Genomic DNA, 57,671 nt, shown 5'->3' with positions numbered 1-57,671 from the left:
AACCAAGGCATCAGATTATTCCACATCACTATCCCGGGTGTCGCTGGATATTGAGTGTTCAGAAAAAGGTGTGCTGTACTCGATTGGTCTGGATAGCAATATGGACAGCCGTGTCATTATGGTGGGGCCAACACCTGAAAATGCAAATGACATGCCCTGGATACAGTGGGTTGATTCAGAACTGAATTTGCTGAATGCGCTCAATGACTGGTTTAAACGTTTTGATCCAGATGTGATAGTTGGCTGGAGCCTCGTGGATTTTGATTTCCGCTTGTTGGTAAAACGTGCTGCCTTCCACAAGCTGGATTTAAGGCTTGGCAGAGGCGCAGAAAAAGCCCACTGGCGTGATTCTTCCAACAGTCGGCAAGGATTTATCACGTTACCAGGACGAGTAGTCATAGACGGCATTGATGCGCTGAAAACCGCAACATACAGTTTCCGATCGTGGTCATTGGAATCTGTTTCCAGGGAGATGTTTGGTGAAGGGAAGGCCATCGACAACCCATATGATCGGATGGACGCCATCAACCGGATGTTTCGTGAAGACAAACTGGCGCTGGCGAAATACAACTTGCAGGACTGTGTGCTGGTTAACCGTATTTTTGAACATACCCACTTGATGGAGTTCTTGATCCAGCGAAGCCGCCTGACCGGCATAGAACTTGACCGTATTGGCGGATCAGTGGCGGCGTTTACCAATCTCTATATGCCCCGGCTTCACCGGGCGGGTTATGTTGCCCCAACGCTGGCCAGCGAAAACTGGATTGCCAGCCCAGGTGGCTATGTGATGGACAGCAAACCGGGGCTCTATAATTCGGTATTGGTACTGGATTTCAAATCCCTGTATCCATCGATCATCCGCACCTTCCTGATTGACCCGCTTGGACTCATTGAAGGGTTACAGAATAAAGAGGAAAGTATTCCAGGGTTTCGTGGTGGTATGTTCCATCGTGAGAAGCATTTCCTGCCAGCTTTGATAGAAAACCTCTGGAAAGCACGTGATGAAGCCAAACAACAGGGAGAAAAAGCGTTTTCACAGGCGATTAAAATCATCATGAACTCGTTTTACGGTGTTCTGGGCTCATCGGGGTGCCGGTTTTTTGATCATAGGCTGGCGTCATCCATTACCATGCGTGGTCATGAAATCATGAAAACCACCCGTGAATTGATAGAAGCGAAAGGGCATGAGGTGATTTACGGAGACACGGATTCGACCTTTGTTTCGTTAGGCCGTCAATACACCAATGAAGAAGCGGATGAGGTTGGCAATGCATTGGTGGCACACATTAACGCATGGTGGATTAACCATCTTAAAACGCAGTACGATATTGAATCGGCGCTGGAAATTGAATATGAAACCCATTACCAGAAATTCCTGATGCCAACAATCCGGGGGCAGGACACTGGCAGTAAAAAACGGTATGCCGGTTTGGTTGATAAAGACGGTGAGCGCCGCATTGTTTACAAAGGATTGGAAACGGTCCGTACCGACTGGACACCGCTGGCGCAATCGTTCCAACAAACCTTGTACCAGAAAGTGTTTGATGGGGAAGACGTTGACGATTACGTTCGCAATACGGTAGAAGATACGTTACGTGGTAACAATAATGCGAAATTGGTTTACCGAAAAAGACTGCGCCGCAAACTCTCTGATTACGAAAAAAATGTACCGCCACATGTGAAAGCAGCACGTAAAGCCGATGAAGTCAATAAACGGCTGGGGCGTGCATTGCAATATCAACACGGGGGGTGGATAGAATATGTTATCACGGTAAATGGGCCTGAACCGCTTGAGGCATTGGAAAGCCCGTATGACTATCAACATTATGTCGACAAACAATTAAAACCCATCGCCGATGGGATATTGCCTTTTATTGGTAAACATTTTGATGATTTGGCGATGCCTCAGTTAGGATTGTTCTAACTTTGGGATACCAGAGAATCAGAAGCCGGGACCCCGGCTTCTTTTCATTGTTGTATGCGCTTCAGACTTAGAAAAAGTCCACACTGGAAATGAATGGGCGTGATGCGACAACCGGATCGAAACAAACCGCACCACGGTTGGGGGTGCAGACTTTAAAAACATCACCACAGTCAAAAATAGCCAGAATCACTTCATCGTCAGCACCAAAGCAATCTGGTAGCTTGTCACCCACTTTGGCAACCACTTCCTGACCTTCGTGCTCCCACGTCAGGGTTTCAATGCGTGTATCGTTAACAGGAGCATCGATATGTTTGGCGATTGCCTGATAGATTGACTCGGCTTGCTCTTGGGACTCTGCGGACGGAACAAAAAACGACATAACTTCCTCCAAATTGAACAAATCTTCCTTGCGCCCTTATCTTTGAATGTATTTGCCAGCCCTAATCTTTAAAACGTTTTGAGTATTCAATCGGTTTTAACATAGTGCTCTGTACTACAAAAAGGCGATAACCCAAAAGGTTATCTGGTCAACTTAGCAAATTTTGGCAACTAAACGCAATGTGATTTTTACTCACTGAGTTGAACAGACCCTAACTAATCTTGATTTTTGAGAACAGAATATTAATAGGTTAGGCGTAAAATTTGCGTTTCATGAAAAAACTCGCTTGAATGAAAACACAGACAACGACTGATATTGGAGGGCCTATGGAACAGCTTGATTTCTTTACCGTGCCCAGCCCGTGTATTGGTGTCTGTCAGGCAAATAATAAAGGGTATTGCAAAGGCTGTTTCAGGAGCAGGGATGAGCGATTTCATTGGAATGATTTGACCAGCGCGCAAAGACGGAATGTGATCCGTTTGTGTAAACAGCGTTATGCCCGGTTGCTGCGTGCCAAATTAGTCAAAGACGCAGAAAGTCAAACAGAGCCGGTGAATCCACAACAGTCGCTTTTCGGTGACGATGAAGAGTAGTCATTCCTAAAAGATCAACAGACTCTGTACTCAACAGAAGCTACGGCCCTTTAACTGGCTTGGCGAGTAAAGGGCAAACTAAACGTATAAACCTTGGTATATATCTAAGATGTCTGCGGTTGTGATGCTTCGTCTAACAGGTACAAAATACTGCGGTAAGGGATCCCGCTGTGATGCGTCAATCCGATTTCACAGGTTCTGCTGTTACTGAACCCCCGGGTGCAGTTCTGTGGGATCTGCGCTTTGAGTGGTGATAGGGCAGACTCATTGAGCTCAGGAGTGAAGAACCCTTTGTCACCGGCAAAACCACAACATTCGATGTGCTCAGGGATAATCACTTCTTTCGCGCAAGCTTGCGCCGCTTTCAGCAACGTATCAGACAGCCCCATGCGTTTTGAGCTACAGGTAATATGCAGCATCACGGGCTCATCAATGGGGGTGATGTCGAGCTCTGACAACAAATGCTCGGTGATAAACCCGGCAGGTTCCTGAATCACCATCGATTTTTCAAACTGTTCTTTACTGAGTTTGGCGCAAGGGCTGGTGTCCATCAATACAGGAAGTTTGCCATGTTCACTGGCATGCCACAGTGCTGCTTCGAGTTCTTCACTTTTTCCCTTGGCGACGCTCTTCATGCCTTTACTGTCAAAAGGCATACCGCAACATAACCCATTGAGCATGTTGGGAATGATAACCTGATAACCAGCACGCTCTAGAAGTGACATTGTCACTTCTGTCAGGTTTCTTTCATCATTGCTGCCAACTTCATTGCCCATGTTCCTGCTGGCACAGGACGGAAAATAAACCACTTTTTTCTCTTTCGCTACGCCAGAGCTTTCAAGCTTGCTCTTGTTAGCCGTCGGAAAGCTTCCATGCCAGGCTGGGGTTTTCCCTTTCGTCAGGGTACGTAATCCGTTAATGGATTTACCGAGAACGTTTTCCCCCAACGTTTTTTGCATCACCTTGTTGGTCGTCAGGCTGGCGCGGGTAAGTGCCGTGACAGTGGAGAAGTGATCAGCACTCCAGCGGGCGATAGGTTCAAACCGTTGGTATTTGTCGATACGAATCTGTTTGATTAAATCACCGGTGTTAATGCCAACAGGACAGCGCTCTGCGCATAGGCCGGTTGCCGCACAGGTATCAACACCAAGGTAATCAAACGCCTTTTTCAGGTCGTGATACCTGTCATCAATTCCTTCGCGCTCCAGACGGCAGAGTTCGCGGTAGATAACAATGCGTTGGCGCGGCGACAGGGACAGGGTCCGAGAAGGGCACACCGCCTCACAAAAACCACATTCAATGCAGCGATCCACCAGATCATCTGCTTTTGGCATAGGCTTGAGATTGGTGACGTGCGCATCGGGGTTGTCATTAATGATGACGCCGGGATTCAGCAGGCCCTTTGGGTCAAAAAGGGCTTTGATGCGTTGCATCAGCACGTAAGCATCGGATCCCCATTCAAGCTCGACATACGGGGCCATATTGCGGCCTGTACCATGTTCGGCTTTCAGTGAGCCTCCGTATTTGACTGCGACGAGCTGGGCGACAGCATCCATAAACTTGCCGTAACGCTCTACCTCTGCGTTATTATCAAAACCCTGAGGAAAGACGAAGTGCAGGTTCCCTTCAAGGGCATGGCCAAAAATGATTGCTTCCTCATACTGGTATTCAGTAAACAGGGTTTGCAGCTCGCGGACGCCTGCTGCCAGTTGCTCGACCGGAAAAGCGACATCTTCAATGATCACGGTTGTGCCCGCTTCACGCACAGCACCGACAGCGGGGAACATGCCTTTGCGAATTCCCCACAGCGTGGCAATTGTCCCGGCATCTGAGGTGAAAGCCACCTGATAGGGAATGTCATACCCGCCAACAGCGGCGAGGACGGTGTCGCATTGCCGGGTAAGTGCTTCTTCATCACTGGCACGGGATTCTACCAGCAACGCACAGTGCTCCAATGTCAGCTCAGAGAGAAACGCTGGCACGCCCGGTTTATCTGCCACAGAACGGAGTGCCCGGCCGTCCATCATTTCGACGGCAGAAACCGGTGTTTTGGCAATAGTGGCGACCGCGTTGGAGGCGGATTCAATATCGCTGAACACCAGCAATGCGGAGGCTTTATTTGGATGTTCCACTACGGTGTGGTAGGTGATTTCAGCAATAAAACCCAGTGTGCCTTCTGAACCCACCATCAGGTGGGTCAGGACATCAATTGGATCATCGAAGTCAATCAAAGCATTCAGGGCGTAGCCTGTGGTGTTTTTCAACCGGTATTTGTGGGCGATGCGCGCCCGGAGTGCTTCATTGGCTTTCACATCGTCACAAAGCGACTGAATACCTTCGATAAGCGCGCGGTGGGTATTTTTGAACGCAGCAACGGAGTCATTATCTGCAGTATCGAGCTGAGTACCGTCGTGAAAAACAACTTTCATCGATGCCACGGTTCTGTAAGTGTTCTGGGCGGTGCCACAACACATACCGCTGGCATTATTCGCGGCGATGCCACCGATTTTGCAACTGTTTATAGATGCCGGATCCGGGCCTATCTTGCGGTTGAAAGGGGCAAGGTAGCGGTTGGCATCCGCGCCTATCACACCGGGTTGAAGGCGGATTTTTTTCCCGTCATCAAGGATGTCGTGATGTCGCCAGTTGTCGGTCAGGGTGATCAGGACTGAATCGGATAACGCCTGACCGGAAAGACTGGTTCCTGCTGCTCGGAATGTAAAGGGCACGTTCAGTTCGCCACAGGCTTGGATGATGTAAACAACATCATCCAAATCATCAGCCTGAACCACAATTTTCGGGATAAGACGGTAGAAACTGGCATCCGTGCCGTAGGCGAGCAGACGGGTTTCATCGCGGATAAGGCGCTCTTCCGGAATAGTTTGGTTTAGCGTCTCAAACAGCGTGTCATAAATTGCATCAGCCAACGTCTGGCTCATGGTTACTCCTTAACCAAAAACAGGATCAGGCGCTTGGGTCCGTGTGCACCGTAAGCAAGTGTCTGTTGAATATCCGCCGTTTTAGACGGCCCGGAAATCAGTACCAGATTCGTGGGAGGCTGGGTATCCCAACCGGCTTCTGTCCAGAAGGGCGATGTCATTAACTCGCTAAAATTCGAGACAATGTCAGATTCTTTTAGAATCGCGATGTGCACCGGCGGAACCAGCGATAGTGCGCGTGGTTCGTTTTCACCCGTGACGATGGCTAGTGTGCCAGTGTCTGCTATCGCACCTTTAATCACATTGATGCTGGCATCCACCTCTTCAAACAGTGCCGTTTTAAATGTTTCAATCGGTTTTTCATACCGGATGACTGTCGTATCAGGGCAGTTTGCTGACACTGAATCAGCCCAGGGGCAGTGTTTGGCAAAAATCACGCGCTGGAGATCATTGTCTTTCAGACATTGTGCCAGCGATGAATCCAGATCTGCAGCATCAACATGGTGAATTTCCGTGTGGCTTGCATTCATGCAATCCACGAACCTTTCCACACGTTCGCTCAACTCGCTGGATTGCCAGGCCTGCCATTCAGGCAATGCGTCTGTTTTTACTTGTCTTGGTGCTGCGTTCAATTTGGCGAAAATCGCGGCACGCGCCTGTTGGCTTTGTGACTTCATGATTGACCTCCATTGCGCTTTGCCAGCTTGGCTTTCAGGGACGTTTCGGCGAGCTTGGGTTTTACGCGACACTGTGTCCAGTTACCAAGGTGTTTCGGGATCAGGCCATTCATTTTTCTGGCAGCATTGAGCCCGGAGTGGTAAAGCGAAGGGTGGGTGGCCGCATAGGCAAAGCCTTTCATCGCCGCTTTCTCCAGTGTGGTACTGGCAGCATTCTGGCCTTTTAGAGCGGGCTGGTTTTGCTGAGGTGCGTTCTTTGATTCCTGACGCAGGCGCTGGAGCAGCGACGGAATAGGAATACGGACTGGGCAAACCTCTTCACAGGCACCACACAGGCTGGAAGCTGTGATCAGATCTTTGGTGCTGTCTACGCCCATCAGGTGGGGCGAGATGATCTTACCAATTGGTCCCGGATAGACAGTGCCATAAGCATGGCCACCAATACGGGTGTACACAGGGCAGTGGTTCATGCAGGCACCACAGCGAATACACTGAAGTGTTTTTCGCATTTCTTCGTCGTGATAAGCCTGTGTACGGCCGTTATCCAACAGGATCAGGTGAACCTCCTCAGGGCCATCCAGTTCGCCTTCTTTACGTGGGCTGCTGATCATATTGAAGTAGGTAGAGATATTCTGGCCGGTCGCTGAACGGGTCAGTGCGCTATAAAGTGGCGGTACATCGGAAAGGAACTCAACCACTTTTTCGATGCCGGTAATCGCAATGTGAACCCTGGGAATGGTGGTGCACATTCTGCCATTACCTTCGTTTTCGACCAGGCAAAGTGTGCCGGTTTCTGCTACGGCAAAGTTAACCCCTGAAACGCCAATTTCCGCTTCCTGATAGGCCTGTCGCAATGCATTTCGCCCTGTCAGGATCAGTTGATCCACGTCTGTTGTGGGTTGGAAATCTTTCAGGTTGTGGGTAAAGGTATCAGAAACCTGCTGTTTGTTTTTGTGAATGGCAGGCATGATGATGTGGGAAGGGGTATCACCGTCCAACTGGACAATATACTCGCCCATGTCACTTTCCAGACAGCGGACGCCTTGCTTTTCCATATGGTGGTTGAGGCCAATCTCTTCACTCACCATGGATTTGCCTTTGACCATCAACGACGCCTGATGCTTTTGTGCCAGTTCAGAAAAAATGGCATTTGCTTCGTCTGCATTCAGCGCCCAGTGAACATGGATACCGTTGCGGGTTAACTGGGTTTCCAGTTTTTCAAGCAGATCAGGTAGCTTACTCAGGCAGCGCTGGCGGATGGCTTCTGCGCGATCACGAACCGCTTTTTCCTCATCGCTGTCTGGAAATGCATCGCGGCGTTTGCCACGAAGGTAATCCATCGCACCGCGAAAATTCTGGCGAAGCTCGATATCACCAAGGGCTTGCTTCGCTTGATGATGGAAATGTTCAGGGTTGTTGTGACTCATTGCTCACCTTCCTGTGATGTACGTTCTACCAGGAAACGGGCAATGTGTTTGCCTTTAAAGGTTTGGCCCTGATACTCGAGTGCACCGTTGATGTTTAACATGCAACCCCAATCCGCACTGACAAACTCTATCGCGCGGGTATTTCTCAGGTTGTTGGATTTGTCTTCCACCATGGCTTCACTGATATTGGGGTGACGAACGGAGAATGTGCCACCAAACCCGCAACACTCTTCGGTATAGGCGGGGTGCTTCACCTCTACATTTTCCAGTTGCCCAAGCAGATGATCGGTATAGATATGGACGTTCATTTCACGCCGTGCGGCACAGGAGGTGTGAACAGCAATTGTAGTGGGCTCACCACAGTCTTTAAATTGTGCGCGGCAGACATTGGTCAGGAACTCGGTCAGTTCAAAGACACGGCTGGAAAACGCTTTTGCGGTTTGCTCGAGCGCATGCCCTTCAAACAAACGGGGGTAGTGGTGGACCATCATTCCGCCACAGGAACCGGAAAGGATCACGACAGGAATATTTTCCGGAAACAGGGACATTTGGTGCTGAGCGACTTCCCGGGCTTCTTCGGTATAACCGGATGTGTAGGCGGGTTGCCCACAACAGGTCTGTTTAGGGACAAATTCAACCTGTATGTCCTGGCGTTCAAGCAAAGTAATAGCATCGAGGCCGGTGTCGGGATCAAATGCGTCGACTAGACAGGTGGCGTAGAGATAAACTTTTTTCGGTTTAGCGGGGTAAACTCGAGGGTGTTGCATGTGCCTTCCTCGCAACATTGCTTTCAGATAATGTAGTAAATCGATTTGTCACCGATTATTTTTTATTAGGTTTTCAGAATATGCCTGTCTTATCTTTCAATAAATAGCATTAAATGAATTGATTGTTTCCAAAATTTATATAATTAATGGTGTGACAGAAATAAAAAACGCCATGCATAGGCATAGGCGTTTTTTTCGTGATGATTGTTGAAAATCAGAGCAGGGAATCAGCCATATTCCGGCCAACATCGCGCATTTCATCAATCGATTCAATGATCGTTTCGCTCAAGCCAAGCATGCTGTATTCCAATTGGTGATTTAACCATGTTACTTTGGCTTCACCGTCTGCCAGGGTATCCCAGTTTTCATCAATTTTTGCACAGAAATTAATGATGGCAGCCAGTTGTGAGAAATTGTCACCCCGGACGGAGCCATACTGGTGAGCGATGGCATCCGCCAGAGTATCTGCAAACTTCCAGCTTCTCGCGAGCTCACCGCCGAGCTCTGCATTATCGGTATTGAGAACGATTTGCTGCGCCTCCTGCTTGGTTTTGCCTGCATCCATGTGTAGTTCAACTTTCTGGGCTTTGTCAGGATATACTGTATAGATAAGCAGATCGCCAATGTTATGGAGCATACCTGCTGTGAAGGCTTCATTCTGATCCGTTTTCAATTCTTTGGCGACCGTTTTGCACAATGTCGCGACTTCGAATGTGGTTCCCCAAAACGCATTGAGATCTAACCCCTCGATTTTTGGGAAGGTACTCATCAGCGCAGACGCTGTCACCAGCGTACGGATAGGTCCGAGTCCCAGCCGAATCACTGCTTCATCAACAGAAGCGACACTCCGGCCTCTTCCGAAATGGGCAGAGTTGGACAGGCGAAGTACGCGGGCACTGATCACCTGATCTAATGCGATTTTTTCGGAGATTTTATTCATGTCCGAATTTTCGCTGTTGACCAAATCCAAAAGTTCTTTCACAACTTTGGGTATTTTAGGGAGCCTATCGATATGAGAGAGAAGTGCTTCAGTAGCCATATTTAACTCCAGCGCGCTATTGATAAGTTAAATATAGAACAAAGTATAAAAGATGGGATTAAGTATTATCTATAAGACATTGAGGACACAAAGAAACCCGGGCGTAGCCAGGGTTTCTATTCAGGGGGGTAATCAATCTCGGGTAGCGGGTATGGCGTTTAGGTTGTTTGAGCAGAGAGAAATTCAGCTTTGCGGTTATTGAATTTCTCAACCAATGTGTTTACGTCCGTGCTTTCATATTCTCTGAGACCACTGCATACCATTTTCTTTTTCCCCTCCCCAATAATCTCGCCATTCTCCTTAAAAGCAAATGCCAGGATCACAGAGCCACGTTTGCCAGAAACTTCCATCTGAGAATCGGTTAACTCAACGGTAGGATTGGTGAAATTCAGGTGCTCAAAACTAAGCGCCATACTTTCATACATCACCAGGGGACGTTCTGGGTTGATCATCATGCCGCTTTCTTCCATTAGCGGCACCATGATGTGTGGGAAATTCATACCTGAAAATTTCACATAGTTTTCTGCAACAACCGCTGATAGCCTTTCATCTATCCGATTTTCACCTTCACGGTGCATGGTTAAGTAGCATTTGTCATTGACATCAACCACGTCGAGGTGACCCTTTGCGTTTTCTCGAATGGTCAAAGGGACATTGTCTGAGATCATGCCGGTAAATGAGACCTGCATTTTTTGGCTGATGCCTGCTTTTGCTAGTAACACTGAAAACAGGAGATCGCCAGGCACACAAAAACGCTTTGAGTCTTCGTCGTGAATAGGATTGAAATCACCGGCAACGAATTTGGCAAAATGGCTTGCCTGTTTACGGGAAAAAATGAGACAGCCATCTTGTTGGCTGAAGTAGTTATTTAACTGCATGATCTCTTTGGGTGGATATCCACGGTTAATCTTGCTGGGCATTGTAACTGAGAGAATAGTCTCAAATGGTCCAGCCAGTTACATGACAGAATGTGTTCCTTAACTTGCAAGCTTAAATCACGCCTACAAGCTGTTCGAGTGCTTTTGGCTGGCTTCAAGCTGTGACTAGCGGTTTTCAGGTGCTGCTGCTTCCTCCCCTGTGTAGACATGGAAGAAGTTTTTGCCGTTGTTTTTAATAAAATACATGGCTTCATCAGCCTGCTCGATCAATGAGCTTATGGTATCTGCATTGTCAGGATAAAGGCTTATCCCAATACTGGATCCCACACCGGCAGTCTGTTCATGACCAATGTCTACTGGACGTGCTATCTGATATTGAAGGTCTGAAGCGATATCAGAAACGGCTGTTTCGTAGTTAGCGTTATAAGAGAAGCCTATCAGGAATTCATCACCGCCCCAGCGGGCAACAACATCAGAGCCGCGGAAGAATTGTTTGATACGTTTCGCCACTTCAATGATGACCTTGTCACCTGCATCATGACCATAGTTGTCGTTGACATGTTTAAAGCCATCAAGGTCGATCATCAGAATGGCGAATTTACGTGCTTTCCTGTCTGCCTCTTGCAAGGACGTTTCGAGCTTTGTCATACCCGCGCGGCGATTGAGAAGATGGGTAACAGGATCATGCTCTGCTTCATAAATAATATTCTGTTCCCGCTCTGCGCGTTCGGTAATGTCATAGAGTACTACTTCCAGTAGGCTATCATCCGGGTTGTTGATGTCTTCTACTTTAGAAAACAAGCAATGTACCCAGCGATCAGAGGCGCGGACTTTATGTTTGAGCTGAATGTCAAACGCACTGAACTGGTTGCCTGGTTTTGACCAGAACTCTTCAATAAATTCTTTGATTTCAGCAGGGTTGTTAAAATAACGGGTGAAGTCGGTTTTAGAGAACCTGTCCGTGTCGACAATAAAGGTTTGCCCCAACAACCTGAGCAATGCCGGGTTTGCCACAATTAGCTGGTTATTGGCATCAATCAAGCCGATGCCTGCACTGGCTCGTTCAAAGATAAACCGGAATTTTTTCGACAGATTCTCTGTGTTTGCACGAAGTTCACGTTCGTTCTCGATTTGGTTGTTAACCGCATCCAGCAGACCGTTAATATCACTGACCAGTGCACCTATCTCGTTGTCTTTGTGGCTGATTGGAACATCTATTCGTGTGGTATCGCCGGGGGTTATTAAATGAAAACGGTTGGCAATGTTCTTCATCGGTTCTGTCAGGATACGGTTTACGATAAAGAGAGTTAGAAACGCAATGATGACCGAGTAAAACACCAAGACGATAACCTGGATCTTTGCCAAAGAAATGGCATTGTTTTCGATATAGTTTTGGTTTGGGTAAACCAAAAGATCGCCCACAAACTCATTTTTATTAAAGGGCGACACAATTGGAAAGATAATGGCAGTGTAGTGTTGGCCGTGTTTATTGTTGTCGGAGAAGGAGGCAGACAACCCCTCTTGGCTGGTAAGTCGGGCTGCCGAAATCGTGTCATTAGCCTCCAGACCTCGGATGACTTCTTCTGCTAATTCTTTATTGCCAAGAAACATGGCGATAGATGCCGTTTGTTCTATCGTGGCGACAACCTGGCTAATCTGGCTACGGGAACGGTTAACTTCCTGATGGTAAGAAATATAAAACCAGATGACGGATGCAAGAACGGAGAACAATAGCGCTCCCCCTGCAACACCAGAGGCAACACGGATATGAATGCGTCTATTGAGCATTTTCAAAACGGTATACCACTTTTAAGCCATCGACCAAGTCAGTTTCGTTTAAGTACGCAATGGCATTTATGTTTTTTTTCACGAAATCAATAATGTCTCCAGATGAAGCGACAGTAAGTGGTGGCTCAGATTTACCGGTAAATAATAGCCTTGCCCAATATGCATTGACCTGGGCAGTAGATTTGTCCACCAACTGGCGATAAAACATTTCGCGTTCTTGGCTACGTTCGGGCCAATCTACTGTATTTGCGATAACACCATTAGGGTAAGAGTTATAGCGACCCATGTAGAGATCGATAAGTTGACGGGAAGAGAGGGATGATATTGGGTTTTGTTCATTCACAACCACCACGAGCTCTGCATGGAGTTGGGATGCCCATGCCAGCCATGTCATTGTGAATAGTACCAATACCATCTTCTTCATGTCAGAAAACAAAACTTAGGCTAATGGAGACACTATCAATATGGTCAGGCACAGGTGCGCTCAGTCCCTGCTTGTTGATTGACCATGCACCGAACCGGTCGTCATTTAACCAGGTTCTTTCTATTTGTCCTTTCAGTGATATTTGGGGACCGATGTAATAACGCATCCCAATGCCAAATGTTTCCTGGTCAATCACGCGGGCATCGAGATTTTGCTGAATAAGTTGGTACACACCATTGATTTGTGGATTAAGAAGGAATTGAGGATCTGGGGCCTGTAACGCATAAAAAGTTCCCACAGACTTTGCTTTGGAAGCAAAGCCATAAAACGTTAACGCATCGACAGTTTTGCCAACACTTGCGTAACCGGAAATAAGATCAGGAAAAAAGGGCCAATCTGCATCGGTATAGCTCAATTCACTTTGGAGGTGCCAGTCACTGGATTCATACGCAGCGCCCATTGAATAATAATAAAAACGCGTATTCTCAAACTCGAAGTCCTTCAATGTACTTTCCAATGAAGGCCAGACAAGGAAAATACTCGGGTCTGCGGAAGTGCTGGCGATTAACAAGTCTGCGGGGTTGCCATTGTCAACCTTCGCAGTAGATGCTGACGCAGAGAGCACCCAGTCGTTTGAGTCATAACTCAATTTGGTGCCAATAAGGGGGGAGAGTTTTACATTATTGAACGAGTCAATAGTATTGATTGAGATCTCTGACTGGCCACCAAATAATTTGACCTCAATGACACCCTCACCAAAAGGAGTGGTGTAGGTAATGTCACCGCCGTTCAGACTGGTGACTGGGATGTTAGCGTAGAAGTCAGTGATGGGCTTGGTCCAGAGATATGCAAAGCCGACATTGCGGTATTCTGACAACATATAGATGGGGGGGGCTATGCGCCCTAACCGGATAGAAACCCTCGGTGAGGAGAGTTTGTAGCGAAGAAATGCCCAGGTAATGCTATTGTTCAGATCGTTGTCGAGGCGATCCTGTAACACGCCTTGAACGACGAGATCAAACTCCTCTGAAAGTCCGGCATTTAGCTGTAAGCCGATGGCAGACCCCTTTTTCCAGCTCCATTCATCGAAGACGCCTTCTTTGGTTAAGTCGTATGTAAAGCCTAAATTTTCGGTACCGGAGTGAATGGCAGACAGGTTACCAAACCCACTGATTTTTATGTGCTCGCGGGTCTCTGCATACGCTGAGGCCACTGTAAATATGAGGGTTGTTAATGCGAATACTGTCTTTGTAAGTCGGTGCAATTGCCTATTCCGGTTTCATGCTTGGTACACATTTTAAATATAAGACATTTTTTTGATTTCTCCTGTTAAATGCTGTTTTACGTAGATTTTCGACCATGGTCTAGTTGGGGGAATCTGTTTTGGACATACCAACAGTGATATAAAGGCTGTTGATCATCAGAAAAATATGAATGCTGGCATCGACGAGAAAGGAAGTCCACTATGCAATTTCCCTATAAAAACATTGTAATACTGACAGGCGCAGGGATCTCGGCTGAATCCGGTATTCGTACATTCAGGGCGCAGGATGGTTTATGGGAAGAACACCATATCGAAGATGTGGCAACGCCTGAAGGCTTTGCGCGTAATCCGGCACTGGTGCAAACTTTCTATAATCAGCGCCGCAGACAACTTCAGTCAGGTGTGGCGCCTAACCCTGCACATGAGGCCTTGGCAAAGCTGGAGCGTGAACTCGAAGGCTCAGTCACCGTTGTTACCCAAAACATTGATAACCTTCACGAGCGTGCAGGGAGTGATAATGTTATCCATATGCATGGGGAGTTGCTCAAAGCGCGTTGCAGTGGTTCGAATCAGGTGTTGGATTGGAAAGAAGACATCCTGACCGATGACTTGTGCCACTGTTGCCAAATCCCTTCTGCAATGCGTCCTCATGTTGTGTGGTTTGGTGAGATGCCATTGCATATGGACAAAATCCACGCGGCATTGGTCAATGCGGACCTGTTTATTTCCATTGGCACATCAGGCGCTGTTTATCCAGCGGCAGGCTTTGTTCATGAAGCCGCTATTCATGGCGCGAGAACGATTGAAGTGAACCTGGAACCAAGCGCGGTAGAAAGTGAGTTTGACGAGAAACGTTACGGTAAGGCAAGTGTTTTGGTACCTGAGTTGGTAGAAGAGATACTGGCATTACAGGACTAAGCGACGCTGCAGGTAAAAAGAAAAGCGGCCACTGTAAAGTGACCGCTTTTTACACTTGGGCTTACTGGCCCGCTTTCAGTTTCTGGAAGTACGCTTCATAAAGCACGTTCGCTTCACCGACAGAGCTTTGCCATTCGCCTTTTTCCATCACCTCTTGTGGTGGATAAACGCTTGGGTCATCTTTAAATGCTTTTGGTAGCAGAGGATATGCCGCTTTAACCGGGGTAGGGTAGCCGATTTCGATAGCAAGGCGCGCTGCGTTCTCGGGACGCAACAGGAAGTCAATCATCTTGTGGGCAGCATCAACATTTTTCGCCGTTGCTGGGATTGCTAAGCTGTCCATCCAGAAGATAGCGCCTTCTTCAGGCCACACGATATCGACCGGCGCCCTTTCGCTGCGTGCAATGTAAGCGGAACCATTCCAAAGCATACCCAGTGCAACCTCACCAGCCATATAAGGGTTTGCAGGGAAGTCTGAGTTAAATACCAGTACGTTTGGCATGATTTTTTTCAGCTCTTCGTATGCCGCTTTAATTTCATCCGGGTTAGTGGTGTTAGCAGAGTATCCCAGTTTTCGCAGTGCAATATGGAAGAACTCACGGGCATCATCCATCATCAACAATTGGCCTTTGTACTCAGGTTTCCACAAGTCAGCCCATGTGCTCACGGTTGATTTATCCATGAAGTCCGTATTTACGCCAATACCGGTTGCGCCCCAAATATACGGGACTGAGTAATCATTATTTGGATCAAAAGGCTTGTTCAGGTTATTGGGGTCCAGACCGTCGAAGTGGCTCAGTTTGCTTTTGTCGATCTTCTGCAACATACCTTCATCACGCATTTTTTTTACATAGTAGGTAGATGGCACAACAAGATCGTAGCCTTCTGGGTGGGTTTTCAGTTTGGCATACATGCTTTCATTTGACTCATACGTTGAGTAAATAACTTTGATGCCAGTTTCTTTCGTAAACTCTTCCAGTACTTCTGTTGGAATATATTCTGACCAGTTGTAGAAATAGAGTTCTTGGTTTGCGGCAGCCGCATTTGAGAAAAGGGATAAAGACAGGGCGCTTCCCAGCACAAACTTAGACCAGAGTTTCATTGACAACTCCTGTAGTTTTTCATTGGTATGGTTAATGAGAATAACAATTGGATGAGTCCATCCGTGATTGAAATAGGCGAAAACAAGTAAAGGGGAGCGGTGCAAACCGCTTCCCCCTTTGATTATCGTACTTTATCGCGGGCCAGCAATTGAGAGCAAATTACCATCACGAGAGAGACAATCAGCATCAACGTCGCCAAGGCATTTACTTCCGGAGAAACACCAACCTTGACCATTGAATAGATTTTCAGTGGCAGAATTTCGTAGCTTGGCCCTGTTACAAAGGAACTGACGATAACGTCATCCAGCGACAGAGTAAAGCTTAACAGCCAGCCTGCAGCAACCGCCGGTGCGGCGAGCGGCAGGATGATTTTGGTCAGGATTGTCCACTCGCTGGCAGCCAGGTCTTTGGCAGCTTCCAGCATGCGGGAATCAAAACCATTCAGCCGGCTGTATACGGTGACCACCACAAAAGGCAGACAAAACGTAATATGGGAGAGCAAAAGGGTCAGAAAACCCAGCTGTGCACCCAACAAGACGAACAGCGCCAGCAGCGAGATTGCCATCACGATATCGGGTGACATCATGACAACAAACAGCATTCCGTTAACGAATGCCTTGCCCCGGAAGCGATAGCGATACAGGGCAACAGCCGTCAAACTGCCGATAAATGCTGCCGCAGTAGCAGAAACAACAGCAATAGTTAACGAATTCCAGGCCGCCTGCACCAAACTGTCATTGTTAAACAGCAAGCTGTACCATTTAGTAGTAAACCCTTTCCACCCCATACCGAATTTACTTTCGTTAAAAGAGTTAACGATAAGAATGATGATAGGGATGTACAAAAACGCATAGACCAGCGACATAAAGCTGGTTCTGAATAACTTGTTCATTCCAGCTCTACCTTCTTGTTCATCAGTTTGCCGACTCGCCAGTAGGCGAACAACATGAGACCCATCAATAGTGTCAGGGAAATACTCGCTGCTGAGCCAAACGGCCAGTCACGAACATTGAGGATCTGACTTTTGATGACGTTACCAATCAACAGGTTTTTCGCGCCGCCCAGCAGATCGGACACATAGAACATGCCAAGTGCTGGTAGCAGAACCAGAAGGCAGCCAGCAATAATGCCTGGCATCGTCAACGGGAGAATCACTTTAATGAATGCCTGGAGCTTGCTGGCACCCAAATCTTTCGCGGCTTCAAGGTAACTGTTATCCAGTTTCTCAATGCTTGAGTAGAGCGGAAGAATCATAAATGGCAGCAGAATGTAAACCAGACCAACCATCACCGCATACTCGGTGTACATGATACGCAGGGGCTTATCAATCAGCCCAAGGGTCAGCAAACCTTCATTGAGCAAACCTCGGGTACCGAGAAAAATTTTCAATCCATAGGTGCGGATCAGGGAGTTGGTCCAAAAAGGAACAATCACCATAAACAGCATCACCGGGCGCCATTTTACCGGCATATGAGCAATGACGTAAGCGAATGGGTAGCCAATCAGCAAACAAAGCAGAGTCGCAATGGCTGCCATGTAGAAAGAATGCCAAACCACTTTGGCATAGAGGGGATCCATCAACTTGGCGTAATTGCTCAAGGTGAAGGTCATCTCAATGAGGTTAGCATCATCGCGGGTGAGGAAACTGGTCACGATGATCATCAGGTTAGGGATGAATACGAACAGCAGCAACCAACCTACAATCACGCCAATAATGGCTTTTTGGAGATTAATCTTCTTCATCAGGCAGTACCACTTCCCAGCTTTCAACCCAGGTAATCGCAACTTTCTGATCCAGTGAGTGGTCTACATCTGGATCGTCTTCATTGAAGAACTCGCTGACCATGACTGACATGCCTGATTCAAGCTCAAGCACTGAGTCTAAGGTCATCCCTTTGTAGTTGCGTTCGCGAACGTAGCCAATGATACCGTTACCTGTATCTGCCGCTTCGATTTCTTCGATACGCAGATCTTCTGGGCGCAGCAGTACTTTTACGCGGTCGCCCGGCTTAATGTCCAGTTTGCAGTAAACCAGACACTCGCGGCCTTCAATTTTGGCTGTAATTCGTTGCTCATCGATGCGTGCAATAACATGGGCATCAAACACGTTGATTTCACCAATGAAACGCGCAACGAATAGGTTAGCCGGTTCTTCATAAATTTCGCGTGGGGTACCATCTTGAACCACATTGCCTGATTTCATCACGATGATGCGGTCAGACATCGACAAGGCTTCTTCCTGATCGTGGGTGACGAAGATAAAAGTGATACCGAGTTTACGCTGGAGTTGTTTCAGCTCGATCTGCATTTGTTTACGCAGTTTGTAATCCAGCGCGGAGAGAGATTCATCAAGCAGCAGCACTTTGGGCTTGTTCACAACGGCACGCGCAATGGCAACACGTTGCTGCTGTCCGCCGGACAATTGGTGAGGTTTGCGAGGCGCGAACTTCTCCAGTTGAACCATACGAAGAGCTTCCATGACACGCGGTTCGATCTCGCTTTCAGCGACTTTCTGCATGCGTAAGCCGAAAGCAACGTTATCGAACACCGTCATGTGTGGAAACAGAGCATAACTCTGGAATACGGTATTAACGTGACGATGTTCTGCGGGGATAGCAGTCACGTCTTGTCCATCGATGATAATTTGGCCATCGTCTGCATCTTCAAGACCAGCTATCAAGCGAAGTACTGTGGTCTTGCCACAACCTGACGGACCGAGGATTGTTAAAAACTCGCCGTTGTTAATTTCAAGATCAAAGTTTGAGATGATCTGCTTGCCGTCAAAACTCTTACAAAGTCCTTTCAGCTGGACAACGGGTTTTTTAATTGGTTGTGTTGCGTTCAATTCTACTCTCACTCCTTACACCACGGGCGATTAGCTAAGTAAAACTTCCCCTAAAAAGTAGACCGCGCATGATAGATCTGCGAATCATGAAGTTAAAGCGTTTTTTTATGTTTTATTGGTAAAAAACCGCCCTGAAATTGACACGGAACAGGAAAATGGAGAAACCGCGCCGAGATCAGATTAATGTGAAGTGCGTCATTAAATTCGACGGGCAGTTTAGTCGAAGAATACGATGCACGGGCGTTCGGTAGTATAGCCCCTAAATGAGATGCCTAAAAATGCACCACCATGAGACGCACTCAAAAAATATCACCTATAACTTTAAGAGTAAGGAGATTTCTTAGGCTAAAGACATAAGTTGCTTTGCTATGAATAAACAACAGTTGAACAATGCATTGCATGTGGGTGGAACACTGGAGAATGCACTTACCGGTAATTACACCCTCAATGTTTCCAGAGTGGTACAGGAAGCCGCCAAATTAACACAGAAACACTTTTGGCAGTTTTTGCCAGCAACCCTTGTACTGACTGCCGCACATATTGTGATATTCCTGCTGACATTGATCATTATGCAAGGCACACACGACGAGGTGATCCAGGCATTTATCGGACAGCGCCCAATGACTGAGGAACTTATGGCCTCGGGTCGTATCGCGGTGTTTGCTGCAACGGTGTTAACGGCGCCACTTTACGCTGGCGCAAGCCTGATGGGGTTGAGCCACGCCATTGGATTTAGAACCAAACCCAGGCACATTATCAAGGGGTTTGCCTATGCACTTGCGGTGACGTTGGCGATGAGTTTTATCAGTGCCCTGCAAAGTTTTAGCAGCCAGTTGATTCCATTGTTGGGTGTTTTTCTTGGTATTACTTTTTCGATGACCATCCTTCTTATCTGCGAAAAACGCCTGCGTCCGGTGGAGGCGATGATTGTTTCTTTTAGAGCGATTACGAAAAAAATGATACCATTGACAATGGTTTACATCGTCATTGCTGCCTTGTTTGTCTTCTCGTATGCAACCGCAGGGTTGGCGCTGGTATGGGCATTGCCGTTTATGTTCAACGTGAAGGGGGTGCTTTACCGGGAAATGTTCGGTGTTGGTATTGAAGTGACCGTGTCGCAGGAGGGGGATGATGATTCTGCTTCCGGCGGTGGTAATCAAGAGGTTTTTAACGCATAAATGAAGCTTTCCTATGTTGTATTAGCTTCGGCTCTATTTATTTCTGCTTGTAGCGATGCACCACAAACGCCTATCACTGTAGACAGTCCACCTCCTATGGTTGAGAAGCCTGATTTTGGTTCTTATACGCTTGTTGATGAAAAGAAGAAGGCGTTCGTAGCTTTTATGAAGCCTGGCATTAACTATATTAACGGACTGATTGAAAGTGCCCGTAGCCGTTTGATTGAACTGGAAAAAGGCAAGACACCAACCAAAGATGATGAGGTATTCCTGTTACGGATTGCTGAGCTCTTCAACCTGCCATTGCCTGAAACAGGAGTCGATAATGCGTGGTATCAAGAAGCTCTTAAGCGGGTAGATATTATTCCTGTGGACCTTGTGTTAACCCAGGCAGCCAAAGAATCTGGGTGGGGGACATCACGCTTTGCCCGTGAAGGAAACAACTACTTTGGGCAGTGGTGTTACACTCCGGGTTGCGGCATAGTACCAAGCACACGTTCGCAGGGGAAAAGCCATGAAGTGGCTGTGTTCAAAGATACTTATCAATCAATCCGAGCATATTTCCTTAACGTCAACCGTAATCGAGCGTATGCCCAGTTGCGTGACATTCGCGCTGAACTCAGAAATGCGGGCAAACCGATTTCCGGCGTTGCATTAGCTAGCGGATTGAAAAGCTATTCTGAGCGCGGTCAGGCTTATGTCGATGAAGTACAGAGCATGATTCGCTACAACGAAAAATATTGGAGCCAAGGATGATTAAAGGACTTACGGTTGCTGTTCTGGCAACTGTAATTTCATCACCTGTCGCTGCGGCGCAGGTTCAGTTCAGCTATAGCAAGCTGTTTTCGCAACTTAAACATAATTACAGCGAAAATCACTCAGACGTAAAGATTGGTTATTTCATGGTCTCACCTCAAAATGGTGAGACCTGCAACATCACCAAAGCGTGGATGACCAAGGAAGAACATTACGAGGAATTTGATATTCCTGTATCTCAAGAACTGCCTTTGCCCATTGATAATCACCTTCGTAAGGTAAACCCTGATGTGTTTATTGAAACTGAAGGGGACACAACGTGTGATATTTCTTTTCAGGTATTGGCTAAAAAGCCTTTTACGCAAGAAATGACAGAAGATGATGTCAATACGCTTGTGCCGCAAATGACATCCATGATGCAGGATCTTGGTGGAATGTTTGCTTCTTGGTTTATGCCAGAGGTAGAAGGTGTGATGGTGCATTTTAGAGAACCGCAATCAGCGCTGAAAACGTCAGAAGGGCGAATAATTGATGTCGGCGGTAATGTTGCCGTGATTCGGGCCAGTGAATTAAAAGGGGGAGAACGTATTTTCTTCCCTCAGGCGCCACTGAAAGTTACCCCTTGGATTCCATAACGTTAAGATCGCCTTAAGTCACACAAAGCCCGCTCAGTGGCAGCGGGCTTTCCCATGTTCTATGGGCGCTTAGTTTACTTGAACAACATCTAGTTTCAGTGACGGGTCAAACTCTATCACATCGTCATCTGATATCTGGGTATCAGTAAATTGTTCCCGATCGAAGGCAGTATCACCACCGTTAATGACACCGGATCCCTGATTGATGCTCTTAAAGTCGAACAGTTCAAAGTCCGCCAGATGCGAAGGCACTACGTTTTGCATTGCACGGAACATGGTTTCGATACGACCTGGGTAACGTTTATCCCAGTCTCGCAACATTTCTTTGATCACTTGTCGTTGAAGGTTCGGTTGCGAGCCACACAGGTTGCAAGGGATGATAGGGAATGCAGCGGCTTCTGCATAACGCTCGATGTCTTTTTCCCGGCAGTATGCCAGTGGACGGATCACAACATGCTCACCGTTGTCTGACACCAATTTAGGTGGCATACCTTTCATTTTGCCACCATAGAACATGTTCAGGAACAGGGTTTCCAACATGTCATCACGGTGGTGGCCCAGCGCAATCTTGGTTGCCCCCAGCTCTTTTGCCGTGCGATACAAAATACCACGGCGCAGACGAGAACACAGGGAGCAAGTGGTTTTGCCTTCTGGGATCTTGTCTTTAACAATCGAGTAGGTGTCTTCTTCAACAATTTTGTATTCAACACCCAGACTTTCAAGATACTCAGGCAGTACGTGTTCTGGGAAACCCGGCTGTTTCTGATCCAAGTTCACGGCAACCAGCTCAAAAGAAATTGGCGCACTCTTTTGCAGGCTTTGGAGGATTTCCAGCATGGTATAGCTGTCTTTACCCCCGCTCAGGCAGACCATAATGCGGTCGCCATCTTCAATCATATTAAAGTCTGCGATAGCTTGGCCTACATTGCGACGAATGCGTTTTTGCAACTTGTTCAGATTGTATTTTTGCGCTTTTGTCAGTTCTTGATTCGACATGTTACCTCTGAAATTTCTCTACGCAACCAAGCCAGCCAATGACAAGTATCTTGGTACATCGCTTCTCGATGCGAAGGTTAGGCGCGTATGATACGGATTTCGCGGCAGGATACCAGAGCACAGGGGGAAATTCGCGGTTACTGTGTTACCGTTTAAGGCGTAAAAAAGCGCCTTGGCGGCGCTTTAGAGCCTATGCTGTAGGTTAGTCTACATTCAGATTGGGGGCTAATGGACTGACATAACCGTCAGGTTTGATAGCCAATACGTCACAGTTCAGCTGATCGATGGTATGTTCCGCTGTGTTACCAATGAAAATGGCTGATAGGCCGATACGTCCCGTCGTCCCCAATATCACCAATTCGGCATCCAGTGCTTTGGCAACGGCCGGGATGACATCTTCTGGCAATCCTTCGTGACAAAACGTTTGTGCTTCATCAATACCATGTTTTTGTCTTAACGCTTTCATTTGAAGCAGGTGATGACCACGAACGGCATCTGTGTATGAGGCAGGATCAAACTCGGGCAACTCAATAGTAACGTTGACCGGTGTGGCAGGGTAGGCGTTAACCAGATTCACTTCAGCTGACAGCAGTTGGCCCATCGCTTTAGCTTCATCGATGAGTTTATCATTGAGGGGAGCATGTGCTTCATTCTCTGATGACACATTGACTGCAGTGAGAATTTTTCCGTTATCAGGCCAACTGTGCTCTTTCACCAGTAAAACGGGACAAGGACATTTTCGTAGCAAGTGCCAGTCAGTGGGAGTGAATATCAGAGAGCCAAGTTTGTCGTGTTGATGGGTCGCTTTTATCAGCAGGTCATGCTTACCATCAAACACTTTGGCAATCATGCTTTCATAAGGGCGGTTATGCCAAACCAAGTGTTTTACTGCATCCAGGTTCTCGTGTGTGTGTTGCAAAAGGATGGAATCAAGCCATTCTTCGCGTTGTTTGAGTACACCGCTACGCATTGCCTGTCGCTCATCAGGAGAGAGCATTGAGGTCATTTCATAAGAAAAGTCATAGATGGCGAGGAAAAGTGTGATCTTCACCGGTACAGAAGATTTCCGGGCGATATCCACCGCACGGGATAGGGCTGGCTGTTCTTCATGCTCGGGATCGATGGCGACAAGTAAGTTAGTATATCTACTCATAACAACCTCCAGCTTGGGGATGCCGATACTTAAACTTAACTCATTGTGACCGAATATTGCGATAAATGTAGATAGATAATGTCCAAAAAAGAGAAATGGCGCGTAAAGCGCCATCTGTTTATCTTATCTGCGTTTGAATGAAATGCTTTATTTAGAGACACCTGCCAGCCTGCTCAGTTCGTCATGATCAAGGATAGTGATGTATTTTCCTTTCACGCTGAGCATCCCGCTCTTTTGGAAGCGACCGAGCAAACGGCTTATCGTTTCAACTGTCAAGCCTAGGTAGTTGCCAATATCGCCACGGGTCATGGTTAGGCGAAACTCTTTGGGTGAAAAGCCACGCGCAGAAAAACGGGTGGAGAGACTATGCAGGAAAGCCGCTAAACGTTCTTCGGCATTCTTTTTCGACAGCAACAGGATCATTTCCTGATCGCCTTTTATCTCATTGCTCATCAAGCGCATGATTTGCTGGCGTAACTTCGGCATTTTGCCAGAAAGGTCGTCGAGAATTTCGAATGGGATCTCGCAAACCATTGAAGTTTCAAGTGCTTGGGCAAAGCTTGGATGGGACATATGGTTGATAGCATCAAAACCAACTAAATCCCCCGCCAGGTGGAAGGCTGTGATTTGTTCATCGCCTTGCTCGGTGATGGTGTAGCTTTTTATTGTGCCTGAGCGAATGGCATACAGTGAACGGAGTTGGTCGCCAGCTTGAAACAAAGGCTGACCTTTTTGGATGGGTTTTTTACGCTCAATAATTTGGTCAAGCTGATTCAGCTCACTCTCGCTTAACGTAAAAGGAATACAAAGCTGACTGATGCTACAATCTTGACAATGGATTGCGCAACCGCCAGATTGAACACGTTTAGTAGGAATTTTGTCTTGAATCATGAGCCTGCTTAGCCAAATTGATTTGAGTCAATATTTTACCATTTTCGCAAGAGAAAGCGAGACTTACTACAACTGATTGTATACAGAGTGAACGGTAAAAATGCCATACACCAGAAGCATTATTGATGAGACTCTTCTGATAGCCATGTTGTTAAGAAGCGCTTTCATCGCTTCAGCGGCGGAGCCCACCAAAAGCATGGCGGGCAGGGTGCCTAAGCCAAATGCGATCATGATCAATAAACCATGAACGGCATTACCTGCCACAGCTGCCCAGCTCAACGCAGAATAGACCAAACCGCAAGGTAGCCATCCCCAAAGCATACCGAATGGCAATGCTGCGATCGGAGATTTCAAGGGAAGTAACTTTGACGAAAGGGGGGATAATTTCCGCCATAACACCTGACCAACGCGCTCAACATAAGCTAAGCCATTCCAGATCCTTGCGATATAAAGTGCCAGCAATATCATCATGATGGCGGCAGCAAGCCGTAGCCACAGCAAGTGTTGGGTGATTTCAGTAACACTCACAATGCCTGAAACCAAACCACCTGCAATACTGCCAATTAAGCCATAAGAAAACAGGCGGCCACCATTATAAAAGAGAAGAAAAGGGAGCTTACTTTGTGCGTGTGGCGTCCCTATCGAAACTGCCGCTGCAACGCCACCACACATTCCCAGACAGTGGCCTGCACCCAGAAGGCCAACAGTAAAGGCAGCGAGTAAATCTGTTACTGGCATTATGTATTATCCGGATTGTCGTTATTGTCCTTGTCGCCTTTATGGTGTTGGGCTGAAGGCTCGTCATCATCGAGTAGGATATTCATGCCTTGTCTTTCAAGGTCTTCAAATTGTTCAGACTTCACGGCCCAAATAAAAGCCCCAACCGCTACGCAGACCAATACAATGGCAATAGGGATGAGAATGTAGAGACTTTCCATCGTGTTATTCGCTCTTCAGTTTCGCGATAAGGTCATTGTTAAATAAGCGAAGTGAATTTGTCACTACAATCACAGAGCTTCCTGACATTCCAGCGACGGCGACATAAGGGGCAACAAAGCCCATAACGGCTAATGGCAATATGATGAGGTTGTAACCTAATGCCCACGCAAGGTTCTGGCGGATGATTTTTTGCGTAAACGATGCAAGTTTTCGTGCATCTAGGAGCTTTGCCAAATCATCACCTAATAACACCATATCAGCAGATGCTTTTGCCACATCGGTGCCGCTACCCATTGCTACGGAAAGATGCGCACCGGCCAGAACAGGCGCATCATTGATGCCATCGCCAATCATCATAGTGATTTGGTCATCCGGCAGCGTATTCAGGTATTCAAGTTTGCCTTGCGGGGAGATACCTGCCACAAGTTCATCAATACCTAATTTGTCTGCAACCATCTTGGCCGTTGTTGAATTGTCGCCAGTGAGCATCGTGACATGAATGCCTGCCTCGTGGAATTTATCAATCAATGTCTGGCTTGAGGCCCGAATCGGATCGACCAATTGAAACGATGCGACAGGTTTACCATCACGTGACAACCAAACTTGGTGCAGGCTGTCTCCAGTATCGCAGGGGTTGGCTAATGCAAAATCAGGTTTACCAATGCGCCAGTCACTGCCATTAAAATGCCCCTTTAGACCTTCACCGATGACATTTTCCACGGCTTCGACACCTTCTATCGCACTGTATGCTTTGAAGGCTTCAGCAATGGGGTGGTTGGCGTACGATTCAAGCGCTGATGCAATGCCTTTTGCATTTATCTCATCAACATCAGAATACAAGCGGGTTTCAGCAATAGAGATATTCCCTTCTGTCAGGGTACCCGTCTTATCGATAATAACCCGATTGATTTTGGTCAGCGTTTCAAACACATGACCACGGCGAAGCAGAATTCCTAACTTTCCGAATGTGGATGTTGAGCAGGTCAGTGCCGTTGGGGTTGCCAAAGAAAGGGCACACGGACAGGTTGCCACCAAAACGGACAACATGATCCAGAATGCGTCGCCTGGACGTTCTGTTTGCCAATACAACCAGGTACAGGCAGAAATAGCCAGAATCACAGCGACGAAGTAACGCGCGACAATGTCAGCGATTTCGGCCACCCGGGGTTTGGCAAGTTGGGCGGCATCCTGAAGTTGAACAATGTGGGCGATGAGGGAATCTTTTTTCTCTGCAGTCACTTTTACATTGACGTTGCCATCAATATTCATGGTACCTGCGTACACTGTATCGCCGGTCTGGCGGGACTCGGGCATTGATTCACCGGTCAACATGGATTCATCAACGGTGGTAATGCCTTCCTGAATAATACCATCAGCAGGGAAGGGCTCACCCGGTAATACACGAACCTGATGACCTGTGGTCAGCGATTTTGCCGGGATTTGTTCGCCCGAAGCAAGCGTAGCCAGCCTTGGGATCAGTTTAAGCAGGTTTGCACTTGCAGCGGCTGCGGTTCTCCGTGCCCGCATTTCAAGGAAGCGCCCGACCAACAGGAAGAAGGTAAACATAGCAATGGATTCAAAGAACACTTCTCCCTCACCGGTTACTGTCGCATACAAGCTGGCGAAATATGCAAACAACAACGCAATAGAAACAGGGACATCCATGCCCAGAGTCCTGGCTTTCAGGTTTCGCCATGCATTGATGTAAAAAGGCATCGCCGAATAAAGCAGAACCGGGGTGGCGAATATCAGGCTGACCCAACGAAAGTAATTACGGAAAGATTCATCCATGTCTCCAAATACTTCAAAATACATGGCAACCGCCAGCATCATCACCTGCATGGTTGCCAGACCCGCAATCCCTAATTTATAGAGGTATTGTTTCATCGTATGGTGATATTGCGCTTCCTGATTATCCGCCTCGAAAGGCGCTGCCTTGTAGCCAAGGGCATGGATTTTATTTAACAGGGTGCTGAGCTTGGTGACGGAAGGATCCCAGCGCAACGTAGCACGGTTAGTCGTTGTGTTAACGCGAATACGGGAGACTCCATGTTGGGCACTTAGCTGCTTCTCGATAAGCCAGGCACAAGCTGCACAGGAAACACCATCGACAGAGAGTACGACTTCGTCAATGCCATCCTCATGACGAACAAATTCCTGTTGAACGTCTTCATTGTCATAAAGGGAAAGTGACTGTAGCTCTTCGGGTACAAGATTGGCTTTCTCTGCTGGGGCAGTGCGGTATTCGTAGTAAGAGGAGAGTCCATTGGCTACGATAGTGGTTGCGACCGCTTCACAACCAGGGCAACACATAATACGGGTGATGCCCTGAATATCGACTTTATAAGAGTCACCAGTTAAGACCGGTTCTCCACAATGGTAACAATCTTTGGTCATTCCTTGCTCTGGCCATAAAGCTTAATGGGGGCTTCTGATGGGAAATTTGCACGGCCATTTAAGGCCCAGGTTCCATCAAATGCATTCAATTCAACATACCAAGGGCCAGTTAATGGCTCAGCGAGTGTTAAACGGTAGCGGCCTGAAGCGTCGGCATTGAGCATCGTTTCAATGTCTTTATCTGCCAGTGTGCGATGCTGGAAAGTGACTTTAAGGGTCGGAAAGGTATCAAGATCGCCTTTATCCAGCGTAAAGATTGCGGTGTCATTTTGTGCTGACAGGAAAGCGGAGATGGAAAGCTCATCGGCTTTCTTTAAACGAGAAATATCAATGTTTATTCCCTTGCCTGCTTTGTAATAGTCTTCCGCAACGAGTGATACCTGATTTTTACTAAAGAGAGTCACGGTGAAAAGACTGGCAACGACGACACTGCCTGGAAGGGCAATCAGGAACCAAGGCCAAAACTGCTTATACCATGGCTTATTCATATTGCTTTCCTGTAAGTACTTATTTCTTGGGAAAAAGCCCCTAAAAACAGGGGCTTAACAAACGCTATTTTTACTTATTAATTTTGTGTATTACTCAGTTGCCAGACATATGCAGAGAGAAGCTGGATTTTATCTTCGTCCAAAATGTCTTTCCAAGCTGGCATGACGCCTTGTCGACCGTAACGGATGGTGTCTTCAACGGCTTTACGTGAACCGCCAAACAGCCATACATTGTCAGTCAAATCCGGTGCACCAAATGCTGGGTTACCTTTACCGTCAGTACCGTGACACGCGGCGCAAACAACGAAGCGGTTTTTCCCTTTCGCGGCCTCTTCAGCGTTCACTTTACGTCCAGACAGACTCAATGCATAAGCCGCAACTTCTTTCACACCATCTTCACCCAGCGAATCAATCCATGCTGGCATGTTACCGACACGTCCCTGAAGGATCGTCGCTTTAATGGTTTCCGGTTCACCACCATACAACCACGCTTTATCAGTCAGGTTAGGAAAACCTGATTGACCTCGCGCATCAGAGCCATGGCACTGGGCACAATTTTGGATGAACAGGCGTTGACCCACTTTAACTGCCTCAGGATTCTTGGCAATGTCAGTGATTTCCAACAATTCATCTGAGCCGGGGTGATACGCAAGCTTACGGTAAGTTTCGCCAAAAACAGCATTTGCCGCGGTCAATTCACGTGCGTATTGGTCAATACCGTCACGACTTGCCAGCTCCTGACGGGATTCATCAAGGTTTTTAATTGCCTGAGCAGAGCTCTGCCAGTTGAAGATGCCTTGCCAGTTTCCTAAGCCTGGATACAACACGAAGTATACGACACCGAAGACAATGGTCGCCCAGAACATGTACGACCACCACTTAGGCAATGGGTTATTCAGTTCACGGATACCATCGTATTCGTGACCCATATCTTCACCATCAGCAACGCCTTTCAGGTCTTTGCTACACCAAATAATCAGTGCAGCACAGCCGATTAGCGTACCAATGGTAATGACAGTGATAAATAGACTCCAAAACGTAGTCATTTGTTATCTTCTCCTGTCTTTTTATCGCCTTTCTCCTCGTCAGCAAAGACGAGGTTAGCAGCTTCGTCGAATTCCTTTTTACGGCGACTGCTATAGGCCCAAAGCACAATCACGATGAAGCAGATGAAAATCATTAGCGTCCATAAGGCATGAAAAGATGCCATAAGTACTCCTTACTTCATCGCGTGGCCGAGTGACTGTAGGTAAGCAATGATGGCTTCCATCTCGGTCTTACCTTCAACGTCTGCTTTCGCGTTTGCAATCTGTTCATCGGTATATGGCACACCGAACATATCGCGGAAAACAGTCAGTTTGTCAGCTGTTTTGTCGCCCGTCAGAACATTCTTTTCCAACCAAGGGAAACCTGGCATGTTTGACTCAGGCACAACCGCACGGGGATCGACAAGGTGAACGCGGTGCCACTCGTCAGAGTAACGGCCACCAACGCGTGCCAAATCTGGTCCTGTACGCTTGGAACCCCAAAGGAAAGGATGCTCCCAAACACTTTCACCAGCCACAGAGTAGTGACCGTAACGCTCGGTTTCTGCACGGAATGGGCGGATCATTTGGCTGTGACAAACGCTACATCCTTCGCGAATGTAAATGTCGCGGCCTTCCATTTCCAGCGCGGTATAAGGGCGCAAGTTATCAACAGGCTCGGTCGTTTGCTTTTGGAACAGCAGCGGTGTGATTTCTACAAGCGCACCGAAGCTAATCGCAATGACCGTGAGGATAGCGAAAAGACCAACGTTCTTTTCAACAATTTCGTGACGGCTAGAACTCATTCGTTGGTCTCCTTATGCGGGTTGCTCGATGGCTTTCAGGCTGGCTTTAGGCGCAGTGATTGTCTTGTATGCGTTGTACGCCATCAAGATCATGCCTGACAGATAGATAGCACCACCAACGAAACGAACGAAGTAAAACGGATAAGACGCTTCAAGAGACTCTACAAAGCTGTAGGTCAGCGTACCGTCTGTGTTTACTGCGCGCCACATCAGGCCTTGCATAACACCGGAAATCCACATTGCAACGATATACAAAACGGTACCAACGGTAGCGAGCCAGAAGTGAACATTGATCAGGCTGATAGAGTACATACGCTCTTGGCCAAACAGCTTAGGTACCAGATGGTACACTGCACCGATTGAAACCATTGCAACCCAGCCCAACGCACCGGAGTGCACGTGACCGATTGTCCAGTCAGTATAGTGAGAGAGTGCGTTAACCGTCTTAATAGCCATCATCGGGCCTTCGAAGGTTGACATACCGTAGAAGGACAGAGAAACAATCAGGAACCGGAGAATCGGGTCGTAGCGCAGTTTATGCCATGCGCCAGACAAGGTCATGATTCCGTTGATCATGCCACCCCAGGATGGTGCAAACAAGATGACTGACATCACCATACCCAAAGATTGAGTCCAATCGGGTAGGGCTGTGTAGTGAAGGTGATGAGGACCTGCCCAGATATAAAGAGAAATCAGCGCCCAGAAGTGAACAATGGAAAGGCGATAGGAGTAAACCGGACGACCAGCTTGTTTAGGGACGAAGTAATACATCATTCCCAGGAAGCCTGCAGTCAAAAGGAAGCCTACGGCATTGTGACCGTACCACCACTGGACCATTGCATCAATGGCACCAGGATAAATTGAGTACGACTTCATCGCTGAGACTGGTACAGCCATGCTGTTCACGATATGTAAGACAGCAACGGTGATAATAAAGGCACCGAAAAACCAGTTTGCAACATAAATGTGCGAGGTTCTTCGTTTAATCATGGTTCCAAAAAATACGACGGCATAAGCGACCCAAACTACCGCGATAGCGATATCGATCGGCCATTCAAGCTCTGCGTATTCTTTACTGGTTGTATATCCTAACGGCAGCGTAATTGCTGCAGCCAGAATGATGGCTTGCCAACCCCAAAAGGTAAATTCAGCCAGCTTACCCCCGAACAATCTTGTCTGACAGGTGCGCTGAACAACATAATAAGACGTTGCAAACAGAGCACTGGTTCCGAATGCGAAAATCACTGCATTGGTATGCAATGGACGCAGACGGCTGTATGTCAGGTAAGGAATATCGAAGTTAAGCGCAGGCCATACCAACTGAGCGGCAATGAGAACACCAACACCCATGCCCACAATTCCCCACAGGATGGTTACCAAGGTAAATTGACGGACAACGCGGTAGTTGTATTCCAGTTCAAGCTGCTTTTCTTGGCTCATATTGCATGCTTCCACTTTTTGATTACTACACTCACGTATTACATAGTGACGGTTACGTCACAATGCCACCCCAGAAGCAATGCAGTGCGATTAGTGATTGATTTATACCCACTTGATGCATTCCATTGCTATTTCATTGTAAAAATGGCATTTTCACCGGAGATAATACTTCACTTATTTAGCTAAATACAGGGTCCAATCCACACTCGGTTTACCCTTGGGTAACATTTCTACTAAAACTTTGAACTCTGTAACACGGGAAAAGCAAAATTCACATGGCAGCAGAAAAATTAACCACGGGTCGCTTAATACAAATATTAGTCGTTATGACAGTACTGATAACGGCATTTATTTGGAGGACACTGGAACATTCTGATGAAAAAAATAAGCAAGAATGCCTGCTGGTGGCAGGCAGTTGCAGCGTTACAGTGCATGGCGATACTGTTGATATAAAACTTGAATATCAAAAGAATGGGCTGCAATTTTTGGTTGTGAAAACGGCACGAGAACCTCAGTCGCTTTCCGTGCTTTCCAAACCGGAAAGGGTGATTTCTTTCCAGAAAATTGATGCATTGGATGGTGAAAAAGAGGCGTATTTTTATGCTTTAGAAAATGATGTTAATAGCGTGTTATCGCAGAAGATGATATTAAACATTGATCCTGATCAAATAGAAATTAACTTTTAACCAAGAATTAATATTGTGGTGAATTGCGCTAACATTTGCTTACTTAAAGATTTAAATGGTCACCAAGTCGTCAAATTTTGCATTAAAGCAGCCAGAGGCTGCTTTTTTACTGTGTATTATTCTATTGAACTTGCAAAAAAAAGATCTGGTGGCGGATAGCATTTGCCTGTTGAGAAGAGAGGTAGTGAATAAGATCTGACACATCATTGTCGATACTTGGGCATGCTTGGCGGGGGTGTGGTTTGTTTGTGATGACAATGTGGTTGACTTTCATCCCTGTCATTCGGTCCTTTTTCTGGTGGGATAGCTGGCACAACGCCAGGTGCAGTGCTTTGAGTGATTCGTCTGAATCGGTGGCGGCGGATGGTGCAATCAAATAAGTAAGGGGCAGCTCGGCAACGTGCCCGTTGCTACAGTCCAAAAGAGAAGCAAAGTAGCTTTCTTCCAGTGGCATTTCAACGTGTTGGATGCTCATCTCAGGAACCAGAACCACAATACTATCAATAGGGGCGACATTGCGCTTTATCCAATCGAATTCGTTTGCGATAGCAATGCGGTCATTGGTGGGGCAATATCTGTAGCGGACGCGCGGTTCATCCGCAGTAATGGCATACCCTTCTTGCTCATCATTTCCAAGATAGAAGACGGTGTTTCCTTTTTGCGCCAGTTGTTTGCTAATTGCCTGTCCTAATTGGATATTCGCATTGATAACGATATAAAGTTGGCTGTCCATTGCACATGCTGGTGGTTTATTTGATCAATATTATCGATCCTATCGTCTATTAATAGAGAATTCAGTGATTAAGCGAAAAGAATCACGGTAAAAACTGGAGTTTGTCGAAGCGTGAGGACTATTATTGGATGTATTGCCGCAACCTGCTGTGTATGTATAAATGAGAATTGCGACATCTTCATCCTCCGACCACAATCCTGTCCAGGCTATTCAAGCCGTTGCTGACGAGATCTTCAGAAAACTTTCTGCCCCTTCTCTGATGCTGCTTTATTATACCGAGACGCAAGATGCAGAAAGCATCCGTAAAGCGATCAATCATTATTTCCCGAATACCTGCGTGATTGGATGTTCTTCTTGTCAGGGCACAATGACAGACAAAGGATTTGTCGGAGGTCACTCATTGGCAGCTTGGGCGGTTGACGATCCACAAGGTGCGTATGGAACTGCATTGTGTGAATTAAAGCAGGGAGAGAACATTTTCGAATCTGCCAAACATGTTCTTCGCCAGGCCATCGATAACAGTGGCCGGTCTGGCGAGCTACCGGCACTGGTAACATTACACGCCACTCCCGGGGGTGAGGAAACCATTTTACAGGCAATCAGGGACGAATTAGGCGTAAACATTCCTATTATTGGCGGCTCCGCAGCAGATGATGGTGTCAGTGGAAAATGGTCATTACTTGATAATGATCGCGTGACTGTCAACGGGATTGCTATGGCGGTTTTCTTTCCTTCGGCGAGAGTCAGTTATTCTTTTCATAACGGGTATGCGCCAATGGGTCCAAATGCCATTGCGACGAAAGTTGACGGGCGAACCCTTGTTGCGCTCGATGACCAACCCGCGTTTGATGTTTACGCTAAATGGTATCGTGAAGCGAATGGTGCTCCTATCAGCCCCGATACACTTTTTGAACAATCGACCCTATTTCCCCTTGGGCGTCAAACCGGTGAAGTGCACGGTATGCCTTATTACACATTGTCGCATCCTGCTTCGGTGTCCCAGGAAGGCGGTATCCAGATGTTTTGTAACCTTCAAGAAGGTGACATTGTGCACTTTATGTCTGGTACAACTGACATGTTGGTATCGCGCGCAGGCAGGGTGATTTATTCAGCCAGTGATCACGATAAAAATCCGTGCGAGCCGATAGGTGGTCTGGCGATTTATTGCGCAGGTTGTATGTTGCATGTCCGCAGTTACTTGCACAGTGTTGCTGCAAATATGCGCTCATCCATACACCATGCTCCTTTTATTTGCCCGTTTACCTTTGGTGAGCAAGGGCTGTTTCTTGGCGGGGAAATTGCCCACGGAAATTTGATGATATCCGCTGCTTTGTTTCACAAGGATGAGCTATGACTGGCGCAGTCTCAGAGAAGTTGCAGGAAACGCTGTTCGAACTGAGCCGCGTTGAAGAGAGAGAGCAGAAATTCAAAGACGAGAACCGGGCGATCCTCTCGGCAATTTCCGCTATGTCTGGTGCTAGCAATAAACTTGAATTGTTCAATACTCTGCTAAATGTGATTGAACGGTATGTTTCGTTTGAAAACGCTCTGGTACTCACCCGTAATAAAGAGACGGAAGATTTCTATTCCTGTTTGGTATCGACTTCGCCACATGTTGAAGGTTTCCTTTGGAAGGACAGCGGCATGTTTTCACGCTGTGTCAATGGTCAGACCGTGATCCTTTATGCACCCGAACGTGTCAAAGAATTTTCCTTATTGCTGGACACGAATGTTGATTTGTGCCGCTCTGCGCTGATCACTGGCACGACAGTCAACGCCAGCGAATCCATTTTGATTCTTTTTGCATCCCGGAAAGGGGGATTTGATACCAAAGCGCAACATGTTATTGAACGTTTCCGGCCGTTGATTGAACGTACGATTATTGATATTGATTACCGGGAAAGGCTGCAGTGTCTGGTGGCAGCAAAAACTCAGGAACTCACTGCCAGCCGTCAACGTTTCCGGGACTTTGCAAAGACAGCGGGTGACTGGTTCTGGGAAATCAATAACAACCTGCAATTTACCTATTTGTCATCCCCCTCCAACGAATCATTTTCCACTGAACCTCAAGCGATCATGAATCAACTTAATCGCCAACCGGAGGTGAAACATAAACTGCTCGAACTCATTCATTTGGAACAACCTTTTTCAGAAGTTGAATGGCACGTTTTTCATGGAGGAAAAGAACAGTGGATCAGCTTGTCAGGAAGACCTTATTACGACAAACGCGGAAATTGCATGGGTTTTCGAGGGACAGCAAAAGATATTACGGTACGTAAACATCGGGTCCATGAGTTGCAGCAGGCAAGACAACAAGCGGAATCTGCTAATGCAGCTAAATCGCAATTCCTCGCGATGATGAGTCATGAAATTAGAACGCCACTTAATGCTGTTATGGGGCTGCTTGATGCACTACAGCAATCTCTTCTGGATGATGAACAGGTTGTCTGGGTTTCTCAGATGGATAAATCAGCGCAATTGTTGTTGACCATTATTAATGATGTCCTTGATTTATCACGTATTGAATCTGAACGTTTCTCTCTTCATCCTGAACTTGTCAATCCTCGTGACAGTGTCACTATTGTATTTAACCAACTTCGGGAAGCGTCCTCGCATAAGGCGATAAAGCTGGAGATGGATATCGCCGATAATGTACCTGATAGCATTTATCAGGATGGGAACCGTTTTACTCAAATTTTGTTAAATTTGGTTGGCAACGCCGTCAAGTTTACAGAAGAAGGCAGGGTAGACGTGGCGATGAGTGCTGTTAATAACAGACTGAAAATTTCAGTGAGTGACACAGGCATTGGCATCAATGCTGAACGTAGAAAGGATATTTTTCAACCTTTTACCCAAGCCGACGGTAGCATTACTCGACAATATGGCGGCACCGGTCTGGGACTCTCTATCTGTAAAAGACTGGTTTCCATGATGAATGGCAGCATAGATTTCGAGAGCAAGCCCGGCGTCGGTACCACGTTCTTCATCGACATCCCCCTTACTGAGCCTCTACAAAGTGAGCAAGTGAAAACAGACTGCATTGACGGCCATGACCTTCGCTCACTGAATATCCTGGTTGCTGAAGACAGCAAAGCAAACCAAATGGTGGTGAAGTTGATGCTTGAAAAGGCGGGACACCATGTTGTTGTTGCTAACAACGGGAAAGAAGCGATTGACCTCTTCCATGGATCACACGTCCAGTTTGACGTGATCTTAATGGATATGTCGATGCCTGTGCTTTGTGGTATTGATGCCACAAAACAACTTCGTGAAGAAGGGTATCAGTTACCCATCATCGCACTGACTGCCAATGCGATGAGTGAAGATAAGAAACGCTGTCTTGACGCAGGCATGGATGACTTCGTGACCAAACCGATACGTGCTGTTGTACTCAAAAGAACGCTACAACGTCACGTAAAATAGAACTGCCGCGTTTGTCGTTTTCATTACGTGAAATACAAACGCAGAACGCTGTCATACTTTTATGGATCGCGACGTCAAAGATATCTCTTCACTTTTCTGTTTTAAGAGATAGTGGCTAAAGGCGAGGGCGATAGGTGACAGTGACTTATCACTCCGGTGGACGAGATACCAATGCCGAATGATTGGCATTTTCTCAACATCCAATACCACCAGGCGGTTAGCTTCCAGTTCTAGCGCAATAGTATGACTTGAGACAATCCCCAAACTCAACCCTGCAGAGACAGCTTGTTTTATCGCTTCGCTTGCACTCATTTCTGCCGAGACATTCAATTCGTAGCCTTGGCCGTGAAAGAAACGTTCAATGGCAAAGCGGGTGCCTGACCCTTTTTCCCTGACCACCATGGGTTCTTTGGCAATGTCGGACAGTGGAATGTTTCGTTGACGGCTAAGGGGATGATTCACGGGGGCAATCACTACCAAAGGGTTTTCCATAAACTCTGTTGCTTGAACATCAAATTCAGCAGGAGGTTTGCCCATGATCACTAAATCGCAGTCATTGCTTTTGATATCTTTCAGCAGTTGCTCACGGTTAGTGACGTTTAAACTGATTCTGACATCAGGGTGCTGCTGGGAAAACGCTGCCAACAACCGGGCCGCAAAATAATTGGCTGTGCTGGCGACCGTTACTTTCAATTTCCCTGTTTTCAGTGACTTCATTTTGTCAAACGCGTCTTCTGCCTCCCGGAGTTGTTCAGAAATCCGTTCGCAATACCCCAGTAACTCTTCGCCAGCATGTGTCAGAAACAACACTTTTCCCAAGTGTTCAAACAAAGGCAAGCCTATGTTGTCTTCGAGCTGTTTAATTTGCATCGAGACAGCAGGCTGGGTGAGGTGCAACTCGGCAGCGGCGCGTGTAAAACTCAGATGTGTGGCAACAGCCTGAAAGATATTTAATTGCCTTAGCGTCAGATGCATAACAACACTCCTTGTATAAGCTGTGACCACTAGGGTTAACTGACCCTAACACGCTACGTCAATATGCAGCCCTTGTAATGCTGGCAAACAGACTGGGTAGTACATCAGGTAAACGACTTGCGTTATCAAGTATTGAATAATGACCCGAGCCAAACATCTGACCAATATAATGATCGGCTTCCGTATCGATAGTCAGGCAAAAAGGTGTAATGCCCATTGCCAGCGCGTCATCAACCGCATGCTTGGTATCTGCCTGAAGATAGAGCGGGTCCAGACAGTCGATGTCAGAAGGTTCACCATCACTGATCAATAACAATAGTTTTTTTTGCTGAGGTTGTTGTGCCAAAAATGTTTTTGCATGTCGCAACGCTGCCCCCATCCTTGTTGAAAGACTGCCCGTCATGCCTGCCAGTTTGGCTTTCACGTCGTCATCATAATCTTGTTCAAAATCCTTGAAGCGTTGGTAGCGGACATCATTTCGCCCGTTGGAATAAAAGCCATGGATAGCAAAGGGATCGCCAATGTCATTAATTGCATTTGCTAACATCACCGTCGCTTCCTTTGCAATTTCCAGCACTGTGCTGTCATTGTTAGCGTCAGGCAGAGCCTCCATGGTCGATTGGGAAAGATCCAGCAACACCAGCACGGCCAAGTCCCGCTCCCGACGGATCAGGCGTTGATCAATGTTCATATCCGGGAGTGCGCCGCGCCGGATTTCCTTTATCGCTTCAATTGCTGCATCCAGATCCAGTTCGTCACCTTCAAATTGCTTTCTTAGTCTCTGCAATCCTTTGGGTTGCAGGGCTTCAACGATAGTTCTGATTTTGCGGGTTTGTGCCTGCCTGGTGTCAAGCAAGGCATCTATGGCGTCTGATGCGCCTTTTTTTATCGACCGCTCGGTGAGCGTTACCCATGACGGCCGGGTTTGGCCGGCACTATAGTCCCACTCGGGATAGTAGAACGGAGAAGAAACCTGCTGTTTACCCTCAAGTTCATTCATGGACACATTTTCCGGATCGCCATCACGGAAGAACTCTGATTCCAATACCCAGATTTCCTGCGCATTATCATCGGCGAGTTCATTATCGATTTCGTTGACCATCTCCATGACATTCACTGTGCGCTTTACCTGAGGCTCAGAAAGAAGTGGCCATGGATACGCGTCGGTGTTTTCATACCAGAGGCAAGCGTTGTTATCACGGTAGATGAGTGGTTCTGCTTCTTCAGCCTCAGCGTGTTGCAATATCTCCGCCAATCGACCACTCAGTTTGTCCAATTCCTGTTGTTCTAAAGGATTATCCAACATAATCAATTGGTTGAATGCATTGATAATGGGATGGAATGGTGTGGTTGCATCTTCAATGTTTCCTGTCAGCAGACCAAGAGAAAGCCCTGATTCTTGTTTGCCGTTGGCGTTAGCCAGGTGAAAGGGCAACCACAATTGGCGTAAGCCTGGAAAGTGGTGAATGGCGAGTGCCTCGACCCGGGCATCTTCCAGCAATTCATAACAGTGTTGCTGGAGGCTTGAGTGTTCGGATTTCACTCTGGGGCGGCTATACATTAAGTGGGAAACGGCATGTGCAGCGCTTGCCCGGTAAAGGTTTTTTGCCGAAAGCTCAGGGTTGTCGTCGGGTGATTCTAATGCATCAGGGAGCGCAATGATGCCACCACTGAGAGTTGGGTAAGGGGATGCGGTTGTTTCATGTTCTTCAATGTCCTCAGCAGCGTTGCTGATCATGGGGCGAAGAAAAAAATCGCGTCCCCAGATTGCACGAAGATAGAAATGCAGATGCCTTTGCACATCGACAAACAGGGTACCTTTTCGCTGGCGCTGAAAAATACTCTGACTTTCCGGGGATTGAAGGGTGAAATAGTTATTCAATGCATCAATCTGGTGTGCATGTGAGTGTGCGCCGATCATCGCCCAGTGTCGAAGACCCAATATAGGAAGCGTCGTCAAAAGCTGGGGAGATCTCAGTAAGAAAACCTTCAGGCTGCGTGGTGCAGTTTGGGCCAGTTGGTTGACCAGCTTGAGATAAATAATAAGGGCTTCGCGACTGCATAGACGTGCTGAAACTTGAGGAAGCACGTTGAGAAACTGCGTTAACCGTTCAACACCAAGCCATTTTGAAAGTGTATCAATGCTTTCTTTAATTTCCATAGTGACGTTGTCACAATTATTTTTGATTACCTTAGGCACAGAAATAAAAAACGCAGTGATAACCTCATCTGGTTGTTTTGATGAACAAAAACAGGTGGCAGCGTTAAGAAAAGCATCCAATTCTTTAACAGAGCCCACACTCTCGGTTTCTCGTAATCCAGCCTGAAAGGCGCATTGCAGCGTTTCCGTTCGTGACGCTAACAGACCTTCAATATTTTCAGCCTTTGCCTTCCGTTGGCTCTCCATGCTTTCCTCCGGTATTCATCGCTTCAATCAGAAACAGCCTTGCACGGTGGCTTCCAAGGTTTCACGGATGTCTACATCATCACTTAATGGACGTACCAACGCCATATGGCAGGCGGCGACGGGGGGAATGCCTTTATTCATCAGTTGTGCCGTGTAGACCAGCAAGCGGGTAGAAATGCCTTCGTTCAAGCCGTGTCCAACCAGATTACGTGCATGGTGCGCGATTTGAATCAGACGTCCGGCAGTGCCTTCATCGATGCCGGTTTCATGGCAAACAATGGCAATTTCGGCCTCTTCATCGGGATAGCTAAATTCAAGAGCGGCAAAACGCTGTTTGGTGGATGTCTTTAAATCTTTCATCAGGGTCTGGTAACCGGGGTTGTAGGAGATCACCAGTTGAAAATCTTCGTGTGCGGACAGTAATTCGCCTTTCTTTTCGAGCGACAACGTTCGGCGGTAATCGGTAAGGGAGTGGATGGCGACGGTGGTGTCCTGCCTGGCTTCGACCACTTCATCAAGGTAACAAATAGCACCGATTCTTGCTGCACTAGTCAGTGGCCCATCTTGCCAATAGGTGCCTTCTGCGTTTAACAGGTAACGCCCAATCAGATCTGATGCCGTCATGTCTTCGTGGCAGGAAATGGTGATCAGCGGTTTCCCCAATCGCCACGCCATATGCTCAATAAAACGGGTTTTCCCGCAGCCTGTCGGACCTTTGAGCATCATGGGTATGCGGGAGTCATAGGCCGCTTTATATAATGAAATTTCGTCACCCGCTTCCCGGTAGTAAGGTTCATTTTCGATTAAATACTGGCTATGTATGGGCAAACTCTTGATAGCCTGGCTCATGTGTTTCTCCCTGTCGTTTTCTTTCCAGTGAATGCCAAGTCTTGAGAAAACAGAAAAAGGGCTGGGAGCAACAGGACTTAAATTATTCCCAGCCAAGGCCCTATCGAACCGGTCTATCCGTCAAAGCGGACGGATAGGTTGGGACTATTCAAATCCAGGCGCACGGTAGATAACCATTGACGCTCCCTGGCTCTGTTTATCATTGTCATAACCGACCAATCGCACATGGTGATTAGGATTCAGGTTATGGCAAAGCTGAGCCTCATTAAGGATGTGATCGACATTGGTTTCACCGAACATAGGTAATTTCCACATATACCAATAAGCGCCGCCCGCTTCTTCGGGCTCGGTGTGTTCAATCGCTGGGTTCCAGCCTTTGCTGACAATAAATTCAACCTGACGGCGAATTTGATCCGCTGTCATCCGGGGCAGGTACGAAAAGGTTTCGAACTTCCGGCTGTGCGGGTCGGTCAGGCGTGATGCATAATCCATGACTTCACTCATTGGGTATCTCCTTTATCTATCAATGGGCAGGTTAGGCGTGGACAACATCAAGCTTGTCAACGGTGTCGAACTCAAATTTGATCTCTTTCCACGTTTCCATGGCGGCTTTTAATTCCGGGCTGTGTTTCGCAGCCTGAGTAAGAACGTCTTTTCCTTCGCGTTCAAGAACCCGTCCTTCATTGCGAGCCTGGGTACAGGCTTCCAGTGCGACCCGGTTTGCTGCAGCACCTGCCGCGTTGCCCCAAGGGTGGCCAAGCGTACCGCCCCCAAACTGGAACACAGCGTCATCACCAAAGATCGACACCAGCGCAGGCATATGCCATACATGGATACCGCCAGAGGCAACGGGTAACACGCCTGGCATGGCACCAAAGTCCTGATCGAAGAAAATGCCGCGGGAGCGATCTTCCTTGATAAAACGATCGCGCATGATGTCTATCCAACCCAACGTGGCTTCGCGATCGCCTTCCAATTTGCCAACGACGGTGCCAGAGTGGAGGTGATCGCCACCAGACAGACGCAGACACTTGGAGAGCACGCGGAAGTGAATTCCGTGTCGTGGATTCCTGTCAAGAACAGCGTGCATTGCGCGGTGGATATGCAGCAACATACCATTTTGACGACACCAATTCGCCAGCCCAGTGTTGGCGGTAAAGCCCGCAGTCAGGTAATCATGCATAATGATTGGCATGTTGAGCTCTTTAGCGAACTCCGCCCGGCGATACATTTCTTCCGGTGTAGGCGCTGTTACATTCAGGTAGTGGCCTTTCTTTTCACCAGTTTCACGTTCTGCACGGTGAACAGCTTCCGCCACATATTCAAAACGATCCCGCCAGCGCATAAATGGCTGTGAGTTAACATTCTCGTCGTCTTTGGTGAAGTCCAGACCGCCACGAAGCCCTTCATAGCAAGCCCGACCGTAGTTTTTGGCTGACAGTCCAAGCTTGGGCTTGATGGTGCAACCCAAAAGTGCGCGACCATATTTGTTCAGTTTGTCACGTTCAACCTGAATACCGTTTGGTGGACCGCCACAGGTTTTGACGTAGGCAATAGGGAAGCGAACGTCTTCAAGGCGCAGAGCACGAATGGCTTTGAAACCAAAAACGTTACCAACCAGAGAAGTTAACACGTTGACCACAGAGCCTTCTTCGAACAGATCGATGGGGTAAGCAACAAACGCGTAAAACGCCGTGTCATCACCGGGCACATCTTCAATGGCATAGGCGCGGCCTTTGTAATAATCCAGATCTGTCAACAGATCGGTCCAAACGGTTGTCCATGTCCCTGTGGATGATTCTGCCGCCACTGCCGCCGCAGCCTCTTCCCGAGGGACGCCAGGCTGGGGCTCAATTTTAAAACATGCTAATAAATCTGTGTCTGTAGGAATATATTCGGGCATCCAGTACGTATCCCTATACGCCTTAACACCTGCCTGATAACTCTTTGCCATAACCCAATTTCCTTATTTGCTTCCGTTGATAAATCACCATCGAATGAATGTAAACATTTCACCGTTGGTTTTCCTCCAGTGTTGTTATTTTTTCATTAAAGTGAAATTGGAAGTTCTTATACCAAGGATAATTATTTCTTAGCTTGTTGATATGTCTTAAAAATCATTTCGTGTGAGATGAGAGGAAAAAACTTGTCACCATAATAAAAATTATCAATATCAAATGGATAAAGTTGATGTTGTGGTGTTTTTAAAATGGTTTTTAGGGATATGACAGATGTATAAATGTTTCTTATTCAATTTGAAATTATTCCTGATTGGAGTGTTAACCCCATTCTGTTTAATTTCGGAACCATTCACTTCTTATATGTGGGTTTTGCTTTCATTAAATTATTGATGCCAGATGCCTGAATTTTTTCGCCAAAGCGAGAAATAAATACCAGACAAATAGGAAGATCACGAAATTATTGGAAGATTAAACAAAATAGGGAATAGTTTATGAGTAAAATAAGTGATATTTCTGAGAAATATAAAGCGGTTGAAGCCAGTTATCACCCTTCCCCGGTATCGTCAGATATTCACAATGACTGCGCCAATGCATTGAGAATGCTGGCCGTCGATATGGTTCAAAAAGCGAACTCTGGCCACCCGGGTGCTCCCATGGGCATGGCTGACATCGCAACAGTATTGTGGCGCGAATTCCTCAAACATAACCCCAACAATCCAGACTGGTGTAACCGTGATCGATTTGTCCTCTCCAATGGTCACGCCTCTTGCCTGATATACAGCCTGTTAAACCTCACCGGTTACGCGGTGTCTATCGACGATCTGAAAAGCTTCAGACAGCTGGGAAGCAAAACACCAGGGCACCCAGAGTTTGGTGTAACACCAGGCGTAGAAACAACAACTGGGCCTTTAGGGCAAGGGTTGGCAAATGCTGTTGGCATGGCACTGGCAGAGAAAACACTGGCAGCCCAGTTTAACCGCCCCGGTTTCGACATTGTTGACCATTACACCTATGTCTTTTTTGGTGATGGATGCTTGATGGAAGGGATTTCCCATGAGGTCTGTTCGCTGGCGGGTACGCTGAAGCTGTCAAAACTGATTGCTTTTTATGATGACAATGGCATCTCAATTGATGGGAATGTTGAAGGTTGGTTGACCGACGATACACCACAGCGATTCCGATCTTATGGTTGGCACGTGATTGATAATGTCGATGGTCATGATCACTACGCGATCAGGGAAGCCATCATGGACGCACGTTCGGCCGTAGGCAAACCAACCCTGATCTGTTGCAAAACCGTCATTGGCCAAGGTTCACCGAAAAAAGCCGGAAGTCATGATGTACATGGTGCGCCGTTAGGTGAAGAAGAGGCGGAAAGAACGCGGAAAGCACTTCACTGGAACCACGATCCTTTTGAGATCCCAGCCAAAATCAAAACCTACTGGGACGACAAAGAGCAGGGGGCGTTACGGGAAAACCTCTGGACTACCACATTCACGGCTTACGCTGAACAGTATCCGGTTTTAGCCGCTGAATTTTTGCGAAGAACCGAAGGCATTCTCCCTGCCACATGGTATAGCGATGCGGATCAATACGTGTTTCCAGCTTCCGTGCCATGCCGAATGTAACGGTGTGGCGTCCTTGCGACGGCGTAGAAACAGCAGTGGCATGGAAAAAGGCGATTGAGGATAAATCCGGCCCGCACATCCTGGTTTTCTCCCGCCAAAAGTTGGCTTATCAGCTGAGGCGAGCGGACCAATTGCCGCTTATCGAGCGGGGGGGATACGTACTTCGGGAGCATGAGGGACATCTTGGCGATGATCCAGATCTGATCCTGATCGCAACAGGCTCGGAAGTTGAACTTGCGACTGACGCTGCCATGTTGCTGAACCGAAAATCTGTCCGAACCCGCGTGGTTTCAATGCCGTGTGTGGAAGCGTTTGACAATCAACCGAAGCCCTACAAAGACAGCGTGCTGCCTCCCTCGGTTAAAAACCGGATATCCATTGAGGCAGGCGCCACTCTTGGCTGGCACAAATTTGTAGGCACAGAGGGACTGGTAATGGGTATTGACACCTTTGGGGGATCTGCGCCTGCACCGGAACTTTACGCACACTTTGGCCTGACGGCAGAAAACATCGTGAAACAGGCGGAATGCCTGATCAGACAAAACAGCCCGTCAGCGCGGTAACGACATTGATTAATTGATATGCAAGGAGAAAGTTATGGCTCTTATCAGTTTAAGGCAGTTGCTGGATCACGCAGCAGAACATGGATATGGCGTTCCCGCTTTCAACGTGAACAACATGGAACAGGTTCACGCCATTATGGGGGCGGCTGCGGCCAGTGACAGCCCAGTGATCCTTCAGGCTTCTGCGGGTGCCCGTACGTATGCCGGTGCGTCATTCTTGCGCCACCTGATGCTGGCTTCCGTCGAACAATGGCCGTCGATCCCTGTTGTGGTACATCAGGATCATGGCGCTTCACCTGCAGTATGCCTCCAGTCTATCCAGCAAGGTTTTACGTCTGTGATGATGGATGGCTCGCTTCATGAAGATATGAAAACCCCCGCGAGTTATAGATACAACTGCGATGTCACTGCAAAAGTGGTAGAGATGTCCCACGCTGGCGGTGTGTCTGTTGAAGGTGAACTTGGATGTCTGGGGTCGCTGGAAACCGGCACAGCCGGCGAAGAGGATGGTTCAGGCGCCGAAGGTGTGTTGCGTCACGATCAGCTCCTGACAGATCCCGAAGAGGCGGCGCTGTTTGTGAAACAAACTGGCGTTGATGCGTTGGCCATTGCGATCGGTACCAGCCACGGTGCTTACAAGTTTACCCGACCCCCTACAGGTGAGATTCTGGCTATCGAGCGAATTAAGGCAATCCACAACCGGATCCCGGATACCCATCTGGTTATGCACGGTTCTTCTTCGGTGCCACAGGATTGGCTGCAGATCATTAATGAGTATGGCGGAGACATGGGTGAAACCTATGGCGTGCCTGTTGAGGAAATCGTGGAAGGGATCCGTCACGGTGTCCGCAAGGTCAATATAGATACCGATTTGCGGATGGCAAGTACTGGAGCTGTGCGTCGTTTCCTGGCGCAGAATCCCAGTAACTTTGACCCACGAAAGTTCCTCAGTGCTGCAACAAAAGCGATGGAAACCCTGTGCAAAGAGCGATATGACGCATTTGGTTGTGCGGGGATGGCATCAAAGATTACTCCGATCAGTCTCGAGGCGATGTCTGCGCGCTATGCGACAGGTGAACTTGATCCAGCCGTCAGATAAAACCGATCTGAATTCTACTATCGCATTTCATCTGAAGGAGAACACATATGTCAGTAAAACATCCTATTGTTGCCGTTACCGGCTCATCGGGCGCGGGAACGTCAACGGTTAAGAACGCGATGGAGCAAATCTTTCGCCGCAACCAATTTAATGCTGTGGTGATTGAAGGCGACAGTTACCACAAATATGATCGTATGGAGATGCGCGAACGCCTGAAGCGTGCACAAGAAAAGGGGAAAAACCTGAGTCATTTCGGCCCCGAAGGGAATGATTTCAGCGAGCTGGAGAAAACATTTCGCGCCTATGCTGAAACTGGCACCGCACTGCGTCGTTACTATATTCACAACGAAGAAGAAGCGCGGCTTCACAATGCAAAAACCGGCACCTTTACCCAATGGTCACCGATCACTGAAGGATCGGATCTCTTATTCTATGAAGGCTTGCATGGCGGGGTAGTGACACCAAACAGCAACGTTGCCCAATATGTTGATTTGCTCATTGGGGTGGTACCGATCGTCAACCTGGAGTGGATTCAGAAAATCCACCGTGACACCAACGTACGCGGCTACAGCCGTGCAGCGGTAACAGACACCATATTGCGCCGTATGCACGATTACGTTCACTACATCACGCCTCAGTTTTCGCTGACTGACATTAATTTCCAACGCGTGCCCATGGTGGATACCTCGAATCCTTTTATCTCGCGGGATATCCCGACACTGGATGAAAGCATGGTGGTGATCCGCTTCCGTGATCCTAAGAAAACCGGGGTTGATTTTCAGTATTTGCTTAACATGATCCATGGGTCGTTTATGTCGCGTCGTAACAACATCGTGGTGCCTGGCGGCAAGATGGGGTTTGCGATGGAGTTAATCATGCAACCGCTGATTGAAGAGTTGGTGTTGCATGGTTCCAACCGCGTGAGTGTTGAAACCACTCATGATCGCTTTTCGAAGCGTGTACCGGCGTTGTAAGGAGAAGATCATGAGAACAGGGACAACCTTTACCCGACTGATTATCGAAGATTTACGAAAGCTTCCCGAAGCAACGGGAGACTTCACATTGTTACTCAGTGCTATCGTTACGGCGTGCAAAGAGATCGCTGATGATGTCAGTCGTGGTCAGTTGATCAACGTGTTGGGGTCAGCAGAAACCGAAAACATACAAGGGGAAACCCAGAAGAAGTTGGATGTGATTTCCAATGAAATTTTGATCCATGCGCTGGAGTGGTCAGGGCACCTTAGTGGCATGGCATCAGAAGAAATGGAAGACATCTATCCTGTTCCAGCCCGTTTTCCAAAGGGGAAATATCTGCTGGTATTTGATCCACTGGATGGCTCTTCTAACACTGAAGTGAATGTGTCTATCGGCACCATTTTCTCCATTCTGCGCTGCCCACCCGGTGTCACAGAACCTACGGAAGATGATTTTTTGCAGCCGGGAGCGAAGCAAGTGTGTGCCGGCTATGTCCTTTATGGCCCCGCAACCAATTTGGTGCTCACAACAGGCCAGGGCGTAAACGGTTTCACGCTGGACAGGGACATCGGTGAGTTTATTTTGACCCATCCCAAGCTGACGATCCCTGAGAAAACCAGCGAATTTGCGATCAATATGTCAAACCAGCGTCACTGGGAGCCCGCGGTTAAGCGTTACATCGATGAAGTGGTGGCAGGTAAAGAAGGCCCCAGGGGGCGTGACTTCAATACCCGCTGGGTGGCATCCATGGTGGCCGAGGTTCACCGTATCCTGATGCGGGGAGGCATTTTCCTGTACCCGAAGGACAGCCGGGAAAACGTCAAAGAAGGGCGGTTGCGCCTTCTGTACGAAGCCAACCCGATGAGCTTCATCATCGAACAGGCGGGTGGCGTTGCCTCTACAGGAAGGGAAAGGATCCTTTCAGTGACACCTCACCGTCTTCACCAGCGCATTCCAGTGATCATCGGCGCCCGGGAGGAGGTTGAACGGGTAGAACGTTATCACCTGACGATGGATAAAGAGCAGCGTGAAACTGCATAAACTCTCGCGCAATAAAGTATAACTAGTGGCCCGCAAATGTGGGTCATTTTTTTAATGGAAACCGACTAACCACTTTTTACCCAAATCGGATACCTGCTGACGCCTGTTATTCTTCAGTGACTTGCTAATACATCGAAAGGAATTGAAACCCAATAACTTAACAAGGTGGCAACAACTGGCATCACGATTGCTATATCACAATGGAGGGCAGTATCAATGAAGGGAGAATCCTCACAGATGGCCGCAGCGTTGACGTTATATACCTTGCTGAAAATGTCAGGCGAAGATGTGAGATCTTTGCTATTCGATATCGTCAGGAGCGCGGCCATAAAAGCAGTGTTACCCCGGTTCCGCAGCGGATTGGGGGAATCAGAAATCAGCTACAAAACCAACCGTGACATTCTCACCATCGCAGACACCGAGATGCAAAAGCGCATGATAGATGCGCTGCAAACCTACTGGCCGGATATTCCCGTGCTGGGAGAAGAACAATCCCAAAGCCTGCAGCTGTCGATTTTCAATGCGGACAAACAGCCCTTCTGGGTGCTAGATCCCATCGATGGTACGAGTAATTTTGCTTTTGGTATTCCTTATTTTTGTACCTCACTGTCACTGGTTTATAAGGGAGAAATCTGTATTGGTATGGTGTATGACCCTGTTCGCGATGAGTGCTTTTATGCGGCAGAGGGGCACGGTGCATTTCTCAATGGCACTGCACTCGATTGCACTGACTTGAAAGCACCAGCCAACCTGAAAAGTGCGATGGCACTTGTCGATTTTAAGCGGCTGCCAGACGAAATGGCTTCAAACCTCGCTGCACAGCAACCCTACCGTTCACAACGCAGTTTCGGTGCCAGCGCATTGGATTGGTGCTGGATTGCAGCCAACCGTTGTCAGTTATACCTACACGGTAACCAGAAGCTTTGGGATTACACCGCAGGGTGCCTGATATTGAAAGAAGCTGGAGGCGTGTCAGGCACATTCTGTGGTCAGCCGTTATTTGATAACACCATGGAGGCCCAAACCGTGGTGGCTGCCTCACACCCTGCGCTTTATACACAGTGGCGAAATTGGCTCGAACCTTATTTTCCAGTCACTACGCAGCCTGATCAGGCAAGTACTGTGCGCTTTTTCGACCCTGGATAGGGCCTATCACACTTCATAACCACAATAACAAACACGGAATAAGCCCGAAATGTATTGGGTAGGGGATGCCTTGCCCTGAATCCGCTCACGCTGACGTTGTAGACCTTACGCAGCATCAGGAAGAAGCATAAAGGAGTAAGCAATGAGCAATAACGTAGATGCCATCATGGCTCGTTATCTGCATCGCCGGGAACGGCTGTTAGATATGCTGATAGCATTACAGGAAATGGAGGGATACATTTCGGATTCATCCGTGAATGTCCTCGCATCAGGCCTGAACCTTTCACCACTGGATGTCAGGGAGACCATTTCTTTCTACCATTTTCTCCATGACCAGCCAGCCGGAAAGCACACCATTTACCTTGCGGACACAGTAATAGCTAGGATGAAAGGTTATGAAGAGGTCAAAGCCGCACTGGAAGAAGCGATAGGCTGCGCGTTTGGTGAAGTGACCGAAAACGGCGAGTTTGGCCTTTATGATACCCAATGTATTGGCCTGTCGGATCAGGAACCCGCAATGCTGGTTGATGGTATTCCTTTTACCCATCTTACGCCGGACAAAGTCCAAACCCTTGTTGTCGCATTGAAAGCCGGAGTCTCTCCGCAGGCTTTGGCCAATCCCAAAGGACATTCAACCCAAGATAAAGCGTATTTGAATGCCATTCTGGCATCTCATATTCGTCAATCAGGCCCGATATTTTTTGGCGATCCGGTCGATGTTGAACGCATCATACGTGACGCCGTCACATTAGTGCCAATGGAAGTTATCGATGCAACCAGCACCTCAAAGCTACGTGGGCGCGGGGGTGCAGGATTTTCAGCAGGATTGAAATGGCGACTGTGTCATGATGCCGCTGGCGATACCAAATACGTTATCTGCAATGCCGATGAAGGAGAACCAGGCACCTTTAAAGACCGGGTGATACTGACAGAAAGCCCGGAGCAGGTGTTCGCGGGCATGATCATCGCCGGTTACGCCATCGGTGCGCGGGAAGGGATCCTCTATCTCCGTTATGAGTACCGTTACCTGGTTGACTATCTTGAGAAAACGCTTCATTCACTTAGGGAGCGCAACCTTCTGGGGGCCAAGATTGGCGGGAACAACAAGTTCAGTTTTGATATCCGGATTCAACTCGGTGCTGGCGCATACATTTGTGGTGACGAATCGGCGTTGATTGAGTCCTGCGAAGGGAAACGCGGCACGCCGAGAGTAAAACCGCCTTTCCCTGTGCACCAAGGGTTTATGGGCTGCCCGACAGCGGTAAATAACGTGGAAACTCTGGCTAACGTGACAAAGATCTTTGAAAAAGGAGCACGCTGGTATGAATCCATGGGCACGGCAGAATCTGCGGGTACACGGCTTATCAGCGTTTCCGGTGATGTCGAAAAACCGGGTATCTATGAAATCGAATGGGGTATCAGCCTGAAAGATGTGCTGGAGCTTGTCGGGGCTCGAAACCCCAGAGTGGCACAAATCAGTGGGCCATCCGGTGAATGTGTCTCGGCAGCAAAAGACGGCAACCGCGTGTTTTCCTACAAAGATCTTTCCTGTAATGGTTCGTTGATGGTGTTCAGCTATGAACGCAATCTGCTGGAAATCGTCAGGCACTTCATCCACTTCTTCATGGAAGAATCCTGCGGCATCTGTACACCTTGTCGGGCGGGGAATGTCGAGCTCTACAACAAAGTTTCCCGGATCATCGAAGGGCGTGCTGTTGAGCAGGATCTGGATGAGATCGTTGAATGGGCCAATATCATCCGTGGCTCAAGCCGTTGTGGTCTTGGTACCACGTCTCCCAAGCCTATTATCACGTCAATGCAGGCTTTTCCTGAAGAATACAAACAAAAACTGGTCGAGCAACGTGGACCGTTGCTGGCATCTTTTGATCTGAATGCGGCCCTGCATGAATTCACTGTCGCCACAGAAACGCTTCAAGGAACAAACGTGCAGTCGGCGGAGGTATCGAAATGAGCATTACGTTAACCATTGATGGAAAGGAAATCACCGCAAAAGAGAACCAGATGCTGGTGGATGTGGCTGCGGATAACGGGGTGTATATCCCCACGCTGTGTTACCAGCGTGGAAAGCCTTGTTTGGGAACCTGCCGTGTCTGCACCTGTAAGGTAAATGGAAATAATGCGGCGTCGTGTACTGTGCCGGTTTCTGACGGCATGGTGGTGGAAGTCGATGAACCTGAAACCAAAAATATTCGCAAGGCATTGATTGAGATGCTGTTTGTGGAAGGCAAACATAACTGCCCAAGTTGCGAAAAAAGCGGCCGTTGCGATCTCCAGGCGGTGGGCTACGAAACCGGCATGATGGTTTCCCGTTTCCCATACCGTTTCCCGGTAACAGAGGCTGACTTCCGGTCAGAAAAAATATGGCTGGAGCGTGACAGGTGCATTTTCTGCCAGCGCTGTGTGGAGTTTGTCCGGGATGAACAAACCGGACAGAAAATTTTCAACATTAACGGACGTGGTGCGAAAGCCCGCATTGAGATTGATGTTGTGTTGGCTGACAAAATGAGCGACGAACAGGTGACGGAAGCGATGACGCTTTGCCCCGTCGGCTGCATTTTGAAAAAAGCCGTGGGATTTGATGCGCCAATTGGACGACGCAAGTTCGATATTGCGTCAGTACGTGACCGTGTAACAGAGAGGGACACCTAATGAGTTTGAGTTCAATGGATGGTCAACGCCTATTTTCCCACGAATTGCCACGCACGCCACTGGATCGCGACACCGAGCAATTACGGGAAGGAAAAATCAAAGTGGCCATGATAGGCCTTTGTGGCTGTTGGGGCTGCACTCTGTCATTTCTGGACATGGATGAACGTATTCTTGGGTTGTTGGACAAAGTCACCATCACCCGATCGTCTATCACCGATATAAAACGGATCCCGGAACGCTGCACCATCGGCTTTATTGAAGGGGGTATTGCCAATGATGAAAACATTGAAACGCTGGAACATTTCCGTGAAAACTGCGACATCCTGATTTCTGTCGGAGCCTGTGCCGTTTGGGGAGGGGTTCCTGCCATGCGAAACCAGGTACCTCTTACCGAGTGTCTGGATGAAGCCTACATATCCTCAATCACACGTCCAGCCGGTTCTGAAAACGTCATTCCCCATGTTGATGTCCCCAAAATCACCACCAAAGTGTATCCCGCCCATGAAGTTGTGAAGATGGACTATTTCATTCCCGGCTGCCCACCGGATGGGGATGCAATTTTCAAGGTGCTGGATGACTTGGTGAATGGACGCGAGGTGGACTTGCCAACCTCGGTTAACCGATACGATTAAGGAAAAAGATCATGAGTAAAACATTGGTCATTGACCCGGTTACACGGATAGAAGGACACGGCAAAGTCACACTGCAACTGGACGACAACAATCGGGTGACCGACGCCAGATTGCAGGTTATCGAGTTTCGTGGCTTTGAACGCTTCATTCAGGGGCACCCTTACTGGGAAGCGCCCATGTTGTTGCAACGTATTTGTGGCATTTGCTTTGTCAGTCACCACCTTTGTGGGGCAAAAGCGCTGGATGACATGGTCGGCGTAGGGTTAAAAGACGGCATTCAAATGCTGCCTGCACCGGAGAAAATCCGGCGTCTGGGTCACTATGCTCAGCAGCTTCAATCCCATGTCACCGCGTATTTCTACCTGATTGCACCGGAAATGGTGTTTGGTATTGAGTCTGCGCCAGAGAAAAGAAACATTCTGGGACTTGCGGAAGCCAACCCTGAATTGGTGAAACGTGTTATCCAGCTTCGCAAATGGGGGCAGGAACTGATTGTTTCGGTACTCGGTAAGCGTATGCATGGCATCAGCTCAGTGCCAGGTGGTGTAAACAACAATCTCAATATTGCAGAGCGCGATAAATTCCTGAAAGGCAACGATGACCTGCTTTCCATTGATGAAGTCATCGATTATGCCCAGGATGCCCTGAACCTGTTTTATGACTACCACGAGAAGCATCGTGACGAAATCGATAATTTTGGTGTCGTGAACGCACTGGATATGTGTCTGGTCGATGAAAACGGCGATGTGGATTATTACCACGGCAAAATACGCATCGTAGACGGAAACAAGCAAATCGTGCTGGAAACCGATTACCACGATTATCTTGATCATTTTGCCGAAGCGACAGAAGCATGGAGCTACATGAAATTCCCTTACCTGAAAGCTTTGGGGAGGGAAGCTGGCTCAGTGCGTGTAGGCCCACTGGCCCGTTTGAATGTGACCCGCCGCTACAACACTCCTCTGGCACAGGAAGCCCTCGAACGTTTCCACGATTACACCAAAGGCAAGGCGAACAATATGACCCTGCACACTAACTGGGCACGGGCGATAGAAATTCTTCATTCCGCAGAACTGATCAAAGCACTGTTAAACGACCCGGATCTTCAGGGTGAAAATCTGATCATCACGCCAGAGAAAAGCGCGTGGACAGGCGAGGGGGTTGGTGTGGTAGAAGCGCCGCGCGGCACGCTTCTTCATCATTACCGGGCAGACGAAGCAGGCAACATGACGTTTGCCAATCTGATCGTTTCAACCACCCAGAACAACAAGGTGATAAACCGCACTGTGCAATCTGTCGCGCAAGACTGGATTTCAGGCAAAGCGGAGATCACCGAAGGCATGATGAATGCGATAGAAGTGGGGATTCGTGCTTACGACCCTTGTCTGAGTTGCGCTACCCATGCCATGGGACAGATGCCGCTGCATATTTCTTTGCTCGATGCCAAAGGACGCGTGCTCGATGAAAAATTCAGATAAGCCACTCCATTTGCACGATTTCGGCCTGATCTATGGCATTGGTAATGTGGGCAGGGAAGATGATGGCTTGGGCTGGGCATTTATCGATGCCATCGAAGCCTTGGGAGAGACTGACGCCAAATTGGTACGGCACTACCAACTGTTTTTTGAAGATGTGGATCTTATCCGCCGTCATCAACGGGTGTTGTTTGTTGATGCCACTAAGAGTGTGACAACGTCACAGTTTAAAGTGGAACGGGTGGAACCACGGCTGGATGACAGCTTTACATCCCATGCTATCTCGGTGCAGTCCATTGTCGCCATGTGCCAACAGTGCTATCAGGCCTTTCCAGATGTCTGGTTACTGACAATAAAAGGCATGCAGTGGGATTTGTCTCTCGGATTGACGCCGGAGGCTGACAACAATCTCAAACTGGCTCTGTCGAGCGTTTTGTCTGAGGGCATCGTTGAAACCCCGGACAGTGCGACAGCCCCCTCAAATGCTATCGACCCGCCGATGACCAAATCTATTGAATGCACAAGGATAACGACATGAACAAACCCGACCAAACAAACATCGTCCGCCTGATCCTGGAAGCGCCGATTGGACAATATATCGGCGAGGATGGCGCTAAGGTTCTGGCGCAGCAGGCGGCAACAGAAATCACACTGCAAGATGGTGAATTCCTTTACCGGGCTGGTGATGCTGCGAACAGCTTTTATATCGTCAACTCCGGCAGACTGGCAATGTGCCGCGAAAACAAGAATACCGGCAAGATTAACCTTCTGCACACCTTGCACCAAGGTGATCTGATTGGCGAACTGAGTTTTATTGATGGAGAACCCCGGAGTATTTCGGTTCAGGCATTGGGCGTTTCAAGCGTGCTTTGCTTTAACCGGGAAGATATCGACCCATTAATCACCACGCACCCAACACTGGTGTTCGATTTTATGCGGGCAGTTGTGAAACGCGTTCACCATACGGTCACTGCCATTGGCCAGCAACAGGCCGAACTTGCTGATTATATAGCCACAGGAGGTAAAGGACGCTTTTAAGACAGACATATATTGCCTTCCGGTTATCCCCTCCAAGCAAAGTCGAAGAGGGGATTTTTTTATGCTGGGGGAGATACATACTGATTAGTAAGTTTCCAGTAAATGAGAATTATGGAAAATAACCTTTCAATCATTACGCATTTTGTTATCCCATCGTATATACCTAGTTTCAATAAGGTTACTTCAGAGCCTCGTGAATACTGGCTTTGCCGTTAAATTTTCCAGACTTCCAATGCTTGGCACACAACCTGCTCTGATATCAGAAGAAGCAGGGGAAGATTCTTTGCATAACGAGGAAAAGGCAGTATGCACGAATTGTCGATCTGCGAAAGCATTGTCACCAACTTGAAGTCACAGGCGGAGGCTCACCAGTTTTCACGGGTGCTGACACTCCGTTTGGATATTGGGCAGTTTGCTGGTGTCGAGCTGGAAGCCCTACGTTTCTGCTTTCCTGTTGTCGCAATGGGAACCTTGGCAGAAGAGGCCAAACTGGAAATTAACCTGATCCCGGGTCGTGGTTGGTGCGAAAAATGCCAGAGTGCAACGGAAATGGAAGCGCGCTATTCACCTTGCCTGAATTGTGGAAATCATGGGCTGACATTATCAGCCGGTAATGAGATGCGAATAGCCGAAGTGGAGGTCGAGTAATGTGTACGATCTGTGGTTGCAGTGGCAGCAAAATTGAAAATCACCATCATGAGCATAAACATGAGCACAAGGGGCAGCACCACCATTATGGAGAGGGTGACGCCGGCGCCCATGTTCTGGGCTTAAGTCAGTCCCGTCTGGTTAGCATCGAACAAAATATTCTGGCCCACAATGAGCGCTATGCGGCAGAAAACCGGGATCATTTCACCTCACATGGACAACTGGTGTTGAATCTGGTTTCCAGCCCCGGCTCAGGTAAAACGACGTTATTGGTGAATACCCTTGAGCTGTTGAAAAATACCGTTTCCATCGCTGTGATTGAAGGCGACCAACAAACCACCAATGATGCAGAAAGGATCCGCGCAACCGGTGTACCGGCTATTCAGGTCAATACAGGGAAAGGGTGTCATTTAGATGCACACATTGTGGGCCACGCAGTGCAGGATCTGGCGTTAGAAAAGCAGGGCACATTGTTTATCGAAAACGTTGGTAATCTGGTTTGCCCTGCGGCATTTGATTTGGGTGAGCACTGCAAGGTTGCCATCCTTTCGGTGACTGAAGGGGAAGATAAACCACTGAAATACCCAGATATGTTTGCTGCGGCTGAACTGGTCATCTTGAATAAAATAGATCTACTTCCGCATCTGGTATTTGATTTGGCCGCTTGCCGGGAAAACATTCTCATGGTCAATCCACAGGCTACCCTCATCGAACTTTCCGCCACGACAGGAGAAGGTGTACCGGCATGGTTGGATTGGCTTAACGCCCAGAAATCTTTGGTGCTGAAACGCCAGAAACGTAAGTTACTTGACCAAATCGAGGCGATTGAAAGCGTGCTCGCCGATGAATCGTCATCCTGAGCCTCACATTGGCACGAAAAGAAGTGGTGAGGTGATGCAAATCTCGCGGTTACCCATAGTGCTGGTGGTTGATGATGAACCGATGTCATTACAGGCATTGCGGCGTGTGCTGGAAGAGGACTTTACGGTTCTGACGGCTGATAATGTTGCCGATGCGGAAAAAGTATTATCGGAAATTCCGGTTCAGGTTGTTGTCTCTGACCAGCGGATGCCGGGTATCAGTGGCACCGAATTCCTTACCAAAGTTCGTCAGCAGTGGCCGGATGTTATCCGCTTGATTATTTCTGCTTACACCGATCCATCCGACCTGATTCAGAGCATCAATGGTGCAGGTATCTACAATTTTATTCCCAAACCCTGGCAACCGGAACACCTGCTCTTGACCCTGAAAAATGCGGTTCGCTTAAACGATCTGCAAAAGGAAAATGAACGGCTGAATGTTGAACTGAAGCTGACTGCGCCGCAATGGGACGGAAAGCTCAAACAAAAGCGCGCAGAGCTTAAAAAACGGCACCATTTCGACAACATTATCTGTGCGCCAAACAGCCCTATAAAAGCAATCTGTGAGCAGGTGGCGAGAATTGCCCCGTTTGATATTCCCGTACTGGTGACGGGCGAATCAGGCACAGGCAAGGAGCTGATCACACGGGCTATTCATTATTCAAGTTACCGGGCAGACGACCCCTTTGTCACTGAAAACTGTGGTGCAATGCCCGTGCAGTTGCTCGAAAGTGAGCTGTTTGGTCACACACGGGGCGCATTTACCGGCGCGACGACAGAACGCATTGGGCTGCTTGAACAGGCCGATGGCGGTACGGTATTTCTTGACGAAATTGGCGATACCTCGCTGGAATTTCAGGTCAAACTACTCCGGTTTTTGCAGGAAGGGGAAATGCGCCCCCTAGGCAGCAACCGGAGCCGAAAGGTTAATGTCCGCATTATCTCCGCGACCAACCGGAATCTGGAAAACGAAGTCCGGGAAGGCCGCTTCCGGGAAGATCTTTTTTATCGTCTTGCAGCGGTTCCACTGCATATTCCGCCGCTAAGAGACAGGAGCATGGACATTCCGGTCATCGCAGAAGCCATTCTACAAAACCATGTGGTGGCTTATGACAAACCCGTCGATGGATTTACCCAGGAAGCATTGGCCTGTATGTCGGCCTACCACTGGCCAGGCAATGTCAGGGAGCTGG

At 48.0% G+C, this 57,671-nt stretch carries 53 protein-coding genes and 1 pseudogene (2 of these 54 running past the window's edge); 23 read left to right on the top strand and 31 right to left on the bottom strand.

The window, feature by feature from the left end; translation table 11 throughout:
* On the top strand, window positions 1-1,924 hold the 3' portion of the coding sequence (locus AC6IB1_RS09800) for a DNA polymerase II (RefSeq protein WP_497568867.1). It extends 434 nt beyond the left edge of the window; 1,924 of the gene's 2,358 nt are visible here — the last part of the coding sequence; its start codon lies beyond the left edge, outside the window; its stop codon occupies window positions 1,922-1,924.
* 67 nt (window positions 1,925-1,991) lie between these two features.
* Here AC6IB1_RS09800 and AC6IB1_RS09795 read toward each other — a convergent pair whose 3' ends face one another.
* A complete protein-coding gene (locus AC6IB1_RS09795) occupies window positions 1,992-2,303 on the bottom strand; it encodes a hypothetical protein (protein WP_005505297.1) in 312 nt (103 codons plus the stop codon).
* Between the two features lie 326 nt (window positions 2,304-2,629).
* On the opposite strand from AC6IB1_RS09795, the gene AC6IB1_RS09790 reads away from it, so the two are divergent.
* On the top strand, window positions 2,630-2,896 hold the full coding sequence (locus AC6IB1_RS09790) for a DUF1289 domain-containing protein (protein WP_040529020.1): 267 nt from the start codon (window positions 2,630-2,632) through the stop codon (window positions 2,894-2,896).
* A 104-nt stretch (window positions 2,897-3,000) separates the two neighbouring features.
* Here the strand turns inward: AC6IB1_RS09790 and AC6IB1_RS09785 are convergent, their stop codons facing one another.
* The 9 genes from AC6IB1_RS09785 to AC6IB1_RS09745 all read right to left on the bottom strand — a co-directional run bounded on the left by AC6IB1_RS09785 (window position 3,001) and on the right by AC6IB1_RS09745 (window position 14,048).
* A complete protein-coding gene (locus AC6IB1_RS09785; RefSeq protein ID WP_497568866.1) occupies window positions 3,001-5,835 on the bottom strand; it encodes an FAD-binding and (Fe-S)-binding domain-containing protein in 2,835 nt (944 codons plus the stop codon).
* Between the two features lie 2 nt (window positions 5,836-5,837).
* A complete protein-coding gene (locus tag AC6IB1_RS09780; protein ID WP_497568865.1) occupies window positions 5,838-6,512 on the bottom strand; it encodes a LutC/YkgG family protein in 675 nt (224 codons plus the stop codon).
* Window positions 6,509-7,939 (bottom strand): LutB/LldF family L-lactate oxidation iron-sulfur protein, encoded by a 1,431-nt coding sequence (locus AC6IB1_RS09775; protein WP_497568864.1) that lies wholly within the window; start codon window positions 7,937-7,939, stop codon window positions 6,509-6,511. The genes AC6IB1_RS09780 and AC6IB1_RS09775 overlap by 4 nt, the downstream gene beginning before the upstream one ends.
* Window positions 7,936-8,706, bottom strand: a complete 771-nt coding sequence (locus tag AC6IB1_RS09770) for a (Fe-S)-binding protein (protein WP_497568863.1) — start codon at window positions 8,704-8,706, stop codon at window positions 7,936-7,938. Before AC6IB1_RS09770 ends, AC6IB1_RS09775 begins: the two co-directional genes overlap by 4 nt.
* Window positions 8,707-8,920: 214 nt before the next feature.
* A complete protein-coding gene (locus AC6IB1_RS09765) occupies window positions 8,921-9,745 on the bottom strand; it encodes an HDOD domain-containing protein (protein ID WP_497568862.1) in 825 nt (274 codons plus the stop codon).
* 158 nt (window positions 9,746-9,903) lie between these two features.
* Window positions 9,904-10,623, bottom strand: a complete 720-nt coding sequence (locus AC6IB1_RS09760) for a DUF3581 family protein (RefSeq protein ID WP_497568861.1) — start codon at window positions 10,621-10,623, stop codon at window positions 9,904-9,906.
* Between the two features lie 165 nt (window positions 10,624-10,788).
* A complete protein-coding gene (locus AC6IB1_RS09755; protein ID WP_497568860.1) occupies window positions 10,789-12,411 on the bottom strand; it encodes a sensor domain-containing diguanylate cyclase in 1,623 nt (540 codons plus the stop codon).
* Entirely contained in the window at window positions 12,401-12,835 is a 435-nt protein-coding gene (locus AC6IB1_RS09750) for a type 2 periplasmic-binding domain-containing protein (protein ID WP_497568859.1), read from the bottom strand. The genes AC6IB1_RS09755 and AC6IB1_RS09750 overlap by 11 nt, the downstream gene beginning before the upstream one ends.
* A gap of 1 nt (window position 12,836) precedes the next feature.
* Window positions 12,837-14,048, bottom strand: a complete 1,212-nt coding sequence (locus AC6IB1_RS09745) for a hypothetical protein (RefSeq protein ID WP_497568858.1) — start codon at window positions 14,046-14,048, stop codon at window positions 12,837-12,839.
* A gap of 252 nt (window positions 14,049-14,300) precedes the next feature.
* Between AC6IB1_RS09745 and cobB the strand changes: the two genes are divergently transcribed.
* Entirely contained in the window at window positions 14,301-15,017 is a 717-nt protein-coding gene (gene cobB, locus AC6IB1_RS09740; protein ID WP_497568857.1) for a Sir2 family NAD+-dependent deacetylase, read from the top strand.
* A 61-nt stretch (window positions 15,018-15,078) separates the two neighbouring features.
* Here cobB and AC6IB1_RS09735 read toward each other — a convergent pair whose 3' ends face one another.
* The 4 genes from AC6IB1_RS09735 to potA form a co-directional block, all read right to left on the bottom strand.
* Entirely contained in the window at window positions 15,079-16,119 is a 1,041-nt protein-coding gene (locus AC6IB1_RS09735) for an extracellular solute-binding protein (RefSeq protein WP_497568856.1), read from the bottom strand.
* Window positions 16,120-16,241: 122 nt separating this feature from the next.
* On the bottom strand, window positions 16,242-17,012 hold the full coding sequence (gene potC, locus AC6IB1_RS09730) for a spermidine/putrescine ABC transporter permease PotC (protein ID WP_497568855.1): 771 nt from the start codon (window positions 17,010-17,012) through the stop codon (window positions 16,242-16,244).
* Window positions 17,009-17,866: a spermidine/putrescine ABC transporter permease PotB gene (potB, locus tag AC6IB1_RS09725; RefSeq protein ID WP_497569124.1), complete on the bottom strand. Its 858-nt coding sequence runs from the start codon at window positions 17,864-17,866 to the stop codon at window positions 17,009-17,011. Before potB ends, potC begins: the two co-directional genes overlap by 4 nt.
* Entirely contained in the window at window positions 17,850-18,965 is a 1,116-nt protein-coding gene (gene potA / locus AC6IB1_RS09720) for a spermidine/putrescine ABC transporter ATP-binding protein PotA (RefSeq protein ID WP_497568854.1), read from the bottom strand. The genes potB and potA overlap by 17 nt, the downstream gene beginning before the upstream one ends.
* Before the next feature lie 368 nt (window positions 18,966-19,333).
* Here potA and AC6IB1_RS09715 point away from each other — a divergent pair, with 368 nt between their 5' ends.
* The 3 genes from AC6IB1_RS09715 to AC6IB1_RS09705 are packed head-to-tail and all read left to right on the top strand — an operon-like array spanning window position 19,334 to window position 21,534.
* Window positions 19,334-20,143, top strand: a complete 810-nt coding sequence (locus tag AC6IB1_RS09715) for a DUF2189 domain-containing protein (protein WP_497568853.1) — start codon at window positions 19,334-19,336, stop codon at window positions 20,141-20,143.
* Window positions 20,144-20,899 (top strand): glucosaminidase domain-containing protein, encoded by a 756-nt coding sequence (locus AC6IB1_RS09710; RefSeq protein ID WP_497568852.1) that lies wholly within the window; start codon window positions 20,144-20,146, stop codon window positions 20,897-20,899. It abuts the gene before it with no gap.
* A complete protein-coding gene (locus AC6IB1_RS09705) occupies window positions 20,896-21,534 on the top strand; it encodes a DUF2987 domain-containing protein (protein ID WP_497568851.1) in 639 nt (212 codons plus the stop codon). The genes AC6IB1_RS09710 and AC6IB1_RS09705 overlap by 4 nt, the downstream gene beginning before the upstream one ends.
* 69 nt (window positions 21,535-21,603) lie before the next feature.
* Here the strand turns inward: AC6IB1_RS09705 and ttcA are convergent, their stop codons facing one another.
* The 11 genes from ttcA to ccoN form a co-directional block, all read right to left on the bottom strand.
* Window positions 21,604-22,530, bottom strand: a complete 927-nt coding sequence (gene ttcA / locus AC6IB1_RS09700) for a tRNA 2-thiocytidine(32) synthetase TtcA (RefSeq protein ID WP_497568850.1) — start codon at window positions 22,528-22,530, stop codon at window positions 21,604-21,606.
* A gap of 202 nt (window positions 22,531-22,732) precedes the next feature.
* On the bottom strand, window positions 22,733-23,683 hold the full coding sequence (gene uspE / locus AC6IB1_RS09695; protein WP_497568849.1) for a universal stress protein UspE: 951 nt from the start codon (window positions 23,681-23,683) through the stop codon (window positions 22,733-22,735).
* Window positions 23,684-23,830: 147 nt separating this feature from the next.
* Window positions 23,831-24,574, bottom strand: coding sequence for a fumarate/nitrate reduction transcriptional regulator Fnr (gene fnr / locus AC6IB1_RS09690; protein ID WP_005505339.1), 744 nt, complete (start codon window positions 24,572-24,574; stop codon window positions 23,831-23,833).
* 66 nt (window positions 24,575-24,640) lie between these two features.
* Window positions 24,641-25,312: a sulfite exporter TauE/SafE family protein gene (locus tag AC6IB1_RS09685; protein WP_497568848.1), complete on the bottom strand. Its 672-nt coding sequence runs from the start codon at window positions 25,310-25,312 to the stop codon at window positions 24,641-24,643.
* The gene (gene ccoS / locus AC6IB1_RS09680) at window positions 25,312-25,512 is read right to left on the bottom strand and encodes a cbb3-type cytochrome oxidase assembly protein CcoS (protein ID WP_005505343.1); all 201 of its coding nucleotides are present in this window, start codon (window positions 25,510-25,512) and stop codon (window positions 25,312-25,314) included. Before ccoS ends, AC6IB1_RS09685 begins: the two co-directional genes overlap by 1 nt.
* 4 nt (window positions 25,513-25,516) lie before the next feature.
* Entirely contained in the window at window positions 25,517-27,910 is a 2,394-nt protein-coding gene (locus AC6IB1_RS09675; protein WP_497568847.1) for a heavy metal translocating P-type ATPase, read from the bottom strand.
* Window positions 27,907-28,398, bottom strand: coding sequence for a FixH family protein (locus AC6IB1_RS09670; RefSeq protein ID WP_005505347.1), 492 nt, complete (start codon window positions 28,396-28,398; stop codon window positions 27,907-27,909). Before AC6IB1_RS09670 ends, AC6IB1_RS09675 begins: the two co-directional genes overlap by 4 nt.
* Window positions 28,399-28,475: 77 nt before the next feature.
* A complete protein-coding gene (gene ccoP, locus AC6IB1_RS09665; protein WP_497568846.1) occupies window positions 28,476-29,444 on the bottom strand; it encodes a cytochrome-c oxidase, cbb3-type subunit III in 969 nt (322 codons plus the stop codon).
* On the bottom strand, window positions 29,441-29,608 hold the full coding sequence (locus tag AC6IB1_RS09660; protein WP_005505351.1) for a CcoQ/FixQ family Cbb3-type cytochrome c oxidase assembly chaperone: 168 nt from the start codon (window positions 29,606-29,608) through the stop codon (window positions 29,441-29,443). The genes ccoP and AC6IB1_RS09660 overlap by 4 nt, the downstream gene beginning before the upstream one ends.
* Window positions 29,609-29,617: 9 nt before the next feature.
* Window positions 29,618-30,229 carry a cytochrome-c oxidase, cbb3-type subunit II gene (gene ccoO / locus AC6IB1_RS09655; protein WP_005505353.1) on the bottom strand — a complete coding sequence of 204 codons (612 nt, stop codon included), beginning with the start codon at window positions 30,227-30,229 and terminating at the stop codon, window positions 29,618-29,620.
* 12 nt (window positions 30,230-30,241) lie between these two features.
* The gene (gene ccoN / locus AC6IB1_RS09650; RefSeq protein ID WP_005505355.1) at window positions 30,242-31,669 is read right to left on the bottom strand and encodes a cytochrome-c oxidase, cbb3-type subunit I; all 1,428 of its coding nucleotides are present in this window, start codon (window positions 31,667-31,669) and stop codon (window positions 30,242-30,244) included.
* Window positions 31,670-31,944: 275 nt separating this feature from the next.
* Here ccoN and AC6IB1_RS09645 point away from each other — a divergent pair, with 275 nt between their 5' ends.
* Window positions 31,945-32,355: a hypothetical protein gene (locus AC6IB1_RS09645; protein ID WP_497568845.1), complete on the top strand. Its 411-nt coding sequence runs from the start codon at window positions 31,945-31,947 to the stop codon at window positions 32,353-32,355.
* Between the two features lie 121 nt (window positions 32,356-32,476).
* Here the strand turns inward: AC6IB1_RS09645 and AC6IB1_RS09640 are convergent, their stop codons facing one another.
* On the bottom strand, window positions 32,477-33,088 hold the full coding sequence (locus tag AC6IB1_RS09640) for a Rossmann-fold NAD(P)-binding domain-containing protein (RefSeq protein WP_497568844.1): 612 nt from the start codon (window positions 33,086-33,088) through the stop codon (window positions 32,477-32,479).
* Window positions 33,089-33,248: 160 nt separating this feature from the next.
* Here AC6IB1_RS09640 and AC6IB1_RS09635 point away from each other — a divergent pair, with 160 nt between their 5' ends.
* Together AC6IB1_RS09635 and AC6IB1_RS09630 are read left to right on the top strand one after the other, a co-directional pair.
* The gene (locus AC6IB1_RS09635; protein WP_497568843.1) at window positions 33,249-34,442 is read left to right on the top strand and encodes an FIST signal transduction protein; all 1,194 of its coding nucleotides are present in this window, start codon (window positions 33,249-33,251) and stop codon (window positions 34,440-34,442) included.
* On the top strand, window positions 34,439-36,511 hold the full coding sequence (locus tag AC6IB1_RS09630) for an ATP-binding protein (protein ID WP_497568842.1): 2,073 nt from the start codon (window positions 34,439-34,441) through the stop codon (window positions 36,509-36,511). Before AC6IB1_RS09635 ends, AC6IB1_RS09630 begins: the two co-directional genes overlap by 4 nt.
* A gap of 51 nt (window positions 36,512-36,562) precedes the next feature.
* Here AC6IB1_RS09630 and AC6IB1_RS09625 read toward each other — a convergent pair whose 3' ends face one another.
* From AC6IB1_RS09625 to AC6IB1_RS09605, 5 genes are all read right to left on the bottom strand, one after another.
* The gene (locus AC6IB1_RS09625; protein WP_497568841.1) at window positions 36,563-37,486 is read right to left on the bottom strand and encodes a LysR family transcriptional regulator; all 924 of its coding nucleotides are present in this window, start codon (window positions 37,484-37,486) and stop codon (window positions 36,563-36,565) included.
* A 58-nt stretch (window positions 37,487-37,544) separates the two neighbouring features.
* Window positions 37,545-39,893, bottom strand: coding sequence for a nitric oxide reductase activation protein NorD (locus tag AC6IB1_RS09620; RefSeq protein WP_497568840.1), 2,349 nt, complete (start codon window positions 39,891-39,893; stop codon window positions 37,545-37,547).
* Between the two features lie 27 nt (window positions 39,894-39,920).
* Entirely contained in the window at window positions 39,921-40,742 is an 822-nt protein-coding gene (locus AC6IB1_RS09615; protein WP_497568839.1) for a CbbQ/NirQ/NorQ/GpvN family protein, read from the bottom strand.
* 144 nt (window positions 40,743-40,886) lie between these two features.
* Window positions 40,887-41,246 (bottom strand): ribulose bisphosphate carboxylase small subunit, encoded by a 360-nt coding sequence (locus AC6IB1_RS09610; RefSeq protein ID WP_497568838.1) that lies wholly within the window; start codon window positions 41,244-41,246, stop codon window positions 40,887-40,889.
* 31 nt (window positions 41,247-41,277) lie between these two features.
* The gene (locus AC6IB1_RS09605; protein WP_497568837.1) at window positions 41,278-42,696 is read right to left on the bottom strand and encodes a form I ribulose bisphosphate carboxylase large subunit; all 1,419 of its coding nucleotides are present in this window, start codon (window positions 42,694-42,696) and stop codon (window positions 41,278-41,280) included.
* Window positions 42,697-43,302: 606 nt separating this feature from the next.
* On the opposite strand from AC6IB1_RS09605, the pseudogene AC6IB1_RS18630 reads away from it, so the two are divergent.
* The 14 genes and pseudogenes from AC6IB1_RS18630 to AC6IB1_RS09530 form a co-directional block, all read left to right on the top strand.
* Window positions 43,303-44,894: pseudogene (locus AC6IB1_RS18630) on the top strand (transketolase family protein).
* 34 nt (window positions 44,895-44,928) lie between these two features.
* Window positions 44,929-45,993, top strand: a complete 1,065-nt coding sequence (fba, locus tag AC6IB1_RS09590; protein ID WP_497568835.1) for a class II fructose-bisphosphate aldolase — start codon at window positions 44,929-44,931, stop codon at window positions 45,991-45,993.
* Between the two features lie 47 nt (window positions 45,994-46,040).
* A complete protein-coding gene (locus AC6IB1_RS09585) occupies window positions 46,041-46,967 on the top strand; it encodes a phosphoribulokinase (RefSeq protein ID WP_005505379.1) in 927 nt (308 codons plus the stop codon).
* Between the two features lie 10 nt (window positions 46,968-46,977).
* A complete protein-coding gene (locus AC6IB1_RS09580; protein ID WP_005505381.1) occupies window positions 46,978-48,009 on the top strand; it encodes a class 1 fructose-bisphosphatase in 1,032 nt (343 codons plus the stop codon).
* A 216-nt stretch (window positions 48,010-48,225) separates the two neighbouring features.
* On the top strand, window positions 48,226-49,155 hold the full coding sequence (locus AC6IB1_RS09575; RefSeq protein ID WP_497568834.1) for an inositol monophosphatase family protein: 930 nt from the start codon (window positions 48,226-48,228) through the stop codon (window positions 49,153-49,155).
* 142 nt (window positions 49,156-49,297) lie between these two features.
* Window positions 49,298-51,127, top strand: a complete 1,830-nt coding sequence (locus tag AC6IB1_RS09570; RefSeq protein ID WP_497568833.1) for an NAD(P)H-dependent oxidoreductase subunit E — start codon at window positions 49,298-49,300, stop codon at window positions 51,125-51,127.
* Complete coding sequence (locus tag AC6IB1_RS09565; protein WP_497568832.1) at window positions 51,124-51,825, top strand: 2Fe-2S iron-sulfur cluster-binding protein; 702 nt, start codon at window positions 51,124-51,126, stop codon at window positions 51,823-51,825. Before AC6IB1_RS09570 ends, AC6IB1_RS09565 begins: the two co-directional genes overlap by 4 nt.
* Window positions 51,825-52,457, top strand: coding sequence for an NADH-quinone oxidoreductase subunit B family protein (locus AC6IB1_RS09560; RefSeq protein WP_497568831.1), 633 nt, complete (start codon window positions 51,825-51,827; stop codon window positions 52,455-52,457). Before AC6IB1_RS09565 ends, AC6IB1_RS09560 begins: the two co-directional genes overlap by 1 nt.
* A gap of 11 nt (window positions 52,458-52,468) precedes the next feature.
* Window positions 52,469-53,935: a Ni/Fe hydrogenase subunit alpha gene (locus AC6IB1_RS09555; protein ID WP_497568830.1), complete on the top strand. Its 1,467-nt coding sequence runs from the start codon at window positions 52,469-52,471 to the stop codon at window positions 53,933-53,935.
* A complete protein-coding gene (locus AC6IB1_RS09550) occupies window positions 53,919-54,470 on the top strand; it encodes a hydrogenase maturation protease (protein ID WP_497568829.1) in 552 nt (183 codons plus the stop codon). The genes AC6IB1_RS09555 and AC6IB1_RS09550 overlap by 17 nt, the downstream gene beginning before the upstream one ends.
* Window positions 54,467-54,970: a Crp/Fnr family transcriptional regulator gene (locus AC6IB1_RS09545; RefSeq protein ID WP_497568828.1), complete on the top strand. Its 504-nt coding sequence runs from the start codon at window positions 54,467-54,469 to the stop codon at window positions 54,968-54,970. Before AC6IB1_RS09550 ends, AC6IB1_RS09545 begins: the two co-directional genes overlap by 4 nt.
* Window positions 54,971-55,276: 306 nt before the next feature.
* A complete protein-coding gene (gene hypA / locus AC6IB1_RS09540) occupies window positions 55,277-55,618 on the top strand; it encodes a hydrogenase maturation nickel metallochaperone HypA (RefSeq protein WP_497568827.1) in 342 nt (113 codons plus the stop codon).
* Window positions 55,618-56,478: a hydrogenase nickel incorporation protein HypB gene (gene hypB / locus AC6IB1_RS09535; RefSeq protein ID WP_497568826.1), complete on the top strand. Its 861-nt coding sequence runs from the start codon at window positions 55,618-55,620 to the stop codon at window positions 56,476-56,478. The genes hypA and hypB overlap by 1 nt, the downstream gene beginning before the upstream one ends.
* Window positions 56,462-57,671 carry the 5' portion of a sigma 54-interacting transcriptional regulator gene (locus tag AC6IB1_RS09530; RefSeq protein ID WP_497568825.1) on the top strand. It continues 302 nt past the right edge of the window, so 1,210 of the gene's 1,512 nt are visible here — the first part of the coding sequence; it begins with the start codon at window positions 56,462-56,464; its stop codon lies beyond the right edge, outside the window. Before hypB ends, AC6IB1_RS09530 begins: the two co-directional genes overlap by 17 nt.

This window comes from Grimontia sp. THUN1695 (genome assembly GCF_059704325.2).
The sequence above is the reverse complement of the archived record's forward strand: the minus strand, read 5'-3'. Positions and strand labels throughout refer to the sequence as shown.

Bases quoted from the DNA above. Each gene is read 5' to 3' on its own strand.
- AC6IB1_RS09795 (WP_005505297.1), bottom strand. From the start codon at position 2,303: ATGTCGTTTTTTGTTCCGTCCGCAGAGTCCCAAGAGCAAGCCGAGTCA.
- AC6IB1_RS09790 (WP_040529020.1), top strand. From the start codon at position 2,630: ATGGAACAGCTTGATTTCTTTACCGTGCCCAGCCCGTGTATTGGTGTC.
- AC6IB1_RS09785 (WP_497568866.1), bottom strand. From the start codon at position 5,835: ATGAGCCAGACGTTGGCTGATGCAATTTATGACACGCTGTTTGAGACG.
- AC6IB1_RS09780 (WP_497568865.1), bottom strand. From the start codon at position 6,512: ATGAAGTCACAAAGCCAACAGGCGCGTGCCGCGATTTTCGCCAAATTG.
- AC6IB1_RS09775 (WP_497568864.1), bottom strand. From the start codon at position 7,939: ATGAGTCACAACAACCCTGAACATTTCCATCATCAAGCGAAGCAAGCC.
- AC6IB1_RS09770 (WP_497568863.1), bottom strand. From the start codon at position 8,706: ATGCAACACCCTCGAGTTTACCCCGCTAAACCGAAAAAAGTTTATCTC.
- AC6IB1_RS09765 (WP_497568862.1), bottom strand. From the start codon at position 9,745: ATGGCTACTGAAGCACTTCTCTCTCATATCGATAGGCTCCCTAAAATA.
- AC6IB1_RS09760 (WP_497568861.1), bottom strand. From the start codon at position 10,623: ATGCAGTTAAATAACTACTTCAGCCAACAAGATGGCTGTCTCATTTTT.
- AC6IB1_RS09755 (WP_497568860.1), bottom strand. From the start codon at position 12,411: ATGCTCAATAGACGCATTCATATCCGTGTTGCCTCTGGTGTTGCAGGG.
- AC6IB1_RS09750 (WP_497568859.1), bottom strand. From the start codon at position 12,835: ATGAAGAAGATGGTATTGGTACTATTCACAATGACATGGCTGGCATGG.
- cobB (WP_497568857.1), top strand. From the start codon at position 14,301: ATGCAATTTCCCTATAAAAACATTGTAATACTGACAGGCGCAGGGATC.
- AC6IB1_RS09735 (WP_497568856.1), bottom strand. From the start codon at position 16,119: ATGAAACTCTGGTCTAAGTTTGTGCTGGGAAGCGCCCTGTCTTTATCC.
- potC (WP_497568855.1), bottom strand. From the start codon at position 17,012: ATGAACAAGTTATTCAGAACCAGCTTTATGTCGCTGGTCTATGCGTTT.
- AC6IB1_RS09715 (WP_497568853.1), top strand. From the start codon at position 19,334: ATGAATAAACAACAGTTGAACAATGCATTGCATGTGGGTGGAACACTG.
- AC6IB1_RS09710 (WP_497568852.1), top strand. From the start codon at position 20,144: ATGAAGCTTTCCTATGTTGTATTAGCTTCGGCTCTATTTATTTCTGCT.
- AC6IB1_RS09705 (WP_497568851.1), top strand. From the start codon at position 20,896: ATGATTAAAGGACTTACGGTTGCTGTTCTGGCAACTGTAATTTCATCA.
- ttcA (WP_497568850.1), bottom strand. From the start codon at position 22,530: ATGTCGAATCAAGAACTGACAAAAGCGCAAAAATACAATCTGAACAAG.
- uspE (WP_497568849.1), bottom strand. From the start codon at position 23,683: ATGAGTAGATATACTAACTTACTTGTCGCCATCGATCCCGAGCATGAA.
- fnr (WP_005505339.1), bottom strand. From the start codon at position 24,574: ATGATTCAAGACAAAATTCCTACTAAACGTGTTCAATCTGGCGGTTGC.
- AC6IB1_RS09685 (WP_497568848.1), bottom strand. From the start codon at position 25,312: ATGCCAGTAACAGATTTACTCGCTGCCTTTACTGTTGGCCTTCTGGGT.
- ccoS (WP_005505343.1), bottom strand. From the start codon at position 25,512: ATGGAAAGTCTCTACATTCTCATCCCTATTGCCATTGTATTGGTCTGC.
- AC6IB1_RS09675 (WP_497568847.1), bottom strand. From the start codon at position 27,910: ATGACCAAAGATTGTTACCATTGTGGAGAACCGGTCTTAACTGGTGAC.
- AC6IB1_RS09670 (WP_005505347.1), bottom strand. From the start codon at position 28,398: ATGAATAAGCCATGGTATAAGCAGTTTTGGCCTTGGTTCCTGATTGCC.
- ccoP (WP_497568846.1), bottom strand. From the start codon at position 29,444: ATGACTACGTTTTGGAGTCTATTTATCACTGTCATTACCATTGGTACG.
- AC6IB1_RS09660 (WP_005505351.1), bottom strand. From the start codon at position 29,608: ATGGCATCTTTTCATGCCTTATGGACGCTAATGATTTTCATCTGCTTC.
- ccoO (WP_005505353.1), bottom strand. From the start codon at position 30,229: ATGAGTTCTAGCCGTCACGAAATTGTTGAAAAGAACGTTGGTCTTTTC.
- ccoN (WP_005505355.1), bottom strand. From the start codon at position 31,669: ATGAGCCAAGAAAAGCAGCTTGAACTGGAATACAACTACCGCGTTGTC.
- AC6IB1_RS09645 (WP_497568845.1), top strand. From the start codon at position 31,945: ATGGCAGCAGAAAAATTAACCACGGGTCGCTTAATACAAATATTAGTC.
- AC6IB1_RS09640 (WP_497568844.1), bottom strand. From the start codon at position 33,088: ATGGACAGCCAACTTTATATCGTTATCAATGCGAATATCCAATTAGGA.
- AC6IB1_RS09635 (WP_497568843.1), top strand. From the start codon at position 33,249: ATGAGAATTGCGACATCTTCATCCTCCGACCACAATCCTGTCCAGGCT.
- AC6IB1_RS09630 (WP_497568842.1), top strand. From the start codon at position 34,439: ATGACTGGCGCAGTCTCAGAGAAGTTGCAGGAAACGCTGTTCGAACTG.
- AC6IB1_RS09625 (WP_497568841.1), bottom strand. From the start codon at position 37,486: ATGCATCTGACGCTAAGGCAATTAAATATCTTTCAGGCTGTTGCCACA.
- AC6IB1_RS09620 (WP_497568840.1), bottom strand. From the start codon at position 39,893: ATGGAGAGCCAACGGAAGGCAAAGGCTGAAAATATTGAAGGTCTGTTA.
- AC6IB1_RS09615 (WP_497568839.1), bottom strand. From the start codon at position 40,742: ATGAGCCAGGCTATCAAGAGTTTGCCCATACATAGCCAGTATTTAATC.
- AC6IB1_RS09610 (WP_497568838.1), bottom strand. From the start codon at position 41,246: ATGAGTGAAGTCATGGATTATGCATCACGCCTGACCGACCCGCACAGC.
- AC6IB1_RS09605 (WP_497568837.1), bottom strand. From the start codon at position 42,696: ATGGCAAAGAGTTATCAGGCAGGTGTTAAGGCGTATAGGGATACGTAC.
- fba (WP_497568835.1), top strand. From the start codon at position 44,929: ATGGCTCTTATCAGTTTAAGGCAGTTGCTGGATCACGCAGCAGAACAT.
- AC6IB1_RS09585 (WP_005505379.1), top strand. From the start codon at position 46,041: ATGTCAGTAAAACATCCTATTGTTGCCGTTACCGGCTCATCGGGCGCG.
- AC6IB1_RS09580 (WP_005505381.1), top strand. From the start codon at position 46,978: ATGAGAACAGGGACAACCTTTACCCGACTGATTATCGAAGATTTACGA.
- AC6IB1_RS09575 (WP_497568834.1), top strand. From the start codon at position 48,226: ATGAAGGGAGAATCCTCACAGATGGCCGCAGCGTTGACGTTATATACC.
- AC6IB1_RS09570 (WP_497568833.1), top strand. From the start codon at position 49,298: ATGAGCAATAACGTAGATGCCATCATGGCTCGTTATCTGCATCGCCGG.
- AC6IB1_RS09565 (WP_497568832.1), top strand. From the start codon at position 51,124: ATGAGCATTACGTTAACCATTGATGGAAAGGAAATCACCGCAAAAGAG.
- AC6IB1_RS09560 (WP_497568831.1), top strand. From the start codon at position 51,825: ATGAGTTTGAGTTCAATGGATGGTCAACGCCTATTTTCCCACGAATTG.
- AC6IB1_RS09555 (WP_497568830.1), top strand. From the start codon at position 52,469: ATGAGTAAAACATTGGTCATTGACCCGGTTACACGGATAGAAGGACAC.
- AC6IB1_RS09550 (WP_497568829.1), top strand. From the start codon at position 53,919: ATGAAAAATTCAGATAAGCCACTCCATTTGCACGATTTCGGCCTGATC.
- AC6IB1_RS09545 (WP_497568828.1), top strand. From the start codon at position 54,467: ATGAACAAACCCGACCAAACAAACATCGTCCGCCTGATCCTGGAAGCG.
- hypA (WP_497568827.1), top strand. From the start codon at position 55,277: ATGCACGAATTGTCGATCTGCGAAAGCATTGTCACCAACTTGAAGTCA.
- hypB (WP_497568826.1), top strand. From the start codon at position 55,618: ATGTGTACGATCTGTGGTTGCAGTGGCAGCAAAATTGAAAATCACCAT.